This is a genomic window from Bacillus sp. 01N45 (assembly GCF_056399205.1).
In genome coordinates this window covers 1-57,671 of sequence record NZ_JBFTQW010000012.1, presented here as the reverse complement: position 1 = coordinate 57,671, position 57,671 = coordinate 1, and the positions used below count along the sequence as shown (strand labels likewise).

The 57,671-nt window shown below is 36.7% G+C and carries 55 protein-coding genes and 5 other annotated features (1 of these 60 running past the window's edge); of the genes, 44 read left to right on the top strand and 11 right to left on the bottom strand.

Features of this window, described 5'->3' with window-relative positions; genetic code table 11:
- From accD to AC1DMU_RS23315, 5 genes are all read left to right on the top strand, one after another.
- On the top strand, window positions 1–633 hold the 3' portion of the coding sequence (gene accD, locus AC1DMU_RS23335) for an acetyl-CoA carboxylase, carboxyltransferase subunit beta (protein ID WP_000942866.1). It extends 237 nt beyond the left edge of the window; the window shows 633 of its 870 coding nt (coding positions 238–870); its start codon lies beyond the left edge, outside the window; its stop codon occupies window positions 631–633.
- The gene (gene accA / locus AC1DMU_RS23330) at window positions 621–1,595 is read left to right on the top strand and encodes an acetyl-CoA carboxylase carboxyl transferase subunit alpha (RefSeq protein WP_000818786.1); all 975 of its coding nucleotides are present in this window, start codon (window positions 621–623) and stop codon (window positions 1,593–1,595) included. Before accD ends, accA begins: the two co-directional genes overlap by 13 nt.
- A gap of 128 nt (window positions 1,596–1,723) precedes the next feature.
- Window positions 1,724–2,683 (top strand): 6-phosphofructokinase, encoded by a 960-nt coding sequence (pfkA, locus tag AC1DMU_RS23325; RefSeq protein ID WP_000821162.1) that lies wholly within the window; start codon window positions 1,724–1,726, stop codon window positions 2,681–2,683.
- Window positions 2,684–2,736: 53 nt separating this feature from the next.
- Window positions 2,737–4,494 (top strand): pyruvate kinase, encoded by a 1,758-nt coding sequence (gene pyk, locus AC1DMU_RS23320; RefSeq protein WP_001232677.1) that lies wholly within the window; start codon window positions 2,737–2,739, stop codon window positions 4,492–4,494.
- A gap of 195 nt (window positions 4,495–4,689) precedes the next feature.
- A complete protein-coding gene (locus AC1DMU_RS23315) occupies window positions 4,690–5,079 on the top strand; it encodes an FxsA family protein (RefSeq protein ID WP_048544357.1) in 390 nt (129 codons plus the stop codon).
- 631 nt (window positions 5,080–5,710) lie between these two features.
- On the opposite strand, the gene ytvI is transcribed toward AC1DMU_RS23315, so the two are convergent.
- Entirely contained in the window at window positions 5,711–6,829 is a 1,119-nt protein-coding gene (gene ytvI, locus AC1DMU_RS23310; RefSeq protein ID WP_088064550.1) for a sporulation integral membrane protein YtvI, read from the bottom strand.
- Between the two features lie 420 nt (window positions 6,830–7,249).
- On the opposite strand from ytvI, the gene AC1DMU_RS23305 reads away from it, so the two are divergent.
- The 5 genes from AC1DMU_RS23305 (at window position 7,250) to AC1DMU_RS23285 (ending at window position 12,350) form a co-directional block, all read left to right on the top strand.
- Entirely contained in the window at window positions 7,250–7,711 is a 462-nt protein-coding gene (locus AC1DMU_RS23305; protein WP_000625511.1) for a DUF441 domain-containing protein, read from the top strand.
- A gap of 387 nt (window positions 7,712–8,098) precedes the next feature.
- Window positions 8,099–9,247 (top strand): citrate synthase, encoded by a 1,149-nt coding sequence (gene citZ / locus AC1DMU_RS23300; protein WP_000503659.1) that lies wholly within the window; start codon window positions 8,099–8,101, stop codon window positions 9,245–9,247.
- Between the two features lie 160 nt (window positions 9,248–9,407).
- Window positions 9,408–10,700 (top strand): NADP-dependent isocitrate dehydrogenase, encoded by a 1,293-nt coding sequence (gene icd / locus AC1DMU_RS23295; protein ID WP_000206896.1) that lies wholly within the window; start codon window positions 9,408–9,410, stop codon window positions 10,698–10,700.
- A gap of 20 nt (window positions 10,701–10,720) precedes the next feature.
- Window positions 10,721–11,659 (top strand): malate dehydrogenase, encoded by a 939-nt coding sequence (gene mdh, locus AC1DMU_RS23290; RefSeq protein WP_000153236.1) that lies wholly within the window; start codon window positions 10,721–10,723, stop codon window positions 11,657–11,659.
- Window positions 11,660–11,876: 217 nt separating this feature from the next.
- A complete protein-coding gene (locus AC1DMU_RS23285; RefSeq protein WP_000914190.1) occupies window positions 11,877–12,350 on the top strand; it encodes a MaoC family dehydratase in 474 nt (157 codons plus the stop codon).
- A 57-nt stretch (window positions 12,351–12,407) separates the two neighbouring features.
- Here AC1DMU_RS23285 and AC1DMU_RS23280 read toward each other — a convergent pair whose 3' ends face one another.
- Complete coding sequence (locus tag AC1DMU_RS23280) at window positions 12,408–12,539, bottom strand: hypothetical protein (protein ID WP_002122970.1); 132 nt, start codon at window positions 12,537–12,539, stop codon at window positions 12,408–12,410.
- 89 nt (window positions 12,540–12,628) lie between these two features.
- On the opposite strand from AC1DMU_RS23280, the gene AC1DMU_RS23275 reads away from it, so the two are divergent.
- From AC1DMU_RS23275 to AC1DMU_RS23185, 19 genes are all read left to right on the top strand, one after another.
- A complete protein-coding gene (locus tag AC1DMU_RS23275) occupies window positions 12,629–12,874 on the top strand; it encodes a hypothetical protein (protein WP_000871398.1) in 246 nt (81 codons plus the stop codon).
- A 153-nt stretch (window positions 12,875–13,027) separates the two neighbouring features.
- Window positions 13,028–13,747, top strand: coding sequence for a two-component system response regulator PhoP (gene phoP, locus AC1DMU_RS23270; RefSeq protein WP_001065223.1), 720 nt, complete (start codon window positions 13,028–13,030; stop codon window positions 13,745–13,747).
- Window positions 13,740–15,503, top strand: coding sequence for a sensory box histidine kinase PhoR (gene phoR, locus AC1DMU_RS23265; protein ID WP_088064549.1), 1,764 nt, complete (start codon window positions 13,740–13,742; stop codon window positions 15,501–15,503). Before phoP ends, phoR begins: the two co-directional genes overlap by 8 nt.
- A gap of 284 nt (window positions 15,504–15,787) precedes the next feature.
- Window positions 15,788–18,421: a DNA polymerase I gene (gene polA / locus AC1DMU_RS23260; RefSeq protein ID WP_048544346.1), complete on the top strand. Its 2,634-nt coding sequence runs from the start codon at window positions 15,788–15,790 to the stop codon at window positions 18,419–18,421.
- 12 nt (window positions 18,422–18,433) lie between these two features.
- A complete protein-coding gene (mutM, locus tag AC1DMU_RS23255; RefSeq protein WP_087985380.1) occupies window positions 18,434–19,264 on the top strand; it encodes a DNA-formamidopyrimidine glycosylase in 831 nt (276 codons plus the stop codon).
- Between the two features lie 72 nt (window positions 19,265–19,336).
- Window positions 19,337–19,969: a sporulation membrane protein YtaF gene (gene ytaF / locus AC1DMU_RS23250; RefSeq protein ID WP_000281739.1), complete on the top strand. Its 633-nt coding sequence runs from the start codon at window positions 19,337–19,339 to the stop codon at window positions 19,967–19,969.
- A gap of 53 nt (window positions 19,970–20,022) precedes the next feature.
- On the top strand, window positions 20,023–20,625 hold the full coding sequence (gene coaE, locus AC1DMU_RS23245; RefSeq protein WP_088064547.1) for a dephospho-CoA kinase: 603 nt from the start codon (window positions 20,023–20,025) through the stop codon (window positions 20,623–20,625).
- A gap of 109 nt (window positions 20,626–20,734) precedes the next feature.
- Window positions 20,735–21,763 carry a glyceraldehyde-3-phosphate dehydrogenase gene (locus AC1DMU_RS23240; RefSeq protein ID WP_000198978.1) on the top strand — a complete coding sequence of 343 codons (1,029 nt, stop codon included), beginning with the start codon at window positions 20,735–20,737 and terminating at the stop codon, window positions 21,761–21,763.
- A 387-nt stretch (window positions 21,764–22,150) separates the two neighbouring features.
- Window positions 22,151–22,534, top strand: coding sequence for an adenosylmethionine decarboxylase (gene speD / locus AC1DMU_RS23235; protein ID WP_002003660.1), 384 nt, complete (start codon window positions 22,151–22,153; stop codon window positions 22,532–22,534).
- A 285-nt stretch (window positions 22,535–22,819) separates the two neighbouring features.
- Window positions 22,820–23,281 (top strand): transcriptional regulator NrdR, encoded by a 462-nt coding sequence (gene nrdR / locus AC1DMU_RS23230; protein WP_001203687.1) that lies wholly within the window; start codon window positions 22,820–22,822, stop codon window positions 23,279–23,281.
- Window positions 23,282–23,432: 151 nt separating this feature from the next.
- Entirely contained in the window at window positions 23,433–24,839 is a 1,407-nt protein-coding gene (locus tag AC1DMU_RS23225) for a replication initiation and membrane attachment family protein (RefSeq protein ID WP_087985378.1), read from the top strand.
- Between the two features lie 33 nt (window positions 24,840–24,872).
- Window positions 24,873–25,811 (top strand): primosomal protein DnaI, encoded by a 939-nt coding sequence (gene dnaI, locus AC1DMU_RS23220; RefSeq protein ID WP_000400114.1) that lies wholly within the window; start codon window positions 24,873–24,875, stop codon window positions 25,809–25,811.
- A gap of 278 nt (window positions 25,812–26,089) precedes the next feature.
- Window positions 26,090–26,971 (top strand): putative sporulation protein YtxC, encoded by an 882-nt coding sequence (ytxC, locus tag AC1DMU_RS23215; protein ID WP_088064546.1) that lies wholly within the window; start codon window positions 26,090–26,092, stop codon window positions 26,969–26,971.
- A gap of 31 nt (window positions 26,972–27,002) precedes the next feature.
- Window positions 27,003–27,232, top strand: a binding site (T-box leader).
- Between the two features lie 47 nt (window positions 27,233–27,279).
- Complete coding sequence (gene thrS / locus AC1DMU_RS23210) at window positions 27,280–29,217, top strand: threonine--tRNA ligase (protein WP_000786074.1); 1,938 nt, start codon at window positions 27,280–27,282, stop codon at window positions 29,215–29,217.
- 210 nt (window positions 29,218–29,427) lie between these two features.
- Window positions 29,428–29,548, top strand: a sequence feature (ribosomal protein L20 leader region).
- A 62-nt stretch (window positions 29,549–29,610) separates the two neighbouring features.
- Window positions 29,611–30,114, top strand: a complete 504-nt coding sequence (infC, locus tag AC1DMU_RS23205; protein WP_000973214.1) for a translation initiation factor IF-3 — start codon at window positions 29,611–29,613, stop codon at window positions 30,112–30,114.
- A 21-nt stretch (window positions 30,115–30,135) separates the two neighbouring features.
- Window positions 30,136–30,336 carry a 50S ribosomal protein L35 gene (rpmI, locus tag AC1DMU_RS23200; protein ID WP_001125946.1) on the top strand — a complete coding sequence of 67 codons (201 nt, stop codon included), beginning with the start codon at window positions 30,136–30,138 and terminating at the stop codon, window positions 30,334–30,336.
- 37 nt (window positions 30,337–30,373) lie between these two features.
- A complete protein-coding gene (gene rplT / locus AC1DMU_RS23195; RefSeq protein WP_001138364.1) occupies window positions 30,374–30,730 on the top strand; it encodes a 50S ribosomal protein L20 in 357 nt (118 codons plus the stop codon).
- A 470-nt stretch (window positions 30,731–31,200) separates the two neighbouring features.
- On the top strand, window positions 31,201–31,692 hold the full coding sequence (locus AC1DMU_RS23190; RefSeq protein WP_000365057.1) for a dUTP diphosphatase: 492 nt from the start codon (window positions 31,201–31,203) through the stop codon (window positions 31,690–31,692).
- Window positions 31,693–31,761: 69 nt separating this feature from the next.
- Window positions 31,762–32,847 (top strand): M42 family metallopeptidase, encoded by a 1,086-nt coding sequence (locus AC1DMU_RS23185; RefSeq protein WP_048544341.1) that lies wholly within the window; start codon window positions 31,762–31,764, stop codon window positions 32,845–32,847.
- A 40-nt stretch (window positions 32,848–32,887) separates the two neighbouring features.
- On the opposite strand, the gene AC1DMU_RS23180 is transcribed toward AC1DMU_RS23185, so the two are convergent.
- Window positions 32,888–33,505, bottom strand: coding sequence for a TetR/AcrR family transcriptional regulator (locus tag AC1DMU_RS23180; RefSeq protein WP_048544339.1), 618 nt, complete (start codon window positions 33,503–33,505; stop codon window positions 32,888–32,890).
- A 297-nt stretch (window positions 33,506–33,802) separates the two neighbouring features.
- On the opposite strand from AC1DMU_RS23180, the gene AC1DMU_RS23175 reads away from it, so the two are divergent.
- Together AC1DMU_RS23175 and AC1DMU_RS23170 are read left to right on the top strand one after the other, a co-directional pair.
- Window positions 33,803–34,456, top strand: coding sequence for an HlyD family secretion protein (locus AC1DMU_RS23175; RefSeq protein WP_001071411.1), 654 nt, complete (start codon window positions 33,803–33,805; stop codon window positions 34,454–34,456).
- 12 nt (window positions 34,457–34,468) lie between these two features.
- The gene (locus AC1DMU_RS23170; protein ID WP_087985376.1) at window positions 34,469–36,268 is read left to right on the top strand and encodes a DHA2 family efflux MFS transporter permease subunit; all 1,800 of its coding nucleotides are present in this window, start codon (window positions 34,469–34,471) and stop codon (window positions 36,266–36,268) included.
- Window positions 36,269–36,289: 21 nt separating this feature from the next.
- Here AC1DMU_RS23170 and AC1DMU_RS23165 read toward each other — a convergent pair whose 3' ends face one another.
- From AC1DMU_RS23165 to sspI, 5 genes are all read right to left on the bottom strand, one after another.
- A complete protein-coding gene (locus AC1DMU_RS23165) occupies window positions 36,290–36,646 on the bottom strand; it encodes an ammonia permease (protein WP_088064545.1) in 357 nt (118 codons plus the stop codon).
- A gap of 38 nt (window positions 36,647–36,684) precedes the next feature.
- Window positions 36,685–37,056: a DNA-binding protein gene (locus AC1DMU_RS23160; protein ID WP_088064544.1), complete on the bottom strand. Its 372-nt coding sequence runs from the start codon at window positions 37,054–37,056 to the stop codon at window positions 36,685–36,687.
- 142 nt (window positions 37,057–37,198) lie between these two features.
- Entirely contained in the window at window positions 37,199–37,912 is a 714-nt protein-coding gene (locus AC1DMU_RS23155; protein ID WP_088064543.1) for a CPBP family intramembrane glutamic endopeptidase, read from the bottom strand.
- Between the two features lie 139 nt (window positions 37,913–38,051).
- Entirely contained in the window at window positions 38,052–38,609 is a 558-nt protein-coding gene (locus tag AC1DMU_RS23150) for an HD domain-containing protein (RefSeq protein ID WP_001189002.1), read from the bottom strand.
- A 177-nt stretch (window positions 38,610–38,786) separates the two neighbouring features.
- On the bottom strand, window positions 38,787–38,996 hold the full coding sequence (sspI, locus tag AC1DMU_RS23145) for a small acid-soluble spore protein SspI (protein ID WP_000009511.1): 210 nt from the start codon (window positions 38,994–38,996) through the stop codon (window positions 38,787–38,789).
- An 82-nt stretch (window positions 38,997–39,078) separates the two neighbouring features.
- On the opposite strand from sspI, the gene AC1DMU_RS23140 reads away from it, so the two are divergent.
- The 5 genes from AC1DMU_RS23140 to AC1DMU_RS23120 all read left to right on the top strand — a co-directional run bounded on the left by AC1DMU_RS23140 (window position 39,079) and on the right by AC1DMU_RS23120 (window position 45,735).
- The gene (locus AC1DMU_RS23140; protein WP_142291816.1) at window positions 39,079–39,876 is read left to right on the top strand and encodes a TrmH family RNA methyltransferase; all 798 of its coding nucleotides are present in this window, start codon (window positions 39,079–39,081) and stop codon (window positions 39,874–39,876) included.
- A gap of 48 nt (window positions 39,877–39,924) precedes the next feature.
- Window positions 39,925–40,153: a binding site (T-box leader), on the top strand.
- A gap of 43 nt (window positions 40,154–40,196) precedes the next feature.
- Window positions 40,197–41,231: a phenylalanine--tRNA ligase subunit alpha gene (pheS, locus tag AC1DMU_RS23135; protein ID WP_000388220.1), complete on the top strand. Its 1,035-nt coding sequence runs from the start codon at window positions 40,197–40,199 to the stop codon at window positions 41,229–41,231.
- 18 nt (window positions 41,232–41,249) lie between these two features.
- On the top strand, window positions 41,250–43,670 hold the full coding sequence (gene pheT / locus AC1DMU_RS23130; RefSeq protein ID WP_088064541.1) for a phenylalanine--tRNA ligase subunit beta: 2,421 nt from the start codon (window positions 41,250–41,252) through the stop codon (window positions 43,668–43,670).
- 142 nt (window positions 43,671–43,812) lie between these two features.
- Window positions 43,813–44,064 (top strand) — a binding site (T-box leader).
- Window positions 44,065–44,116: 52 nt separating this feature from the next.
- Complete coding sequence (asnS, locus tag AC1DMU_RS23125) at window positions 44,117–45,508, top strand: asparagine--tRNA ligase (RefSeq protein WP_000432172.1); 1,392 nt, start codon at window positions 44,117–44,119, stop codon at window positions 45,506–45,508.
- Between the two features lie 92 nt (window positions 45,509–45,600).
- A complete protein-coding gene (locus AC1DMU_RS23120) occupies window positions 45,601–45,735 on the top strand; it encodes a YuzL family protein (protein WP_087985370.1) in 135 nt (44 codons plus the stop codon).
- A 44-nt stretch (window positions 45,736–45,779) separates the two neighbouring features.
- On the opposite strand, the gene AC1DMU_RS23115 is transcribed toward AC1DMU_RS23120, so the two are convergent.
- The 3 genes from AC1DMU_RS23115 to rnhC all read right to left on the bottom strand — a co-directional run bounded on the left by AC1DMU_RS23115 (window position 45,780) and on the right by rnhC (window position 47,357).
- The gene (locus AC1DMU_RS23115; RefSeq protein WP_088064540.1) at window positions 45,780–46,022 is read right to left on the bottom strand and encodes a hypothetical protein; all 243 of its coding nucleotides are present in this window, start codon (window positions 46,020–46,022) and stop codon (window positions 45,780–45,782) included.
- Between the two features lie 13 nt (window positions 46,023–46,035).
- Window positions 46,036–46,305, bottom strand: a complete 270-nt coding sequence (locus AC1DMU_RS23110; protein ID WP_088064539.1) for a hypothetical protein — start codon at window positions 46,303–46,305, stop codon at window positions 46,036–46,038.
- Between the two features lie 116 nt (window positions 46,306–46,421).
- Window positions 46,422–47,357: a ribonuclease HIII gene (rnhC, locus tag AC1DMU_RS23105; protein ID WP_088064538.1), complete on the bottom strand. Its 936-nt coding sequence runs from the start codon at window positions 47,355–47,357 to the stop codon at window positions 46,422–46,424.
- 124 nt (window positions 47,358–47,481) lie between these two features.
- Here rnhC and zapA point away from each other — a divergent pair, with 124 nt between their 5' ends.
- From zapA to AC1DMU_RS23065, 8 genes are all read left to right on the top strand, one after another.
- Window positions 47,482–47,751, top strand: a complete 270-nt coding sequence (gene zapA / locus AC1DMU_RS23100; RefSeq protein WP_000082701.1) for a cell division protein ZapA — start codon at window positions 47,482–47,484, stop codon at window positions 47,749–47,751.
- Between the two features lies 1 nt (window position 47,752).
- Window positions 47,753–48,292: a CvpA family protein gene (locus tag AC1DMU_RS23095; protein ID WP_000565411.1), complete on the top strand. Its 540-nt coding sequence runs from the start codon at window positions 47,753–47,755 to the stop codon at window positions 48,290–48,292.
- A gap of 55 nt (window positions 48,293–48,347) precedes the next feature.
- A complete protein-coding gene (gene polX / locus AC1DMU_RS23090; RefSeq protein ID WP_088064537.1) occupies window positions 48,348–50,066 on the top strand; it encodes a DNA polymerase/3'-5' exonuclease PolX in 1,719 nt (572 codons plus the stop codon).
- 19 nt (window positions 50,067–50,085) lie between these two features.
- Window positions 50,086–52,446 carry an endonuclease MutS2 gene (locus tag AC1DMU_RS23085; protein WP_048544317.1) on the top strand — a complete coding sequence of 787 codons (2,361 nt, stop codon included), beginning with the start codon at window positions 50,086–50,088 and terminating at the stop codon, window positions 52,444–52,446.
- A 194-nt stretch (window positions 52,447–52,640) separates the two neighbouring features.
- Window positions 52,641–53,330: a 23S rRNA pseudouridine(2604) synthase RluF gene (locus tag AC1DMU_RS23080; RefSeq protein WP_088064536.1), complete on the top strand. Its 690-nt coding sequence runs from the start codon at window positions 52,641–52,643 to the stop codon at window positions 53,328–53,330.
- A 108-nt stretch (window positions 53,331–53,438) separates the two neighbouring features.
- Window positions 53,439–53,689, top strand: a binding site (T-box leader).
- Between the two features lie 117 nt (window positions 53,690–53,806).
- On the top strand, window positions 53,807–55,132 hold the full coding sequence (gene brnQ6 / locus AC1DMU_RS23075) for a branched-chain amino acid transport system II carrier protein BrnQ6 (RefSeq protein WP_048544310.1): 1,326 nt from the start codon (window positions 53,807–53,809) through the stop codon (window positions 55,130–55,132).
- 499 nt (window positions 55,133–55,631) lie between these two features.
- The gene (isdC, locus tag AC1DMU_RS23070) at window positions 55,632–56,339 is read left to right on the top strand and encodes a heme uptake protein IsdC (protein ID WP_088064535.1); all 708 of its coding nucleotides are present in this window, start codon (window positions 55,632–55,634) and stop codon (window positions 56,337–56,339) included.
- 19 nt (window positions 56,340–56,358) lie between these two features.
- Window positions 56,359–57,671: NEAT domain-containing protein (locus AC1DMU_RS23065; protein WP_476941581.1), on the top strand; the 1,313-nt coding region annotated here is incomplete at its 3' end.

Sequence of the window (57,671 nt, the reverse complement as noted above, 5' to 3'; positions counted from 1 at the left end):
AAAGAAATGGTTTCATTAAATCCACTCGAGTTTCCAGGATACGAAGAGAAACTAGAGAGCGATCGTAAGAAGACTAAATTGAACGAAGCGGTTGTAACTGGTGAAGGAACAATTGATGACATGCTTGTTGTTGTTGCAGTAATGGATTCTCGTTTTCGAATGGGCAGCATGGGCTCTGTTGTAGGAGAGAAAATTGCCCGTGCAGTTGAAAAAGCATACGACTTACAAGTTCCATTTATTATCTTTACTGCGTCGGGTGGTGCCCGTATGCAAGAAGGGATATTAAGTTTAATGCAAATGGCAAAAACAAGCGTAGCTTTGAAAAAGCATAGTAATGCAGGAGGGTTATTTATTTCTGTTATGACTCACCCAACGACGGGCGGGGTTTCAGCGAGTTTCGCTTCACTTGGTGATTACAATCTTGCAGAGCCAGGTGCACTTATCGGATTTGCTGGTAGACGTGTAATTGAACAAACAGTGCGTGAAAAACTACCGGAAGATTTCCAAACGGCAGAATTTTTATTAGAGCACGGTCAATTAGATGCGGTTGTGCATCGTGATGATATGAGAGAATCACTCCGTAAGATTTTAGAAGTTCATCAAGGAGGGGAAATGGCTGTATGGCAGAGCTAGAATTTGAGAAACCAGTTGTTGAGCTAAGAAATAAGATTCGTGAACTGAAAGACTATACGAAAAACAGCCAGATGGACTTCAGTGAGGAGATTCGTATTTTGGAAGACAAGCTAGAAAAATTAGAGGAAGATATATACGGCAATATGAAAGTATGGGACCGTGTTCAAATTGCTCGTCATGCAGAACGACCGACAACGCTCGATTATATTGAGCACTTATTTACTAATTTTTTTGAATGTCATGGAGATCGCCTATTTGGCGACGATGCAGCGATTGTCGGCGGCATTGCGAAATATAAGGGGATGCCTGTAACTGTAATTGGGCACCAACGCGGAAAAGATACGAAAGAAAATATTCGTCGTAATTTTGGGATGCCTCATCCAGAAGGATATCGAAAAGCACTGCGTCTAATGAAACAAGCGGAAAAGTTTAATCGTCCTATTATTTGTTTCATCGATACGAAGGGAGCTTATCCTGGTAAAGCAGCTGAAGAACGTGGACAAAGTGAGGCGATTGCCCGTAATTTATTTGAAATGGCGGGTTTAACGGTACCTGTTATTTGTATTGTTATCGGTGAAGGTGGTAGTGGTGGTGCGTTAGGTCTTGGAGTAGGAGATTACATTCATATGCTGGAAAATTCCACGTATTCTGTTATTACACCAGAGGGTGCGGCGGCAATTCTTTGGAAAGACGCTGGTAAAGCAAAAGAAGCTGCAGAAGCGATGAAAATTACAGCATTAGATTTGAAAGAATTAGGTGTAATTGACGAAATTATTCCAGAGGCAAAAGGTGGAGCGCATCGTAACATTTTAAAACAATCAGAAAATATAGATTTAATGCTTAAGAAAACTTTTGAACAATTAAGCGGAATTTCGAAAGATGAATTAATCGAAAAACGTTATGAAAAATATATGAAAATTGGGCAAGTTTCGTTTTCAAACGCTTCCATTGGGATAAAATAATAAAAGCGTGCGTTCCTCTTCGCGAATGCACGTTTTTATTATGAAAAGACACATCTTCTCCATTGTGTTTTTATATTTTTTCGTGTTATTTTATTATAAGGCAAATAATCTTTATGAGGTGAGTACAAATGAAACGTATTGGTGTATTAACAAGTGGTGGAGATTCACCTGGTATGAATGCTGCCATTCGTGCAGTTGTTCGTAAAGCGATTTTCCATGATATTGAAGTATATGGTATTTACCATGGATACGCGGGTTTAATTTCTGGTCATATTGAAAAATTAGAACTTGGTTCTGTTGGCGATATTATCCACCGTGGTGGTACGAAATTATATACAGCAAGATGTCCTGAGTTTAAAGATCCAGAAGTACGACTAAAAGGTATCGAGCAATTAAAGAAACATGGTATCGAAGGACTTGTTGTTATTGGTGGAGATGGCTCTTACCAAGGTGCTAAAAAATTAACTGAACAAGGATTCCCATGTGTTGGTGTACCAGGTACAATCGACAATGATATTCCTGGAACAGACTTCACAATTGGTTTCGATACAGCTTTAAATACTGTTATTGATGCAATTGATAAAATTCGTGACACAGCTACATCTCATGAACGTACATATGTTATCGAAGTAATGGGACGTCATGCTGGAGATATCGCATTATGGGCTGGTTTAGCTGATGGTGCCGAAACAATCTTAATTCCAGAAGAAGAGTATGACATGGAAGATGTTATTGCTCGTCTGAAGCGTGGTAGTGAACGTGGTAAAAAACACAGTATTATCATTGTGGCTGAAGGTGTTGGAAGTGCAATTGACATCGGTAAGCACATTGAAGAAGCAACAAACTTTGATACTCGTGTAACTGTATTAGGTCACGTACAACGTGGTGGATCACCAAGTGCACAAGACCGTGTATTAGCAAGTCGTCTTGGCGCAAGAGCAGTTGAATTATTAATTGCTGGTAGAGGTGGACGCTGTGTAGGTATTCAAGATAATAAACTTGTTGATCATGATATTATCGAAGCGTTAGCTCAAAAGCATACAATCGATAAAGATATGTATCAATTATCTAAAGAATTATCCATCTAATCGGCTTAATGTCGGATATTTGGGAACGGTTTCATAATTTTCGGAGGTGCAATATGCGTAAAACTAAAATTGTATGTACTATAGGTCCTGCTAGTGAAAGTATTGAGAAATTAGAACAATTAATCGAAGCGGGTATGAACGTTGCTCGTTTAAACTTCTCTCATGGTAGCCATGAAGAGCACGGCGCTCGTATTAAAAACATTCGTGAAGCTTCAAAGAAAACTGGTAAAACAGTTGGTATCTTACTTGATACAAAAGGTCCAGAAATCCGTACTCACGACTTCGTAGACGGACAAGCTGAGCTTGTAACAGGTGCAGAAGTAGTTCTTTCTACTGAGCAAGTATTAGGTACTGCAGAGAAGTTCTCTGTATCTTATGCTGGTCTTTATGACGATGTAGACCCAGGTTCTCGTATTCTAATCGATGACGGTCTTATCGAACTAGAAGTAATCGAAAAAGCTGACGGAAACATCCGTACAAAAGTTTTAAACAGCGGAACTGTAAAAAATAAAAAAGGTGTTAACGTACCAAACGTAAGCATTAAGCTTCCTGGTATCACTGAAAAAGACGTAAAAGATATCGTCTTCGGTATCGAGCAAAAAGTTGATTTCATCGCAGCTTCATTCGTACGTAAAGCATCTGACGTATTAGAAATCCGTGAATTATTAGAAGAGCATAACGCTCAATACATCCAAATCGTACCAAAAATTGAAAACCAAGAGGGTATCGATAACATCGATTCAATCTTAGAAGTTTCTGACGGTTTAATGGTAGCTCGTGGTGATATGGGTGTAGAAATTCCACCAGAAGAAGTACCATTAGTACAAAAACGTCTAATCAAAAAATGTAACGTGTTAGGTAAACCGGTTATTACTGCGACACAAATGTTAGATTCTATGCAACGTAACCCACGTCCAACTCGTGCGGAAGCAAGTGACGTAGCTAACGCAATCTTCGATGGTACAGATGCAATCATGCTTTCAGGTGAAACAGCTGCTGGTCAATACCCAGTAGAAGCAGTAACAATGATGGCTAACATTGCAGTGCGTGTTGAAAAATCATTACAATATGAAGATATGTTCAAAAAACGTATTAAAGAGTTCACTCCAACAATTACAGATGCAATTAGCCAATCTGTTGCGCATACAGCACTTGCTCTTGATGTAGCTGCAATCGTAGCTCCAACAGAAAGTGGACATACTGCGAAAATGATCTCTAAATACCGTCCGAAATCTCCAATCGTAGCTGTAACATCTGACGAGCAAGTAGGACGTCGTCTTGCACTTGTTTGGGGTGTACAAGCATTTATGGCTGGAAAACGTGCAGCGTCTACTGACGAAATGTTAGATACTGCAATTCAAACAGGTATGGATGCAGGTCTAATTGGACTTGGAGACACTGTAGTAATCACTGCTGGTGTTCCAGTTGCTGAAACTGGTACAACAAACTTAATGAAAATCCATGTTGTTGGTGAAGAAGTTGCGAAAGGACAAGGAATCGGTCGTAAAGCTGCAAAAGGTAAAGTAGTTGTAGCGAAAACAGCTGCTGAAGCTGTAGCGAACGTAAACAAAGGTGATATCCTTGTTACAACAAGCACTGATAAAGATATGATTCCTGCAATCGAAAAAGCTGCTGCTCTAGTTGTAGAAGAAGGCGGTCTAACAAGCCATGCGGCTGTTGTAGGTGTATCAATCGGTATTCCTGTTATCGTTGGTGTAAACGGCGTAACAGCAACTTTAAAAAATGGCCAAGAAGTAACAGTTGATGCAGCACGCGGAATTGTTTATAATGGACATGCGGAAGTGCTATAAGTAATACGAAGAGAAGGATCGGAGTCCTTCTCTTTTTTTTACACAAAAACGAGGTGGAATCAGCTTGAAACGCCTGGAATTACGTTTAAAATCCGTTTGTTACGAGGTTCAATAGGGAAAGGTGTTTAGTTTCTGTGTAGCGTATACGGGCGCTCTGGGTTCGTTTAAAGTGATGAGTGAGAGGAGTGTAGAACTATGAAGTGGTTACTATTCTTGTTTATTTTAATACCGGCGATTGAGATTACAGTCTTAATTGGATCGAGTCATGTAATAGGTTTATGGTCTACGTTCGCTATGATTGTATTTACGGGTGTTGTAGGTGTCTATTTAGCGAAAAGACAAGGATTTAAAGTGCTTAGAGAGATTCAATCTAAGTTGAATAGAGGAGAAATGCCAGGAGGAGCGGTACTGGATGGTATTTTTATCTTTGTAGGAGGTATTCTTTTGGTACTTCCTGGATACGTAACGGATATAATAGGTTTGATCTTCGTTATCCCTATGACGAGGGCTTTGTTGAAGCCATTTGTTATGAAGTGGATGGAATGGAAGTTTAGAAAGAGTTCTACTATTATTGTGCAGAAATAGTGCTTAGATTATAGCGATCTAAGCACTATTTTTTTGCCCGCAAAAGGATGAGAGATGGATGAAGTTCTGTTGATTAAAGTGTTGCTGTATCATGCCTTAAAATGTGGTGAATGCGAAGGAGTTAAGTGGAAATCAGACTACTCATACAAGTCCGGTTGGTGAAAGTTAATAATCGGTGGTGGACAAAATCCTTACTGATCATAGTTTTGCCTTATTATATTTGCTATGTATTTTTCGATTGGATATGGAGGTAGTTCTTAATGAGTGTGTTGTAGGGAAATTCATATGAACTCAAGCTGGTTTTTGTATATAAAAAGAATCAATTGGTATGGAAAAGTTAGATACGAACAGGAAAAATGTTAGTTTAAGTCTTATTTTATACCATTTTGCATATTTATTCATTTACATAAAAAGTAATAAATGTAAGTAATAATTATAAAAATAATAGAATAAATATGTAAAAATACCTCAGAATATGCGTTTTCTATGCAAAAAAACAAGAGTATTATCCTTTTTGTGGGAAATTCTCTTGTTGTATGTAATGAGTGTGAAAAACAAGTATAAGGAATAATCAGTGGGAAATTCCCACTGATTACATATAAGTTTTTTGTTGTATATGAATTAGAAACTATTATTTTGAAGGTGAGCCTTTAATATATTTCCACAAATCATGGAATACACGAGCTTTGTGCAATGTATTAAGTAGTACTAAGATGACTGGACCGATGATTAATCCTAAAAAGCCAAAAAGCTTAAAGCCGACAAATAGAGCGATTAGTGTTGCTAATGGATCGAGGCCGATATTAGATGAAAGTACTTTAGGCTCCATAATTTGTCTTTGGACAATCACGACGATGTATAAGATGAGAAGACCGATGGCGAAAGCAGTATCGCCAGTGAAAAATACGTATATAACCCAAGGAACGAAGACGGCACCTGTTCCTAAATAAGGGAGTAAATCTACAACCCCTGTAATAATCGCGATAGTAATGGCGTATGGTACGCGTAATATTAAAAGTCCGATTAGTACAATAACAGTTGTCATAGATACGAGTGTAAGTTGCGCTTTAACAAAACCAAATAAAGCTTTTCTTAAGTCGACAAAAATAGTTTTTCCATAGCCATGAACACGATTGGGCAAAAATTTTCTTACTTTCTGAGCAAGATGATGCCAATCGTAACTAATGAAGAAAGTGGCTAATAAAACGAATACAAGGACAGTTAAAGTGGTTGGTAATGCACTAATGAAATTTGTTAACCCGCTTATAATAGCAGTTAAAAGTTCTTTCATTTGCGTCGTTGCTTCGGTTCCTAAGTTTTGAATGTTTTGTGTAATCGTATAGCGCTGTGGTTCCCCAAGATGATTAAATTTAGAAATTAAATCATCATAGAGAGGCATAATATGATTAAGTGCAAATTGCTCTGCGAATTTAACGATATCCGGGAACTTTACTGTAACAAGTTGTAGTAAGTATGTTGTGGCCGATATTGCTTCCGTTACAAGATATGTAACGAGTCCGACGATAGCTCCGAATACGAGAATTAAGCTAACGAGTACTGCTAGTGCGCGAGGAAATTGTAGTTTTTGATTAAGGAAATTGACGACGGGATTAATCAAATAAGCAAATGCGAAAGCGATAATAAAAGGATAGATAAGTCCTGACATATATAGTAATGCATAGAACCCGGCTACCGTTGCTACAATGACAAATATGAGTCGCAATATCATATATAGTAAGTTTCGGTTCAAAGATGTATACCTCCCATTCCAATTTGGATTATCCTAATTCGTTCAACTTATAACGAGTGTGCTGCACTGATTAAAGTTTCACTTTATGTTATAGTGGAATGATGGATTTTTCCTGCTTTTTCAGTACATGAGTGACTGTAAAAGCTTGGTGTTGATGCTTCTACTATATGGTAAAAACTTCATTTTCTCTTCTTTTTATTTTACCTGTTTCTTATTAGAAAAGAAAGGAGAGACAATCGTTTTCAAAAATGTATATAGGCTTAAATTTTTGATGATGAAAGTCTCAGTTTAGCATTTTAAAATACATAAAAAATGAAGTGGTTATTGTTGAATATACATCGATATAGCATGTATAACGATAGGTTTAAAGGTATTTTTGTTTGGAAATGAGTTCATTATTTTCAGAAAGGAAGTGTAAACATGATTAGTCAGTCAACGTTATTTTTATTCATACTACTTATTATAGGACTTGTTGCTAAAAACCAATCGCTTACTGTAGCTATTGGTGTGTTATTTTTATTGAAATTTACGTTTCTAGGAGATAAAGTCTTTCCTTATCTACAAACGAAAGGGATTAACCTCGGTGTAACGGTTATTACAATAGCAGTACTCGTACCGATTGCAACGGGGGAAATAGGTTTTAAACAACTTGGAGAAGCGGCGAAATCGTATTATGCATGGATTGCTTTAGCTTCAGGGGTAGCGGTTGCTTTGTTAGCGAAAGGCGGCGTACAATTATTGACGACGGATCCTCATATTACAACTGCGCTCGTTTTCGGGACAATTATAGCGGTTGCTTTATTTAATGGAGTTGCTGTAGGTCCATTAATTGGGGCTGGAATTGCCTATGCAGTTATGAGTATTATACAGATGTTTAAATAAGGAATTTTATAGTAATATAAAATTTTTGAATTCTTTCTGTTCACAAAAGTCAGATAATTGTTTATAATAGGATTAGAAACTTTGAAAAGTTACATAACAGCAGAGACTTTACACCAGATAAAATAAAAACAACATAAAACAATTTTATAATGATATTGTTTTATGTTGTTTTTATCATAAAACTCTTCGGGATTAATTTTCCTCACTAACTTGTTGTTTTGAGCGTGAGGATTCGGGGAGACATTCACGCTCATGCTTTCCATGTAAACAATGGACAATAAGAGGGGAACATCGCAACAAATTTGCATGATCGTGCATTTTGCTTGCCTAAAGAGTGAACGGGCGTTCATAATTCAAAAGGGAAGCAAATAGATATAAGGAGCAAGGTTGGGAGAATTTTCAGGAAAAGGAGAGAATGTCATGACTGTTATTCGAGGTTTAGAAGGGGTAGTAGCAACAACATCATCTGTGAGCTCTATTATTGATGATACATTAACTTATGTTGGGTATAATATTGATGATTTAGCTGAGAATGCTACATTTGAAGAAGTAGTGTACTTATTATGGCATCGCAAGCTTCCTAATGAACAAGAACTAGCGAAATTTAAAGAGATTGTATCGGAATACTATAAAGTTCCAGGTGAGATTTTAACATATTTGAAACAAGTAGATTTAAAAATCGCACATCCGATGTCTGTTTTACGAACTGCAATTTCCATGCTATCATTATACGATGAGAGCGCTGAAATTATGGATGAAAACTCCAATTATTTGAAAGCGGTTAAATTGCAGGCTCAAGTGGGAACTTTAGTTGCTGCTTATGCAAGAATTCGTAAAGGTTTAGATGTTGTTGAGCCTAGAAACGATTTATCATTAGCTGCAAACTTCTTGTACATGTTAAATGATCGCGAGCCAAATGAAGTTGAAATTGAAGCTTTTGACAAGGCGCTTGTACTTCACGCAGATCATGAGTTAAACGCTTCTACATTTACTGCACGCGTTTGTGTAGCTACACTTTCAGATGTATATTCTGGTATTACAGCAGCAATCGGTGCGTTAAAAGGTCCTCTTCACGGCGGGGCAAACGAAAATGTAATGAAGATGCTAACTGAAATTGGCGAAGAAGAAAATGTAGAATCATATATTCATAATGCTCTTCAAAATAAAGTGAAAATCATGGGCTTTGGCCACCGTGTATATGAGCAGGGTGATCCGCGTGCAAAACATTTACGCGAAATGTCTAAGAGATTATGCGTGCTTTTAGGAGAAGACAAATGGTATAATATGTCTATCAAAATTGAAGACATTGTAACAAAAGAAAAAGGTCTTCCACCAAATGTTGATTTCTATTCAGCTTCTGTATACCATTGTTTAGGAATTGACCATGACTTATTTACACCTATTTTTGCAATTAGCCGTATGTCAGGCTGGTTAGCTCATATTCTAGAACAATATGAAAACAACCGTTTAATCCGTCCGCGTGCTGATTATAATGGACCAACACATCAAGTGTACGTTCCAATTGCACAACGATAAGCGAAAAACACTATTTTGATAGTGAAAATACGCTTTCAAAAGTCTGATTTTTTCGGAAAGACGTAATGATTAGAATATTTTAATTTAAATAACGGTTTGAACTGAGGGGTTATTCCCTCAGTTTCATACATATGAAATTTCAAACATGGGGGTTATCACATTGACGACAGGTGAAAAAATTACTGTAACTAATGGTGTTATGAATGTACCAAACAATCCGATTATTCCATTTATCGAAGGAGATGGAATTGGTCCTGATATTTGGGCAGCTGCATCTCGTGTACTAGAAGCAGCAGTTGAAAAAGCTTATGATGGTGAGAAGAAAATCGTTTGGAAAGAAGTGCTTGCAGGGGAAAAAGCATTCAACCAAACAGGCGAGTGGTTACCAGAAGAAACTTTAAATTTAATCCGTGAATATTTAATCGCGATTAAAGGTCCACTTACAACTCCAGTTGGCGGTGGTATTCGTTCTCTAAACGTAGCACTTCGTCAAGAATTAGATTTATATGTATGTCTACGTCCAGTTCGTTATTTTGATGGTGTTCCTTCACCTGTAAAACGTCCGGAAGATACTGATATGGTTATTTTCCGTGAGAATACAGAAGACATTTATGCTGGAATTGAATATGCACAAGGATCTCCGGAAGCAGAAAAAGTCCTTGCTTTCTTAAAAGAAGCAATGGGTGTTAATAAAATTCGCTTCCCAGAAACATCTGGTATTGGTATTAAACCAATCTCAGAAGAAGGGACAAAGCGTCTTGTTCGTGCTGCAATTCAATATGCAATTAACGAAAAACGTTCTTCTGTTACATTAGTTCATAAAGGAAACATTATGAAATTTACAGAAGGTGCTTTCAAAAACTGGGGTTACGAAGTAGCGGAACAAGAATTCGGCGATAAAGTATTTACTTGGGCTGAATATGATCGTATCGTTGAGAAAGATGGTAAAGATGCAGCGAATAAAGCGATGGCAGACGCTGAAGTGGCTGGGAAAATCATCGTAAAAGATTCTATTGCAGACATCTTCTTACAACAGATTTTAACTCGTCCACGTGAGTTCGATGTTGTTGCAACAATGAACTTAAACGGAGACTACATCTCTGATGCACTTGCTGCACAAGTAGGTGGAATTGGTATTGCACCTGGTGCAAACATTAACTATGTGACTGGACATGCTATCTTTGAAGCTACACATGGTACAGCTCCAAAATATGCAGGTTTAGACAAAGTAAACCCATCTTCAGTTCTTCTTTCTGGTGTATTATTATTAGAGCACTTAGGATGGAACGAAGCTGCGAAATTAGTAACTGATTCAGTTGAGAAAACAATTGCTTCAAAAGTAGTAACTTATGATTTCGCACGCTTAATGGAAGGTGCAACAGAAGTGAAATGTTCTGAGTTCGCTAATGAACTTATTAAAAACATGGATGTAGCGATAATCAAAAACGCATAATTAAAGCGGGGGGGTAAATTATGACAATCAAACGCAAGAAAGTTTCAGTCATCGGTGCAGGATTTACAGGAGCAACAACAGCATTCTTATTAGCACAAAAAGAACTTGCAGATGTTGTATTAGTGGACATTCCACAACTGGAAAATCCAACAAAAGGGAAAGCGTTAGATATGTTAGAAGCGAGCCCAGTACAAGGTTTTGATGCTAACATTATTGGAACATCTGATTACGCAGATACTGCTGATTCTGACGTTGTCGTTATTACAGCAGGTATTGCACGTAAGCCTGGTATGAGCCGTGATGACTTAGTAGCAACAAACTCTAAAATTATGAAAAGTATTACGCGCGACATTGCAAAACATTCACCAAATGCGATTATTGTTGTGTTAACAAATCCAGTTGATGCAATGACATATTCTGTATTTAAAGAAGCAGGATTCCCGAAAGAGCGTGTTATCGGTCAATCGGGCGTATTAGATACAGCTCGTTTCCGTACATTTATTGCACAAGAATTAAATCTTTCTGTGAAAGATATTACAGGATTTGTTCTTGGTGGACACGGTGACGATATGGTACCTCTTGTACGTTATTCTTATGCAGGTGGCATTCCGTTAGAAACGTTAATTCCGAAAGAGCGTTTAGAAGCAATCGTAGAACGTACCCGTAAAGGTGGCGGCGAGATTGTAGGCTTATTAGGAAACGGTAGTGCATATTATGCACCAGCTGCTTCTTTAGTTGAAATGACAGAAGCAATCTTAAAAGATCAACGCCGTGTATTACCAGCTATTGCGTACCTTGAAGGTGAATATGGTTATAGCGACCTTTACTTAGGCGTACCAGTAATTCTAGGTGGTAACGGAATTGAAAAAATTATTGAGTTAGAACTTCTTACAGATGAAAGAGAAGCGTTAGATCGCTCTGTAGAATCTGTACGTAATGTAATGAAGGTTCTTGTTTAATAATTAAATATTAAGTAGAAAAAGATTCGGGGCCCCGAATCTTTTTCTACTATTTATTCAAATGTTTTTTTGAAATAATATGAAAACGCTATCATTTTGTGTATCCTATAATGAAACTATAGATTTATACTATACATTGCCCTCATCATAGTAAATTTCGGATAAGGTATCGCTATTAGTAGGATAATAAGGTGAAAAAATCGGAGGGGGTTGTAACATGTTAAAGAAAAAAGTTCAAATTGGTCGTAGAATGGATGAAATTACAGTAGGAGAGAAATTATCTATCACTGAAAAAATTGAGGATAAAGATTTGTTATTGTACTTAGGGTTAACGAATGATGCCAATCCATTATATATTCAGCATGATTACGCATCCCAAACTCCGTATGAAAAGCCGATTGTACCAAGCATTATGCTAACGGGAATGATTACAACGGCAGTTACGAAATATTTACCAGGTCCAGGCAGTCATATTACTAGGAAGGACCTTACGTTCGTGAAGCATGTTCATCATTATGAAACGTTACAAATCCATTTTGAAGTTGTAGCTGTTTCTGAGGAGGAACATACAATTGATATGCTTGTATCTGCTCATGATGAAAAAGGAGAAACGGTTGTAAAGGGTTCTTTAACAGTAACGCCGCCTTTTAAATCAGTTTCTATTATGGAAAAAGCATTAGATAATTTTTAAAACATGAAAATATGAATAGCGCTAGCATACCTTTCTATAAGGGGGCTAGCGCTATTTTTAGTTGAAGAATCCTTGTGTGAATCCTTCGGCGAAATCGGAACAACCTGTTTTAATAGTATCCCAGCTTGGGGCGTTGAAAGTAAGAATACATGTTACTACTAAAGATAGAATAGGTAGAACTAATCGCATAATAGACCTCCGTGTTTTTAATATTTATATATTTAAATTAATAATATAAAGATTAATAATGTAAGTCAATAAAAGGGGTGATTTTTAAGGTGAAGTGGAAAAAAGAAGATGTTATCTTTGAAACGATAAGAGAAGCTGAAGTGTGGGCAGACGGGGTCGCGAATGAAATGTATGGAAGACTATTTGATAGATATGAAACACCGGACTATAAAATAGCGTATGCTCTTTCGTTTTTCCTAGCGCAGGAGAGGGGATTTGTGGTTCATACGGAAAAATACTTTGAAAAAGGTAGGTTTATCTACCGAGTTTGGATAGCGGAGAGGGAGAGAGAATGAAGTTTTAATTGCTTTTATTTTCGAAGCATTAGTAGAAACGAGCCCATGAATAGACAATTATATTGAGAGGGACCTTGTTTTCTAGTATGATGAGAATAACGGGGAAAATACTAGGATGAAGAAGGTTTCAAGTCTATAACTTGGAGGAAAAGAATGAACAATCGTATTTTAGTAGTTGATGATGAGGAATTTATCTTAACTTTAATTGAATTTAATCTACAACAAGCTGGGTTTGAAGTGATAACAGCGATGGATGGAGAAATGGCGCTTCAAAAAGCGACAACAGAACGCCCAGATTTAATTATATTAGATTTAATGCTTCCAAAAATGGATGGTATGGAAGTGTGTAAAGAATTACGATTGCAGCGCGTTATGACGCCGATTTTAATGTTAACAGCAAAAGATGATGAATTTGATAAGGTGCTAGGTCTTGAACTTGGGGCAGATGATTATATGACGAAGCCATTTAGCCCAAGGGAAGTTGTTGCGCGTGTGAAGGCAATTTTGCGCCGCACGAAATTACAACAAGAAGAACAAGTGAAAGAAGCGTCAGATGAAGAGAGCATCACACTTGCTGAACTTAAAATTTTGCCGGAATTTTATGAGGCTTATTTCCAAGGAAGAAAGCTTGAATTAACACCAAAAGAATTTGAACTACTTGTTTATCTTGCGAAAAATAAAAGTCGCGTGTTGACACGTGATCAATTATTAAGTGCTGTATGGAACTATGATTTTGCTGGTGATACACGAATTGTTGACGTTCATATTAGCCATTTGCGCGATAAAATTGAACAAAATACGAAAAAACCGACGTACATTAAAACGATACGTGGTTTAGGATATAAATTAGAGGAGCCAAAAGGGGATGAATAAATTTCGTTCCAGGCTTCTTTTTACATTTGTTTCTCTTATTGTTTTTATTTTAGTTGGACTAGGTTTATTACTGGAAACCGTGTTTGAAAACTACTATATAGATCATGCAAAAGAGAGAATGGTAAAAGAGACAGAGTATGTTGCGGTATTAGCAGAAGAACAGGGTTTTGATGATGTTTTAAAAAATCCATATGTATTTGAAAAGTTAGAAGAAAAAATACAGGCTTCTATTGCATTTGTAGATGAAAAAAAGAAAGTTCAATATAGCGGAGGAGAACAGTCTGCTTTTAGTGAAGGGATAATTAAAGAACTTTCTTCTGAAACAACAAAACAAAGAAACAAAGTCATTACGAAAGAAACAGATCAGAATAATGAATTTTACCATGCGGTATTCGTTCAAGATGTAGCAGGGAAACAAGGGTACATTTTGGTGAAAAGTACAATTGAGCCTTTGAAATCTGTTCATCAAAAAACGTGGGGATTATTAATTATCGGATTTGTTATCGCTTGTCTCGTAGTCGTATTTTTAGGTATGAAAATTACAGGGCAATATATTAGGCCAATTGAATCCGTTACGAAAGTTGCTATCGAATTAGCGAAGGGAAATTATAAAGCACGCGCTTATGAAAGTCATTCGGATGAAACAGGAATGCTGAGTAAAGCAATTAATATTTTAGCCCGTAATTTACAAGAGATGACACTTGAGCAAGAAATGCAACAAGATCGTCTGCATACGTTAATTGAAAATATGGGAAGCGGAATGATTTTAATTGATAGCCGCGGTTATATAAACCTTGTAAACCGTTCTTATAAGGAGACTTTCCACGTAACAGATGAAGAATATTTAGATCGTTTATATTATGAGTCGTTTCATCATACAGAAATTATAGAGCTCGTGGAAGAAATCTTTATGACAGAAGTGAAAGTGCGTAAACAAATGTTATTGCCGCTTGGAATTGAGCGAAAGCATTTTGAAGTATATGGAGCACCGATTATCGGGACGAACCATGAATGGAAAGGGATTGTCCTTGTATTCCATGACATTACTGAGCTAAAGAAATTAGAACAAATGAGAAAAGACTTTTTAGCGAATGTTTCTCATGAACTAAAGACACCGATTACTTCTATTAAAGGTTTTTCAGAAACGCTCTTGGACGGTGCTATGGATAATAAAAAATTCTGCGAACATTTCTTGCACATTATTTTAAAAGAAAGTGAACGCATGCAAGGGTTAATTGAAGATTTATTAGATTTATCAAAGATTGAGCAACAAGGATTTAAATTGAGTATGGGGACCGTTGATATGAAGGGACTTCTTGAAGACATTCATATGGTGCTTGATAACAAAGCAGGAGAAAAAGAAATTTCTTTACAAGTAAATGCGCTAAAAGGAGTCTCGGTCATTGGAGATCCAAGTCGTTTGAAGCAAATCTTTATTAATTTAATGAATAACGCAATCGTATATACGCCGGCTGGAGGCGTTGTTTCTGTAGAATTAGTAGAAGATAAATATAATGCTTATATAAAAGTATCGGATACGGGAATTGGTATTAGTAAAGATGAAATTCCGCGTATTTTTGAACGCTTTTACCGAGTGGATAAAGCGAGAAGTAGAAATACTGGTGGTACAGGCCTCGGATTATCGATTGTAAAGCATTTAGTTGAGGCACATCACGGTACGATTACAGTGGATAGTGAAGTTGGGGAAGGGACAACATTTACAGTTGTTTTACCAAAATCAGCAACTGAAAAATAGGATGAAGGATGTTTACAATATATTAACAATGGCTTAATTAAATATTAATAAAGGTCTGTTAATATAATACATGAAAACCCCTTCATCCAAGGAGTAATTTTGGACGAGAATAGTTATGCTGTTCTCGTCACTTCCCTTTTATGTTAGTAAACGTTTATATATATGATAGAAAATAGCCGTTATTTTTCTTCTCTCTATTAGTCATGTTAATATAGAGAGAGGAAAGGAACGGTTTTTTTTCTGTGAAAAAAATCATTTCAAATTTGTATGGGGAGGTTTCTGGTTTGGAAAAAAAGGTCGTATTAGTAGATGGTAACAATATCGCGTATCGTGCTTTCTTTGCACTACCGCTTTTAAATAACGACAAAGGTATACATACGAACGCAATTTACGGTTTTACAATGATGTTAATGAGAATATTAGAGGAAGAAAAACCAACGCATATGTTAGTAGCGTTTGATGCGGGTAAAACGACATTCCGTCATAAAACGTATAGTGAGTATAAAGGAGGACGTCAAAAGACTCCACCTGAATTATCAGAGCAATTCCCGTTTATTCGTGAGATGCTTGATGCATTCAACGTACCGCGTTATGAATTAGAAAATTATGAAGCGGATGACATTATGGGGACGTTAGCGAAAGAAGCGAGTGAACAAGGGTTTCATGTAAAAGTTATTTCAGGAGATAAAGACTTACTGCAACTTGTTTCAGATAATACACTCGTATGTATTCCACGCAAAGGGATTACAGAAGTGGATGAATATACGAAAGAAGCTTTATTTGAGAAATACAGCTTATCACCAAAGCAAATTATCGATATGAAAGGTTTAATGGGAGACCAGTCAGATAATATTCCAGGTGTACCAGGAGTTGGTGAAAAAACTGCGATTAAATTGTTAACACAGTTTGAAACGGTCGAGGCAGTGTATGAAAATATAGATCAAGTGAGCGGGAAGAAATTAAAAGAAAAGCTAGAAGCAAATAAAGACCAAGCTCTTATGAGTAAAGATCTTGCAACTATTATTACAGATGCGCCGATTACAGTGCATGTGGATGATATGGAGTATAAAGGGTATGAAGCAAGTGATGTGATTCCAATGTTCGAGAATTTAGGATTTACATCACTTTTAAATAAATTAGGTGTTACGCCAGAAGAAACGACTCCAGCTGAATTAGATGATATTACATTTGATATTGTGGAAGAAGTTACAGAAGAAATGCTAGTGCAAGATAGTGCGCTTATTGTTGAAGTACAAGAAGATAACTATCATAAAGCGGACATTCAAGGTTTTGGTATTCAAAATGAAAATGGCTGTTACTTTATTCAAACAGAAATTGCTCTTAAGTCAGACGCTTTTAAAGAGTGGCTTGCAGATGGAGAAATGAGAAAGTATACATTTGATGCGAAGCGCGCAATCGTTGCACTTAAATGGAACGGGATAGATATGCAAGGGATTGACTTTGATCTACTAATCGCTGCTTATTTACTTGACCCGGCTGATACGGATAAAGATTTCCGTACTGTAGCAAAAATGAAAGAAACACATGCTGTGAAATCTGATGAAGAAGTTTACGGAAAAGGTGCGAAGCGTGCTGTTCCAGAGCTAGAAGTAGTAGCGGAGCATGTAGCTCGTAAAGTGCACGTATTATATGATGTAAAGCAAACATTCGTTGAAGAGTTACAAAAGAATGAGCAATATGAACTGTTTACAGAGTTAGAATTACCACTTGCGCGTGTATTAGCTGATATGGAAGTAAAAGGTGTAAAAGTTGATACGGAGCGTCTTCGTAATATGGGAGAAGAACTTGCAGGTAGATTAAAGGAAATGGAACAGGAAATTTATAAGCTTGCGGGAACAGAATTTAATATTAATTCACCGAAGCAGCTTGGTGTTATTCTGTTTGAGAACTTAAACTTACCAGTTATTAAAAAGACGAAAACAGGTTATTCTACGTCAGCAGATGTACTAGAAAAGCTTATGGATCGCCATGAAATCATTCCAAACATTTTACATTATCGTCAATTAGGGAAACTAAATTCAACTTATATTGAAGGTTTATTAAAAGTTGTACATGAAGATTCATCTAAAATCCATACTCGTTTCAATCAAGTATTAACGCAAACAGGTCGATTAAGTTCAACGGATCCGAACTTGCAAAATATCCCGATTCGATTAGAAGAAGGAAGAAAGATTCGTCAGGCATTTGTTCCATCAGAAGAAGGATGGATTATGTATGCGGCAGATTATTCACAAATTGAACTTCGCGTATTAGCTCATATTGCAAATGATAAAGGGCTAGTTGAAGCGTTCCAACATGACATGGATATTCATACGAAAACAGCGATGGATGTATTTGGCGTTGAAAAAGATGAAGTAACTTCGAATATGAGACGACAAGCGAAAGCTGTCAATTTCGGGATTGTATATGGTATTAGTGATTATGGTCTTTCACAAAACTTAGGAATTACAAGAAAAGCAGCAGCGGAATTTATTGAAAAGTATTTAGAAAGTTTCCCTGGTGTACAAGAATACATGAGTGACATCGTAAAAGATGCGAAACAAAAAGGGTATGTGGCTACATTATTAAATCGCCGCCGTTATATTCCGGAAATTACGAGTCGTAATTTCAATTTACGTAGCTTTGCTGAGCGTACGGCTATGAACACACCAATTCAAGGGACTGCAGCAGATATTATTAAAAAAGCGATGATTATTATGGCAGACCGTCTAGAAGAAGAAGGATTACAGGCGCGTCTACTTCTGCAAGTACACGATGAATTGATATTTGAAGCACCAAAAGAAGAAATTGAAAAATTAGAGAAGCTTGTACCTGAAGTAATGGAGCATGCGATTGAACTCGCGGTTCCGCTGAAAGTTGATTATTCTTACGGTCCAACTTGGTACGACGCAAAATAAGGAAGTGATGAAATGCCTGAATTACCAGAGGTTGAAAATGTTAGGCGGACGCTTGAAAATCTTGTAACAGGAAAAACGATTGAAGATGTCATTATTACTTATCCAAAAATAGTAAAACGTCCGGATGATGCAGAAATCTTTAAAGAAATGCTAAGAGGCGAGAAGATTGAAAATATAAAGCGAAGAGGAAAGTTTTTGCTTTTATATGTAACGAATTATGTTATTGTTTCACATTTACGTATGGAAGGTAAGTTTTTACTGCATCAAGAGGATGAGCCAATTGATAAGCATACACACGTCCGTTTCTTATTTACAGATGGAACTGAATTACATTATAAAGATGTGAGAAAGTTTGGTACGATGCATCTCTTTAAGAAAGGTGAAGAATTGAATCAAATGCCTCTTGCTGACTTAGGTCCGGAGCCGTTTGATGCTGAATTGACACCGCAGTATTTACAAGAAAGATTGCAAAAGACCAATCGTAAAATAAAAGTCGTATTATTAGACCAGCGTCTTTTAGTAGGGCTTGGAAATATATATGTAGATGAAGTTTTATTCCGTTCTCAAATTCATCCGGAACGAGAAGCTTCGTCTTTAACAGCAGAAGAAATTGAACGAATTTACGAGGCGACTGTTACAACGTTAGGTGAAGCAGTGAAGCGAGGCGGAAGTACAATTCGAACGTATATGAATTCGCAAGGGCAAATTGGCTCATTCCAAGAACTTCTAAATGTATACGGAAAAAAAGGAGAACCATGTGTGACTTGCGGTACGATATTAGAAAAAACAGTTGTTGGCGGAAGAGGAACGCATTACTGCCCGATTTGTCAGCCGAGAATATAGAAAAGAGATAACATTGGATAGGCATTTGTCATATACATACAGCAGGGCTATGTATAAGGGAGGAGCTTACCGATGTACCTTTATTTATCTCTTATTTTATTAGCTTTTACATTAAGCTTAGATAGCTGTAGTGTAGGGCTAACATATGGTTTAAGAAGCGTAAGAATTCCACTAAGATCAATTATAATTATCGGAATGTGTTCAGCGGCTGTTATGCTTGTTTCAATGGGAATTGGACATATGATCGCGAAAATATTTTCACCTGTTATCGCAACGCGTATCGGTGGGCTTGTTCTTATTGGAATAGGAATTTGGGTATTATATCAATTTTTTCGAAGTGAGAAAAAAGAAGAACCAAAGCAAGAGGAGAAGGTTTGGAAATTAGAAATTGCTTCGCTCGGGCTAGTGATTCAAATTTTACGGAAACCGACTGTTGCAGATTTTGATAAATCAGGCACCATTTCTGCAGGAGAAGCGTTACTTCTTGGTATCGCTCTTTCTATAGATTCGTTCGGTGCTGGAATTGGTGCATCTTTATTAGGATATGCGCCCGCTATGATGGCAATATTAGTTGCGGTTATGAGTTCTTTGTTTTTATTTATTGGAATGAAACTTGGCACGGTTTTATCAAATATGAAATGGTTACAAAAATTTACATTCCTGCCTGGGGTATTACTCATTATTATTGGAATTTGGAAAATGTAAGTATGGGCGTGGAACATTAGTTTCGCGCCTTTTATATTGTGAGGAGGATTATGATGACAGTAGTAATTGGATTAACGGGAGGCATTGCAAGTGGAAAAAGTACAGTGTCTCAAATGTTTCGTGAACTGAGTATACCAGTTATTGATGCAGATATTATTGCGCGAGAAGTTGTAGAACGAGGAAAACCAGCATATAACAAAATTGTAGAAGTGTTTGGAACGGAAGTATTACAAGAAGATGGAGAATTGGATCGCCCGAAATTAGGAAGTGTCGTTTTCTATAATGAAGAAAAACGATTGCAGTTAAATAAAATCGTTCATCCTGCAGTTCGTGAGGAAATGAATACACAAAAGGAAAAGTACATAAAGGAAGGTATGCAAGCGGTTGTGTTAGATATACCTCTCTTATTTGAAAGCAAATTAACAAGTCTCGTTGACCGCGTATTAGTTGTAGCGGTTAAGCCACATACGCAATTAGAACGTTTAATGAAACGAAATAATTTTTCAGAAGAAGAAGCAACAGCTCGTATTCAATCTCAAATGCCGTTAGAAGAAAAAGTGAAGAATGCAGATGAAGTGATAAATAATGATGGCACAATTATGGGAACGAAAACACAATTACAGGTGATTTTAAAGAATTGGAACATTATTGACTAAAAAATTGTGAAATTAATGAAAATGCTTAGTGACATATCCCCTTTTTGTGTTATACTATTATTGGGATTGGAGATAAATAGTATAACGCATTCAAGGGGGATAACATATTATGACTCGTGTGGCAATTAATGGATTTGGACGTATTGGGAGAATGGTATTTCGTCAGGCAATAAAAGAAAGCGCATTCGAAATTGTAGCAATCAATGCAAGCTATCCATCTGAAACGTTAGCACATTTAATTAAATATGATACAGTTCACGGCAAGTTTGACGGAACAGTAGAAGCATTTGAAGATCACTTGTTAGTTGATGGGAAAATGATTCGCCTTTTAAACAACCGCGATCCAAAGGAATTGCCTTGGACAGATTTAGGTGTTGAAGTTGTAATTGAAGCAACTGGTAAATTTAATTCAAAAGAAAAAGCAATTCTTCATGTTGAAGCTGGAGCGAAAAAAGTTATTTTAACAGCGCCTGGTAAAAATGAAGATGTAACAATTGTAGTTGGTGTGAACGAAGACCAATTAGATATTACAAAACATACTGTTATTTCAAATGCATCTTGCACAACAAACTGTTTAGCGCCTGTTGTTAAGGTGTTAGATGAGCAGTTTGGAATTGAAAACGGTTTAATGACAACTGTTCACGCTTATACAAATGACCAAAAAAATATTGATAACCCACATAAAGATTTAAGAAGAGCACGTGCTTGCGGACAATCAATCATTCCGACAACGACAGGTGCCGCGAAAGCGCTTGCAAAAGTTCTTCCGCACTTAAACGGAAAACTTCATGGTATGGCACTTCGTGTACCAACGCCAAACGTGTCTCTTGTTGACTTAGTAGTAGATGTAAAACGTGATGTGACAGTTGAAGCTATTAATGAAGCATTCAAAACTGTTGCAAACGGTGCGTTAAAAGGCATTGTAGAATTCAGCGAAGAGCCTTTAGTATCTATTGACTTTAATACAAATACACACTCAGCTATTATTGATGGTTTATCTACAATGGTAATGGGTGATCGTAAAGTGAAAGTACTTGCTTGGTATGATAACGAGTGGGGCTACTCTCGTCGTGTTGTAGATCTTGTAACGTTAGTTGTTGACGAATTAGCGAAACAAAAAAATGTGCAACATATTTAAGTGAATAAGGGAGAGGGCAAGTGAATATTTGCCCTCTTTTTTTATTTTTTTCTGAAAAGGAAAAAAATTATAGGAGTATATTTTTGAAAGTGGACATACCACGAAACGTTGTGATTACTGTATTTGTGAATCATTTATTTTTTTTAGGGAAAAGTAAAGAGGAAAATATGACAGAAAATCGAAAAAACTGTTGTTGCAAAATGAAAATAAACAAAGTATACTAACACTCGTAAACTTAAGAGCTGAGGTACGTAGTCACTACTTAAAGGGTTAGGACCTCTCTGGACTAACTTTCCCCCGTGGTAGTGGAGCAAGCCAAATTGCAAATTAGTTTTCAATTCGAACAGTTAGAATAAATTTACAAGGGGGAACTGTAGAATGGATACTATGGATACGATGGGTCGTCACGTAATCGCTGAACTTTGGGATTGCGATTTCGACAAGCTTAATGACATGCCGTATATTGAACAATTATTTGTGGATGCAGCACTGAGAGCTGGTGCTGAAGTGCGTGAGGTTGCTTTCCATAAATTTGCACCACAAGGTGTAAGTGGAGTAGTAATTATCTCGGAATCACATTTAACAATTCATAGCTTTCCGGAGCACGGTTACGCAAGTATTGATGTTTATACTTGTGGGGATCGTATTGATCCAAATGTTGCTGCAGAATATATTGCAGAAGGTTTAAACGCGAAAACGCGTGAGAGCATCGAGCTTCCTCGAGGCACTGGTAGCTTCGAAATTAAGCAGAGAGAAACAAAAGCTCTTTAAAAAAGAACATAATTGATTTAAAATGTAAAGAGGTGTATAATGCACCTCTTTTTTAGTTTATAAAAAAGGAAAAATATAACGTACTCGTTAGTGAGATAAATTGAGCTCTTACGAATAAGTTAGCACCCCATCTACCATCTTATTTTTGAAAACGAGATGATAAAATAATGTGCTTAAACTTAAAGTGGTAAGAGAGTTAGAATGAGTTATATAATATTGTATATATATTGTCAGATGAAGTAAGTAGAGAAAAAATAAAGAGTATAGTGTAAAGGAGTGAATATATTGCGTTGTCCATCCTGTTCGCATAATGGTACAAGAGTGTTAGATTCGCGTCCGGTAGACGAGGGGCGCTCTATTCGAAGAAGGAGAGAGTGTGAAAGTTGTTTAAGTCGCTTTACGACATTTGAAAGAGTAGAAGAGTCACCTCTTATCGTTGTAAAAAAAGAAGGCACACGAGAAGAATTTAATAAAGAAAAGATTTTGCGCGGCTTAATTAAAGCGTGTGAAAAAAGACCAGTATCTTTAAGACAATTAGAAGAAGTAACTCAAAGTGTGGAACGTGAACTTCGTAATTTAGGTATATCAGAAGTGAAAAGTGATATGATTGGTGAAATTGTTATGGAAGAACTGCGTGATATTGATGATGTTGCTTACGTGCGTTTTGCTTCTGTATATCGCCAATTTAAAGATTTAAATGTATTTATTGAAGAATTAAAAGATATACTGCAAAAAGAAAGAGAGTAGAAGTTGTATTTTATTCTCTTTACATACCGTAGTAATGAGATAAGAGAGCTAGAAGCGAAAGCTAATAGCTCTTTTTCGCTAAGCAATTATATAATGAAGATAGAACGAATGAAGTAGAGGATAGATTGGATGAGAGAAAGGAAAAGCAAGAATGGAAAAACAGTCATGGATGGAGCTATTGCCAATTGATCGTTATAAAGTAAGTGCGAAAGGGTTATTGCATAATTACGACCGAAAAGTGTTAACGATGTTGTATCAGCCGTTAATAGGTAGTAGAGCTTTTAGTTTGTACATGACGCTATGGGGAGAGTTAGAGCAAGATCGTGTGTTTGGAAAAGAGAATACACATCATTCCCTTATGGTGACCATGCAGATGCAGCTTCCCGAAATATATGAGGAACGAGTAAAGTTAGAAGCAATTGGGCTTTTGAAGGTATATATTAAGAAAGAAAAAGATATTCGAATGTTTATATATGAATTGCAACCACCTTTATCTCCGAAGCAGTTTTTTGATGATATTGTGTTAAGCATCTTTTTATACAATCGATTGAGTCGGACAAAATATAATCAAGTAAAGCAATATTTCTTAGAAGAAGAATTTGATTTTGCTTCTTATGAAAATGTTACGCGTTCTTTCAATGATGTGTTTGGTTCGTTTAATCCAGGACAGCTTGAGCATGCGCAAGAAGATCTTCGTATTCCAAAAACGACAGCTATGCCAAGTAACGAGAAGGGAGACGCTCCAAAAGTTTGGAATGATTTCTTTGATTTCTCCTTATTTGTAGATGGCTTGTCCGCTCTTGTCCCTAAAAAGGCGATTACAGATCAAGTGCGAGAATGTGTCATTACACTTGCTTACGTGTACGATGTAGATGTGTTATCGATGCAAAATATCGTTCTTGGTACGGTGACAGAGATGCAGACAATTGATACCGAAAGGCTTAGAAAAGGAGCACGTGATTGGTATCAGTTCGAAAACGGTCAAGCGTTACCTGTATTAAGTGAAAGAGTACAACCTCACGCTGCACGTATGATGGAAGGAAAAGAGCCTTCTACACAAGAAGAGATGTTAATAAAACAGTTAGAGGAAATCTCACCAAAACAACTATTAAAAGAAATCTCTGGTGGTGCAGAGGCGACAAAGGCTGACTTGCAGATCGTTGAAGATGTAATGATCAATCAAAAATTAACGCCAGGTGTTGTGAATGTACTTATTTATTACGTTATGCTACGCTCAGATATGAAGCTTGCGAAAACGTATGTGGAGAAAATTGCTGGGCATTGGGCACGTAAAAAGGTCGGTACAGTAGCTGAAGCAATGGCGTTAGCGAAAGAAGAAAACCGTCAATATCAAGAATGGGCTGAGACGAAGAAAAAAGGCCGTACGTCGAAGAAAACGATAAGAAAAGAAATGGTACCAGATTGGCTGAAAGAAGAGCCGAAAGAACAAGAGAAAGAAACAGTGAAGAAAGATGTAAGTAAGAAAAAAGATGCAAGTACGTTAGATGATGAACGAAAACGACTAGAAGAAGTGTTAAAAAAATATAAGCGTGATTAATAGAAGAGAATGAACGCTCTTTGAGGTGAGAAAATGGAGCATATTCAAAATTCATTTGCAAAGTTAATGGAAAATAAAAATTTTAAAAATAGATATGAAGTATTAAAGGCGGAAGTAATGGCGCATCCGCGTGTGAAAGAATTTATAGACGAACATCAAGGTGAAGTAACAACTTCTATGATTGAGCGCAGCCTTGTGAAGTTATACGAATATATTGGACAAAGTGTAGGTTGTGCGGATTGTCCGGATCTAGGTTCGTGTAAAAACATGCTGCAAGGATATGAGCCAAAGCTCGTTATCCAAGGGAAGATGATTGATATTCAATACGATCGTTGCGTTAGAAAAGTAGCATATGACGAGAGAAAGAAATATGAAAAACTCGTTCAAAGTGTATATATGCCAACTGACATTTTACAGGCAACGATGGAAAACTTAGATCCTTCAGATTTAGATGCGCGTATTGATGCAATTGGTGCAGCTAATGAATTTTTAAGTACATATGAACCTGGTAAAAAAGTACAAGGTTTATATTTGTACGGTAAATTTGGTGTAGGGAAAACGTATTTGTTAGGAGCAATGGCGAATGAACTTGCTCAAAAGAAAATAAGTTCGATGCTCGTATACTTCCCTGAATTTTTACGTGAAATTAAAAGTTCGATTCAAGATAATTCGATTGGGGAAAAGATTGATGCGGTGAAACGCGTACAAGTTTTAATGTTAGATGATATCGGAGCAGAAGCGATGTCAAGTTTTGTGCGTGACGATGTGCTTGGTGCAATTTTGCAATTCCGTATGTTAGAAAACTTACCGACGTTCTTTACGTCTAACTTTGATTTCAAGGAATTGGAACATCATTTAACGTATACACAGCGTGGTGAAGCAGAACAAATGAAAGCAGCACGTATTATGGAACGAATTAAATATTTAGCGAAGCCGATTCCGATTGGCGGGAAAAACCGACGTCATAAGTAAAGAGTAAGCTGAAAAGCTTGCTCTTTTTTCGTTTTGAACACTTTTCAGAATAGGTGAATTGCAAAACGAAAAACTTCTTATAGAAAATTCATTGTAGCTTGTATCATTTTTTTCTCCCCCCCTTAATATATATAAAATTAGCAAGCCATATTGAGTGGATTTTCTAACGATAGGAAATGTAATTCTACTAAGAGTGAACTTCACGCGGGACGGACTCTTATAGGATTTGTAACGTATAGATACAATCCTTTAGAGCAGGGATAAAAGGGGGGACAAAAGTGATTGAAATTTGCTTCGAAGAAAAAAATGATGCTATGCATGTATATAGACAACTATTGAAAAGAGCGGAACTGTTATATAAGGAAACGAGTGTGTATTTACAGGAACAAAAAGTGGTGATTCACATACCAGTATGTGAATCGAATTATATTGAAAAGATTTTATTGCCGGTAATGGTATGTTTCATTGTGAATGTAAAGCAAAATAAGTGGATTTATACAATCTTAAAAGAGAAGTTTTTTTATGAAGAAGAGGAAGAGTGTCATCAAATATTGCATATGGCACAAGAGATTTTAAAGGGAAGAAGAAAAGGGATTGCTCGTGAATTAACACGTCACACATTTGAATCATATATTAAATCTTCTTTAAATAACTGGCTTTGTGATCCGCTTTCGTTCTCGTTTTCATCATATGTTCGTTTTCGCCTTCGTACATATAGGGAAATGGTAGCTAAGCTTGCTGAATTGTCGATTGATGAGTATAAGTTGGAACAAGAATATCAAATGTTTATTGAGACGCTAAGGCAACAAGTGCGCAGCCGAAAATCACGTTTGTCCTGTGTGCATCTTATTTTTGATGAAAGTTTTATTTTCTATGATGATAAAGGTAGACGTTTAAAACAGGAGAAATTGGTCCAATATATAGACGAGGAATTATTAAAGCAAAAGGATGTATATATTGATACGAAAGTAATTGCACCACTTCTTTCTATTTCGCCGAAAAAAATTTATTTATATACGAAAGAACAAGACCATAATATGATTATTACTTTGCGAAATGTATTTCAAGAACGGGTCCAATTACATGGATTACATGAGTTTGAGCGCAATGTGAAAAATTTAAAAAATAAAGGTAACGCCCTTGATTTTCTAAGTTTTTGAGCATATAATTACCTACATAAATGAAATATATTGAAATGTCATGATGAGGACATGAGTAGTTTTCTACGATTTTCAGAGAGGGAAGCCTTAGGGTGTGAGCTTCCTAGTACGGGATTATTACTTACCACCTCTAAACTTTAGCAGTGAACGGTTTTTTCTAGTAATTGCTAACGGACAACACCGTTATGTTGAACTTGAGCAATTAACAATAATGTTAATTGGAACAAGGGTGGAACCACGAATTCAACACTCGTCCCTTTTTACGGGATGAGTGTTTTTTATTTTGAAAAAAAGAGGAGTGACCAGTGATGGCAGATGTAGTTAAAATTACTTTCCCTGATGGAGCTGTGAAGGAGTTTCCAAAAGGCGTAACAACTGAAGAAATCGCAGCTTCTATTAGCCCAGGCTTAAAGAAAAAAGCTGTGGCTGGAAAATTAAACGATGAGATGATCGATCTTGTTACACCAATCGAAGAAGATGGTGCAGTTTCTATTATTACATTAGATTCTGAAGATGGCTTATACATTTTACGCCATTCAACAGCCCACCTATTAGCACAAGCGTTAAAACGTTTATATAAAGATGCTAAGCTTGAGCTCGGCATTGGTCCAGTGATTGAAAATGGCTTCTACTACGATATTGATATGGAAGAAGCAATTACAGTTGAAGACTTCAAGAAAATCGAAAAAGAAATGCAAAAAATTGTGAACGAGAACTTAGAAATCGTTCGTCATGAAGTGCCACGTGCAGAAGCACTTCGTCGCTTTGAAGAAATCGGCGATGAGTTAAAATTAGATTTAATTAACGATCTTCCAGAAGATGCAGTTATTTCAATCTACGAGCAAGGCGAATTCTTCGACCTTTGCCGTGGTGTTCACCTTCCATCTACAGGGAAAATTAAAGTATTTAAATTATTAAGCGTTGCAGGTGCTTACTGGCGCGGCGATAGCAATAATAAAATGCTACAACGTATTTACGGTACTGCATTCGTTAAGAAAGCAGAATTAGATGAGCACTTACGTATGCTTGAAGAAGCGAAAGAGCGCGATCACCGTAAATTAGGTAAAGAATTAAAACTATTTACTAATAGCCAAAAAGTAGGACAAGGTTTACCACTTTGGTTACCAAAAGGTGCAACTATCCGCCGCATTATCGAGCGTTACATCGTTGATAAAGAAGCAAGCTTAGGCTATGATCACGTATACACTCCAGTACTAGGAAGCAGAGAGCTTTATGAAACTTCTGGTCACTGGAATCACTACCGTGATGGTATGTTCCCATCAATGGAAATGGATAATGAAGAGTTAGTTCTTCGTCCAATGAACTGCCCTCACCACATGATGGTTTATAAAAATGATATTCACAGCTACCGTGAATTACCAATCCGTATTGCGGAACTTGGAACAATGCACCGCTATGAAATGTCTGGAGCATTATCTGGATTACAACGTGTACGCGGAATGACTTTAAACGATGCGCACATTTTCGTTCGCCCAGATCAAATTAAAGAAGAGTTAAAACGTGTTGTAAACTTAACTCTAGAAGTGTACAAAGATTTTGGTTTAGAGAACTATTCATTCCGTCTATCTTATCGTGACCCAGCTGATACTAAAAAGTACTATGCTGATGATGAGATGTGGGAAAAAGCACAAGGTATGTTAAAAGAAGCTATGGATGAAATGGGTCTTGATTACTATGAAGCTGAAGGTGAAGCGGCATTCTACGGTCCAAAACTTGACGTTCAAGTTCGTACTGCTCTTGGAAAAGACGAAACACTTTCAACTGTACAATTAGACTTCTTACTTCCAGAACGCTTTGAATTATCTTACGTTGGTGAAGACGGTAAACAACATCGTCCAGTTGTAATTCACCGTGGTGTTGTATCAACTATGGAACGTTTCGTAGCCTTCTTAATTGAAGAATACAAAGGTGCATTCCCAACTTGGTTAGCTCCAGTTCAAGCGCAAGTAATTCCAGTTTCTCCGCAAGTACATTTAGACTATGCGAAGAAAGTACAAGATGAATTACGTCGTGCTGGTATCCGTGTTGAATTAGATACTCGTGAAGAGAAAATTGGTTACAAAATCCGTGAAGCACAAATGCAAAAAATTCCGTACATGCTTGTAGTAGGTGACAATGAAGTAACTGAAAACGGCGTAAACGTACGTAAATATGGTGAACAAAAATCAGAAACAATTGCATTAGATGCTTTTGTTGATATGATTAAAGTAGAAGGAAAACGATAAGACAAAGCCGCGGTATACCGCGGCTTTCGTATGTATTATAAAAAAGAAAAACTAGAAAAAATAACCAAACTATACTTATCATAAAAAAGTATTGCAAGTATGTTAGTTGTTTGTTACAATATTTCTTGTTGTTAGTAAAACACATAGCGTCTTCTTGACAGACGTCATGTCCTATGATAAACTCATCAAGGATAATAGAATATTGTTTTGTGGAACAAGTAGAAGCACCCGCTTCTCACCTGATGGACGCATTCGCAGTTTACAGGTAAATGTATTTCTTACTTAAGAATTTACAAGTGTGGGTGTCGTATGCCCGCACTTTTTTTGTCGGGTTCTATGACTACAAAAGATGTTCTGAAAAAACCTTGGAGGTGGCTTACTATTAGCAAGGATATGATGATTAACGAGCAAATTCGTGCACGTGAAGTACGTTTAGTTGGTGCAAATGGCGATCAACTTGGAATCAAGTCTCGTAATGACGCTTTAGACTTAGCTGCAAATCTTAATCTTGATTTAGTATTAGTTGCTCCAAATGCGAAACCGCCAGTATGCCGCATTATGGACTACGGTAAATTCCGCTTTGAGCAACAGAAGAAAGAAAAAGAACAGCGCAAAAATCAAAAAGTAATTAGCATGAAAGAAGTTCGTTTAAGTCCAACAATTGATGAACACGACTTTAACACAAAACTTCGTAATGCTATCAAGTTTTTAGAGAAAGGCGACAAGGTTAAAGCGTCAATTCGCTTTAAAGGACGTGCCATTACTCATAAAGAAATCGGTCAACGTGTTTTAGATCGCTTCTCAGAAGCTTGTGCTGAAGTTAGTACAATTGAATCTAAGCCTAAAATGGAAGGACGTAGTATGTTCTTAGTTTTAGCACCGAAAAACGATAAGTAATAGATAGAGGAGGAAATACCTATGCCTAAACAAAAAACTCATCGCGGCTCTGCAAAGCGTTTCAAAAAGACTGGATCAGGTAAACTGAAACGTTCTCACGCTTACACAAGCCATTTATTCGCTAACAAATCTACAAAAGCTAAACGTAAACTACGTAAAGCTGGTGTAGTAAGCGCTGGTGACTTCAAACGCATTCGTCAAATGCTTGACAACTTAAAATAAGTTCGGCTGATATATAGAACAATTAGGAGGTAATATTATGCCAAGAGTAAAAGGTGGTACAGTTACTCGTCAACGTCGTAAAAAAGTTATAAAATTAGCAAAAGGTTACTACGGTTCTAAGAGTACATTATTCAAGGTTGCTAACCAACAGGTTATGAAATCTCTAATGTATGCATTCCGTGACCGTCGTCAAAAGAAACGTGACTTCCGTAAATTATGGATTACACGTATCAACGCAGCAGCTCGTATGAATGGTCTTTCTTACAGCCGTTTAATGCACGGTCTTAAAAATGCTGGCATCGAAGTTAACCGCAAGATGCTTGCTGACTTAGCTGTTCATGACGAAAAAGCTTTCGCTGAATTAGCAACAGTTGCAAAAAACAACATTAACTAATTAATTAGTTGAAACCTTAGAAGATTTTTCTTCTAAGGTTTTTTTATTTGTATGCAAAGAGAAGTATGTCGTTATCGATATGACAAAATCAATATAAAAGCTATAGCGATATAGAAGAATATATATATGAAGCCAGGAGAATTCTCCTGGCTTTTTTCAATTATCCCCCTTTGGAAAGAAGAGTATCTTTCCTACCTGAAACGACACTGCTATAATGGAAAGATGATATGGAACTTTCATCAGATAAAATAAATTTTTTATCAGTGGACAATCCCCGGATAATGATTAACTATCACCAATCGGAGTGAACAATCTAATAGTGATGATTGAAACGTATTTGTAAATTAAGGACAAGCTATTTTGTAAAGAGATAAATGGCTGACTTATTAATAAGAAACGAAAAATAATAATGAACTTTGAGATGAAACAACATTGTTGCGTAAAATGCGATGTTGGAGGAGGACAATAGAATGGACTTACTACAACTATTTAAATTACAAAAAGAATTAGATGACCGTATTGTAAAAGAGCATGATTTACAACCGAAAAAGTTGTTAAAAGAAAAAATGTTAGCTCTTCTTGTAGAAATTGGAGAACTTGCAAATGAAACACGTTGTTTTAAATATTGGAGCAACAAACCAGCATCAGAACGTGAAGTAATATTAGAAGAATACGTAGATGGCTTGCATTTTATTTTATCAATCGGAATTGATTTAGGTATTGATAAAAACTTCCTATTCTATAAATGTGCACAAACGAATAAAACACAAGTAGAAATTTTCTTAGACACATATGCGAAAGTAATTCGTTTTACAGATCAACCATCTATTACGAACTATATTGAATTATTTACAAGCTACCTTCGACTTGGACAAGCGCTAGAGTTTGAGCAAGAAGAAATTGAAAAGGCATATTTAGATAAAAATGAAGTAAATCATCAGCGTCAAACACAAGGATACTGATTTAATTTTTGAATATTTCAATTTCCTTTTGTATAATGAAGTGACTGAAGAAAAAGGAGGGTGTTGGCAATGACAAAATTAGACGCGACATTGACAATGCTAAAAGAATTAACAGATGCACGTGGTATTGCGGGTAACGAGCGTGAACCACGCGAAGTAATGAAGAAATATATTGAGCCGTTTGCGGACGAACTTTCTACTGATAATTTAGGAAGTTTAGTTGCGAAAAAAATAGGGGAAGAAAACGGCCCGAAAATTATGGTTGCAGGTCATTTAGATGAAGTTGGCTTTATGATTACGCAAATTGATGACAAAGGTTTCCTTCGTTTCCAAACAGTTGGTGGCTGGTGGTCACAAGTTATGCTTGCGCAGCGCGTGACAATTGTAACGCGTAAAGGAGATGTAACAGGTGTAATTGGTTCAAAACCACCACACATCTTACCTCCAGAAGCGCGTAAAAAGCCAGTTGAAATTAAAGACATGTTCATCGATATTGGTGCTTCTAGCCAAGAAGAGGCAATGGAGTGGGGCGTACGACCTGGCGATCAAGTTGTACCTTACTTTGAATTCCAAGTGATGAAAAATGAAAAAATGTTACTTGCAAAAGCATGGGATAACCGAATTGGTTGTGCAATTGCAATTGACGTATTAAAACAATTAAAAGATGAAAAGCATCCAAACGTTGTATACGGCGTAGGGACTGTACAAGAAGAAGTTGGTCTTCGTGGTGCGAAAACATCTGCGAACTATATTAAACCAGATATTGCATTCGCAGTAGATGTTGGTATCGCTGGTGACACACCAGGTGTAACGGCAAAAGAAGCGCAAAGTAAAATGGGTGATGGACCACAGATCATTTTATATGATGCTTCTGTTATTGGACATACAGGTTTACGTGACTTTGTAGTTGATGTTGCTGACGAATTACAAATCCCGTATCAATATGATTCAGTAGCGGGCGGTGGAACGGATGCAGGCGCAATTCACATTTCTGCAAATGGTATTCCGTCTATGGCAATTACGATTGCAACGCGCTACATTCATTCTCATGCGGCAATGTTACACCGTGATGACTATGAAAATGCAGTGAAGTTAATTGTAGAAGTTATTAAACGTCTTGATAAAGAGGCTGTACATAACATTACATTTAATTAATAGAAAAAGCGAAGGAGATTTTCCTTCGCTTTTTTATGTTTTAAAAAGGTCGTTCTAATCCTGCAGCAGTATGAGCACCTAAAATGATTAAACGAGTTAATTGCATAGCCATAAAATGCGGGGTATAAATCATCCCTCTTTTTAACCATGACATAATCATCCCGATATGAGCTCCTGTCACATAACTAATTAAAATATCACGAGGAACCATAAGATCTTTATCATCTGGCTGTGAAATAGACAGGCTTAATGTTAAATGTGTTTGTATTGTTTTCATCATTTTATAAGAGTAGTTTCCAGCGGCTTTATCACCAAGCATAACGTTATAGAAGTTCACATTTTCTGCAATATGTTCGAACAAAGCCAAAAATGTCGGATGTGGTGAATCAAATGTAAGTTGAAAATCTTCTTTATTTCTATTTTTCGGCTTAATAACTTCTGTTAATTTCTCTAACATTTCTTCAATGCTTTTGTCTAATAGGTCATATTTATCATGGTAATGGCTATAAAACGTAGCGCGATTTACAGGAGCACGTTCTGCAATATGTTGAACAGTTACATCATCAAATCCTTTTTCGCCTACTAAAGCGACAAAAGCATCCTGTATGAGTTGTCTCGTCCGCTTTACACGTGGATCATTTGTATTTTTAATAGACATTTTTACTTCCCCTCGTTTAATTTTCTATACTTAAACAACATATAGGTATTATATTGTTGTTTAAGCGACATTTCATACTTAAATTGTCGGTTGTAGATTCAAAATAATTATTTATAATTATAAACGATAGTCCTTCAGAAATCAGCACCGCTCGCAGGTAGATAAATTTCAATTTACACCGCAGATGGTGTGATTTTTTTGTTTAAAAGTTAATATAATTAACAATTAAACACTCTAAACAATAAGGACGTAAATAGTTTAGAAAAAAATTATATGCGATATAAGGAGAGGAATGCAATGAATCAGTTTCGAAGAATGGTGATTATCAACATTATCACATTAATTGTACTAGTTGGCGGCGGTATTGGCGGTTATTACTATTACAATCAAGCGGAAAATTATTTAAAAACAGAAAATGCAAAAATTGATGGAAAGGTAATTCCGATTGCATCACCAGTAGCAGGTAAATTAACTGACTGGAAAGCTGAAGTAGGAAAGAATTACAATGAAAATGATAAATTAGGTGCTGTTACTGTAGCGGCAGCAAATGGAGAACAAACAGTAGATGTAACAATTCCACAAAATGCAACAATTGTGCAATCAAATGCAACAACAAATGCTTTCGTTGGAGCAGGTAGCCCAATTGCTTATGCATTTGATATGAACAATTTATGGGTAACAGCAAACATTGAAGAAACAGATGTTGACGATGTACAAAAAGGTCAAGATGTAGATGTGTATGTAGATGCATACCCAGATACAACTTTATCAGGAAAAGTAGAGCAAGTTGGATTAACAACAGCGAATACATTCTCTATGTTACCATCAAGCAACGCAACAGCGAACTATACGAAAGTAACACAAGTAGTACCAGTTAAAATTTCTTTAGATCATAGTAAATCAGTAAATATTGTTCCTGGAATGAATGTGTCAGTTCGTATTCATAAGTAAGGGGGAGATGAGATGTCCTCAATTGCAATTGCAGGATATGCACTATTTTGTATAATCGTCTTCTTCCTTGTAAATCGTCTTTTACGAAAGAAAAAAACGAACGTGGGAGAAGAACAAGTCCCAGCCGTAAATAAAATAGAAGTAAGTAAGGTAGAAACAGAAGAGAAAGAAATTGAACGAAAGCAAGAAGCAGAAATTTCTAATGTAGTTGAGTTAGAAACAGGAAAGCAAGAAGAAGTAAAACAAGAAAAAGAAGCGCCGAAAAAACAAATGTCTACGCCTGTAGAAAATGTGAACGTCAAAGCAGTTGTAGCTGTATTAATTCTCGGCATGTTCGTTTCTATTTTAAACCAAACAATTATTAACGTTGCATTGCCTCCGTTAATGAACGAATTTAACGTATCAACTTCAACAGCACAATGGTTAATTACAGGTTTCATGCTTGTAAATGGTATTTTAGTACCGATTAGTGCCTTTTTAGTTTCACGATTTACGTATCGTAAATTATTCGTAGCGGCAATGTTATTCTTCACGGTAGGATCTATCATTTGTGCTATTTCAGGAAACTTTACAATGATGATGACGGGCCGCGTTATTCAGGCGGTGGGTGCAGGTATTTTAATGCCGGTTGGTATGAATATTTTCATGACATTATTCCCGCCTCATAAGCGCGGAGCAGCGATGGGATTACTAGGTGTAGCGATGATTTTAGCACCAGCTATCGGACCAACTGTAACGGGCTGGGTGATTGAAAACTATAGCTGGAACTTAATGTTCTATGCGATGTTTATTATCGGTTTAATTATTACATTCCTATCTTTAAAATTCTTTACACTAGCTCAGCCGGTATCTAAAACGAAGTTAGATGTATTCGGTGTTGTTAGTTCAAGTATTGGACTAGGTAGCTTATTGTACGGATTTAGTGAAGCAGGAAATAATAGTTGGACTAGTGCAGAGGTTGTTATTTCACTTATCATTGGTGTAGTAGGTATTGCGGTATTTATTTGGAGAGAGCTAACAACGGACAACAAAATGCTTGATTTACAAGTGTTTAAATACCCAGTATTTACTTTTACTTTAGTAATTAATGCAATTGTTACGATGGCATTATTCGGAGGTATGTTATTACTTCCGGTATATCTGCAAAACATTCGCGGTTTCACACCGATAGAATCAGGTTTATTACTACTTCCAGGATCATTAATTATGGGGATCATGGGACCTATTGCAGGTAAACTATTTGATAAGTATGGTATTCGTCCGTTAGCAATTGTCGGTTTAGCCATTACAACGTTTGCGACATATGAATTCACAACGTTATCGATGGATACACCGTATAGCGTTATTATGACGGATTATATTATACGTTCGATTGGTATGTCATTCATTATGATGCCAATTATGACAGCAGGTATGAACGCACTGCCGATGAAATTAATTTCTCACGGTACAGCAACGCAAAATACGTCAAGACAAGTAGCTGGTTCAATTGGAACAGCGATTTTAATCACACTTATGACGCAGCAAACGACTGCTCACGTAGCAGATTACGGCAACATGTTAACAACGTCAAACCCAATCTTAGTTGATAAAGTACACGGCATGGGGCAAAGTTTAGCAGCGATCGCTGGATCAGCGCAAGCAGGAGATGCGATGAGCACGCAACTATTATTTGGACAAATTTCGAAGTTATCTGCAATTAACGGTATTAACGATGCCTTCTTAATTGCGACGATACTCGCAGGGATTGCTTGGGTATTATCGTTCTTCTTACCATCAGGCAATAAACCAAATAGAAAAGCAGGGAATTAATTTCCCTGCTTTTTTGTCTGTTTAAAGAGTTAAATATAAAAAATGATAACCAGTTACGGAGCACAGTCCTGTTATAAATAAAACCATTCCCATAGCACGAATACTGGATATTTGTCTTCCGCTTATAATAGCTAATAGTCCAGCCAAAGAGAAGAAACACCAATATAAAGTTCCCGAAATTGGAACAATCCCCTCTAAATCTATTCCATAACCTATACAAATGATAGGAACAACAATAAGCGATATGCTAATGAAACCAGCCATAATAGTAAGTGATTTACGATATTTAATACCAGCAATAATTAAAAAAATGCCAACGATGAAGTCGCATAACATCAAAGTAAGAGCGAAAATCATCCAAGTTAATATTCCGAACACTTTTGTATTACCTCCGATTTATGGGGTTCTAAAAAATATTATATATAGTATGAATCACCTACAGTCATGAGTAACCAGAAGATAACCCCTAATATACCAGCGATGAAAATAATGAATCCCATATTACGTATACTTTTAATTTTGGTTTGGACTCCACTTATCCCTGCTAATAATCCAGTTAAAGAAAACAGTATCCAATATAAAGTTGTTGAAATAGGGAGGATTGCATTGCTATCCACTCCCATGCCCCAAAAAACAAAAGGTAGTGTGACAAAGGAGAAGCTAAGTAGCCCCATTAAACCAACAAATAATTTACGATGTTTCATGCTAGTAACAATTAAAAAAATACCACCGAACAATCCGCATAAAACAAGAAGTGGCATATAAACAACCCAAAGTAAGCTCAACATATATAGTCTCCTTCTATAGTAATCAGTTATATTTTACTACATGAGGTTTATTTTGGATATTATTAATAAATATGTATAAATTGATAGAAATGAGAAGTAATGATACGAATTAATAAAAAAGGTATCGCAATGATACCTCTTTCTAACTCAAGAATGCCAACATATTATTTATAATATGAAATAACATAGCTGGAATAATGGATTTTGTTTTTTTACATAAAATAGCCATTAATAATCCCATGAAGAAAGTAATTACCATTACGCCAAGTGAGTATGTATGAGCGATACCGAAGAAGAAACTTGTTACGATAGCTGCAATCCAAAATGGAAAGCGTTCTGAGAAGAAGCGGAGTATAAAACCACGGAAAATCAGCTCTTCAAAAATTGGTGTAAGTATTGCGAAGCCGAGAAGTAATAATATTTGATACTGCTTGAAAACGTCTAAGTTAAGTGCGGAAGATTGCTGCTTTGTTGCGTCTTGGAACATATAATTTAACAAGATGTAATTGAGTAAAATATTTGTAGCGAAGAAAAGAAGTAAGTATACGTATGTACGCCATTCTTTAAGTGCTTTAAAGTTAAAAGATTTTAGTAGTAATTTTTTTGCGGGTTCGAATTTAAAAATGAAGAATAACAACACGGCTAGTTGTAATACGATACTTGCAGTATTTGCAATAGATTCATACAGGGCAATTTGTTTTTTATCTGTAAGACCGGCTGTATAAATTGTTAAGGGCATTGCGAGGAACACAGTAATAAGTCCGGTTCCGAAAAAAGCGAATAAAACGGAGCTAATAAATTGTCCCCATGACATAGAGTATTTCTGTTCATTAGAAAGTTGTGTAGCGGGTTGCATTTGTAAAATCACCTCTTTATATTTGTATATTTAATTATAAAGTATTTTGTTTTTATATGTAATATTTAAATATTACATATAAAGGTGTATTTTCCATAAAATAATAAAAGAGGTATCACCCTATAGTGATGCCTCTTTCTCATTGATAACTATGTTCTGCCTTGTTATTCGATTTTGATTGCTCTATTTGCAATTCACGTTCTACCAATCGGTCTAACTGTTGAATAGCTTTTAATGCTTTTTCATAAGAAATCGTTCTATAATGGTGCGCTCCGCCCGGTTCTTCATCTGCTTCGTCTGCCCATTTAATAATGTTTTGAAGAGATGTTCTTTCAATTTCTTGCTGTACTAAGAAAGAATCTGTATGAAGAAGAATCGCGATAGAAATTTCTTTTGCTAGTTTCGGATGTTCTCCTAATCTAATAAGCAATTTATGAGCTCTTTCTGCTCCTTTAATCGCATGTATATCATTCTTTTTATACAAGTCATAATCCCATTCTCCCTCGCTGTACCATGTGTGATGTCCGATATCATGAAGGAAACCAGCTTTTGTTGCAGCATCGACTGAGGCATGATGCTTTTTCGCTAAGTGAAACGCATGGTAAGCGACAGCAATCGCGTGGACCATTCCAGAACGGTTTACATATTTTTGTGTAATGTGATGTTTAAAAACTTGTTCAAGCGTAATACGTTGCATAAAACATTCACTCCTTTTATCTAATGGTGTCTATAAAGAAAATCGATCGGTTTAAATGTATTTTGAATATTGTACTCCATCTGTGTAGCGTTAGTAAAGTAGAAATGTTTAGGAGAAGAAAAATTTTATAGACATAAAAGGTCACCTTAGTTTTTTTCTAAGGTGACCTTTTATTGTTTATTTTTTTAATCCTTGCTCTAGTGTTCCTAACATTTCGTGTTTTTCATTTTCATCAGCATTTTTCCAAATGACTTCGAATAAAACGCCAAGACCTGGAAGCATTTTTTCTTCACCGCTTTGAATTGCATCGACAATCGTTTCTTGTAATTGATCTTGTGAATTTCCAGATACATTCGCTAATACAGCACCGCGTAAATTAAAACTCATTATTTTCACCTCTTCTTCAGAATTGAAACTGACGTTAGTTTTTGTTCTTTTTTATGTAAATATGTATGAAAAATAGGCTATAATGATAAGACAAGAAGAGAGGGAAATACATATTATGAAAAACATTGATTCAGTGCAAAATCCGCGTGTGAAGCAGTGGAAAAAGCTGCAGACGAAAAAAGAGCGCGATAAAAAAGGTTTATTTTTTGTAGAAGGATTCCACTTAGTGGAAGAAGCTTTAAAAGCAGGAGTTGTAACAGAACTTATCGTTTCTGATCAGACAGATCTTCCGAAAGATTGGACAGTTAATGATGTGGAAATGTATATCGTACCTGAAGCAATCGTAAAAGTACTCCGTGAAACAGAAACGACGCAAGGGGTATTTGCTGTTTGTGAGAAACACGAGAGTGAAGTAGCTCTTGCAGATGGAAAGTTTCTTTTATTAGATGGTCTTCAAGACCCGGGCAACTTAGGGACAATTATTCGTACAGCTGATGCAGCTGGTATTCATGCTGTTGTGCTTGGAGAAGGATGCGTTGATGCATATAATAGTAAAGTGCTTCGCTCTACACAAGGTTCTATTTTCCATTTACCAGTTGTAAAAGGGAACTTAGAAGAGTGGGTAGACAAGTTAAGAGAAAATAACGTTCCTGTATATGGAACAGCTCTTGAAAATGGAGTTCCGTATGGTGAAGTAACACCAGCTGGTGGTTTTGCATTAATTGTAGGAAATGAAGGAAGCGGCGTAAGCCAAGAAATTCTTGCAAAAACGGATCAAAACTTGTATATTCCGATTTACGGCGGGGCAGAATCATTAAATGTTGCGGTTGCAGCAGGGGTTTTAACGTATTATTTACAAAGCCCAGTTGCGAACAAATAAAAAACTTCTTATAATAAGTTGAAGTATATTATATTAAAAGTTAAATAACGAAAAACGTTGATAGAGAAGAGTAACTTACAAAATCGCCATATAGGGAGAGAATGCCTTAGACTGAAAGCATTCTTATGGTAGACGGAAGTGAATTCACCTCTGGAGTTGACGCCAGGACCATATATATGTAAAGGCGTTCCGGTCAGAATTGATCGTTATAACTAATGAGTGGGCAGACCTGGTCTGTCAATTTAGGGTGGTACCGCGAATTTACCTCGTCCCTTTTTGGGAGCGAGGTTTTTTTATTTTTAAAATTAGGAGGGTTCCAAATGGAAGCACGTTTAAAAGAGCTAAAGCAAAAAGCGTTAGAGCTTATTGAAGAAGCGAAAGAGCTAAAGGGCTTAAACGACGTACGCGTAGCGTATTTAGGAAAAAAAGGTCCAATTACAGAAGTATTACGCGGCATGGGAAAATTATCAGCAGAAGAGCGTCCACGTATGGGAGCATTAGTAAATGAAGTACGTGAAGCGATTCAAACGCGTTTAGAAGACAAAATTGGAAACTTAGAAAAAGCAGTAATTGAAGCGAAATTAGCTACGGAAACAATTGATGTTACACTACCAGGCCGTCCTGTTGAAACAGGTTGTCACCATCCGTTAACAGCTGTTGTTGAGCAAATTGAAGATGTATTCATCGGTATGGGGTATGAAGTAGCTGAAGGAACAGAAGTAGAAAAAGACTACTACAACTTCGAAGCATTAAACTTACCGAAAGATCACCCAGCGCGTGATATGCAAGATACATTCTACATTACAGAAGAAACGTTACTACGTACACATACATCTTCTGTGCAAGCACGTACGATGGAAAATAATAAAGAAAAAGGCCCAATTAAAATTATTTGTCCTGGTAAAGTGTATCGCCGCGATGACGATGATGCGACGCATTCACACCAATTCATGCAAATTGAAGGTCTTGTAATTGATAAAAACATTCGCATGAGTGACTTAAAAGGTACACTGCAAGTATTCGTGAAAAAGATGTTCGGTGAAGATCGTGAAATCCGTCTTCGTCCAAGTTTCTTCCCATTCACAGAGCCATCTGTAGAGATGGATATTTCTTGTATGATGTGTCACGGCAAAGGTTGCGGCACTTGTAAAGGAACTGGCTGGATCGAAATTTTAGGCGCAGGTATGGTTCATCCGAACGTACTTGAAATGGCTGGTTATGATTCAAAAGAATATCAAGGTTTCGCATTCGGTATGGGCGCAGAGCGTATCGCAATGTTGAAATACGGCGTAGATGACATTCGTCATTTCTATACAAATGATGTACGTTTCTTACAACAATTCAAACGAGCGTAAGGGAAGGAGAGGATAAGTATGTTCGTATCATATCGTTGGTTACAAGAGTATGTAGATATTAAAGATGTAACAGCACAAGAACTAGCAGACAAAATCACGAAAAGTGGTATTGAAGTAGAAGGTGTTGAATTATTAAATAAAGGTGTAAAAGGTGTTGTAGTTGGTCACGTATTAGAATGTGAAAAACACCCAGAAGCTGATAAATTAAGCAAATGTTTAATCGATATCGGTGAAGAAGAGCCAGTTCAAATTATTTGTGGAGCTGCTAACATTGCAAAAGGTTTAAAAGTACCAGTTGCAAAAGTTGGTGCTGTACTTCCTGGCAACTTCAAAATTAAAAAAGCAAAACTACGTGGTGAGGCTTCTCACGGTATGGTTTGTGCGCTTCAAGAGCTTGGTATTGATGGAAAGTTAGTTTCAAAAGAATATGCAGACGGTATCTTCATCTTCCCAAGTGACGCTGAAGTTGGTGCAGACGCACTTGAAATTTTAAACTTACATGATGAAGTACTTGAGCTTGGTTTAACACCAAACCGTGCAGATTGCTTAAACATGTTAGGTGTTGCATATGAAGTCGCTGCTATTTATGGCCGTGAAGTAAAACTTCCAGCTATCAGCTTACAAGAAACAGCAGAAAAAACTTCTGATTACATTTCTGTAAGTGTAGAAGCGAAAGAAGAAAACCCATTATATATTGCAAAAATGGTGAAGAACGTAAAGATTGGTCCATCACCAATGTGGATGCAAACGCGCCTTATGGCAGCTGGCATTCGTCCAATTAGCAATGTAGTGGATATTACAAACTACATTTTAATGGAATACGGTCAACCGTTACATGCATTCGATTACGATAAATTAGGTTCAAAAGAAATCGTTGTTCGTCTTGCAAAAGAAGGCGAAAAAATTGAAACGTTAGATGATCAAGAGCGTACGTTACAAAGCCACCACCTTGTAATTACAAACGGAACAAAAGCTTTAGCTGTTGCTGGTGTAATGGGCGGAGCGGATTCTGAAGTTACAAATGAGACAGTAAACGTTTTAATTGAATCTGCATACTTTGCAGGTCAAACAGTGCGCCGTACATCAAAAGACTTAGGTCTTCGCAGTGAATCAAGCGCACGTTTTGAAAAAGGAATCGATCCAACACGTACATTTGAAGCAATTCAACACGCAGCTGCTTTAATGGCGAAATACGCTGGCGGAGAAGCACTTGAAGGTGTAGTAGAAGCTGACAACTTACAAGTACAAGAGCGTACAGTATCTGTTACTGCTGAAAAAGTAAACCGTGTATTAGGTACAAATATTTCTGCAAGTGAAATGGGTACAATGTTCACAAACTTGAAATTCCCATTCACAGAAGTAGAAGGAACATTCCATGTGAATGTACCAGCACGTCGTCCTGATATTACAATTTCAGAAGACTTAGTAGAAGAAGTGGGTCGTCTATACGGTTATGACCACATTCCAGTTACATTACCTTCTGGAACAATGACTCGTGGTAAATTAACATCAGCACAAACGAAACGTCGTAAAGTACGTCGCTTCCTAGAGGGTGCTGGTTTATATGAAGCGATCACATATTCATTAACAAGCGCTGATAAAGCGAAGCAATATATGGTCGAGCCAAATGAAAAAGCTCCTGTAAATCTTGCACTTCCAATGAGTGAAGAGCGTAGCCAACTTCGTTTAAGCTTAGTACCGCAATTACTAGAAGCTGTTTCATATAATGTGGCACGTAAAAACGATAGTGTTGCTTTATACGAAGCAGGTTCTGTCTTCTTACCAACAGAAGCAGGAGAACTTCCGAAAGAAGAACAACATCTTGCCGGTGTTATGACAGGACTTGCTCTTCACCATGCATGGCAAGGTGAGAAGAAAGTAGTAGACTTCTTCGTTGTGAAAGGTGTACTAGAAGGATTATTCGACGTACTTGGCGTTGCAAACCAAATCACTTATGCACCAGCAAAACGTGAAGGGATGCACCCAGGTCGTACAGCTGACATCGTATTAGATGGCGAAGTAATTGGTTTCATCGGTCAATTGCACCCAGAAGCAGAAAAACAATTAGATGTGAAAAATACATTCGTATTCGAATTATCTCTTGTAAAAGTATTTGGTGCAGACGCAGAAGAAACTTACTACACAGCAATTCCACGTTTCCCATCTATGACACGTGATATGGCTGTTGTCGTAACGAAAGAAACAAAAGCTGGTGAAATGAAGCAAGTTATTGCTGAAGCTGGCGGAGAACTTCTGAAAGACGTAACGCTATTTGACTTATACGAAGGTGAAAAAATGGAAGAAGGCAAGAAATCACTTGCATTCTCTATGACATACTTCGATGCAGAACGTACGTTAACAGACGAAGAAGTAACAGAAGCACATAACCGTGTATTAACAACGGTAGAAGAGAAGTTTGGTGCGGAGTTACGTAAGTAATGAGAAATTGCCGGATTAAGCCCGGCAATTTTTTTATGGCACGATTGTCGGAAAATCGATATATTACAAAAATCGCTGATATATTTTTTGGTATCTTGCATCTTTCTCTCGAATGTAGTACATTAATTTTAGTTTAACAAAATGAAAGACGATGATAAGGAAAAGTAGTATATACTATAATCCAAAGCGAGTCAGGGACGGTGAGAGCCTGATGAGGCGGTATATGTGAAGAACACCTTGGAGTTGCTAACCGAAATTGAATCTTGTATTCAAGAGTAGACTTAGACGGGAATCCGGCCTGTTACAAACCGGGAAGTATGTATTACATACGAGTTAAAGTTGGTCTTTATGACAAATTGGGTGGTACCGCGAAGTTTAACCTTTCGTCCCTTTATGGATGAAAGGTTTTTTTGTATTTAAATATATGTGCAAAGGAGAATTTCACTATGGAAAACACATTAGTAAAAAGTCTGTATAGAGATACAGATAAATACGCAGGTCAAACAGTACAAGTATCAGGGTGGATTCGTAACTTACGTGATTCAAAAGCATTTGGTTTCATCGAATTAAACGACGGTAGCTTCTTTAAAAGCGTTCAAATCGTTTTCGATACAGAGTTAGAAAACTTCAAAGAAATTGCAAAACTTCCACTTAGCTCTTCAGTTAAAGTAGAAGGTACAGTAATTGCAACGCCTGGAGCGAAGCAACCATTTGAAATTAAAGCAGAAAAAATTGATATCGAGGGCTTATCAGATTCTGATTACCCACTTCAAAAGAAACGTCACACGTTTGAATACTTACGTACAATCGCTCACTTACGTCCAAGAACAAATGCATTCTCTGCAACGTTCCGTGTACGTTCTGTCGCAGCATTTGCGATTCACCAGTTCTTCCAAGAGCGTGGATTCGTACATGTTCATACACCAATCATCACTGGTAGTGATACAGAAGGTGCAGGCGAAATGTTCCGCGTAACAACGCAAGATTTAAACAACGTACCAAAAGGTGAAGACGGACAAGTTGATGAATCAAAAGACTTCTTCGGCAAAGAAACAAACTTAACAGTAAGTGGACAGCTGAACGCTGAAGCTTATGCATTAGCATTCCGTGACGTATACACATTCGGACCTACATTCCGTGCAGAAAACTCTAACACAACTCGTCATGCAGCTGAGTTCTGGATGGTTGAGCCGGAGATTGCATTCGCTGAATTAGGCGACGTAATGGATCTTACAGAAGATATGCTGAAATATGCAATGAAATACGTACTAGAGCATGCACCAGAAGAAATGGAATTCTTCAACAGCTTCGTTGATAAAACAGTTCTTGAGCGCATGAACAACGTAATCAACTCTGACTTCGGTCGTATCACATATACAGAAGCAATTAAAGTGCTTCAAGAGTCAGGTGCTGACTTCAAATATCCAGTAGAATGGGGTATTGACTTACAAACAGAGCACGAAAGATACTTATCAGAAGAAATTTTCAAACGCCCTGTATTCGTAACTGACTATCCAAAAGACATTAAAGCGTTCTACATGCGTATGAATGAAGATGGAAAAACAGTAGCTGCTACTGATCTTCTAGTTCCTGGCATCGGCGAATTAATCGGCGGAAGCCAACGTGAAGAAAGAATGGACGTTTTAGTAGACAGAATTAAAGAATTAGGTATGAACGAAGAGGACTACTGGTGGTACTTAGAACTTAGAAAATACGGCGGTACAAAACACGCTGGATTCGGTCTAGGTTTCGAGCGCTTCCTAATGTACATCACTGGCATGGCTAACATCCGTGACGTAATTCCATTCCCAAGAACTCCAGGTTCTTCTGAATTCTAAAATATGAAAAAAGCGAGAGGATTTCCTCTCGCTTTTTATTTTGCATAGTTTATTACCTCGTAGCAAAAAGTAACACGAAGGGGTGAATATAAATGAGTAAAAAAGTGAAAAAAGATCATTCAAGATCAAGCCTTGGTTCTCCAGAAATAGAAGGACAAGGAACGACGGCACATGAAACAGGTTCTCATAAAGTATCTTCATCAAATAAGAAGCAGAAAAGAAGTTAACATAAAAAAGGAGAGTCTTGGCGGCTCTCCTTTTTTTATATGTATTACACCTTAATTTCTTTTGTAATTTTATCTACATCTTTGTCTAATCGATCTAAATAGAAAAACCACAGTAAACTCATAAGCACGTAATAGATAGCCATCACACCAAGATTATCAGATATATTTTCGAATGTAGATTTAGTAGTGAAAAAAGCTCCCCAAATGGTAGAAATAGTGAGGTAAGAAAGTGGGCCCACGAGGTGTACGAAAACATATAATACCTTTTTAACTTTTACAGCGTTCATATGAAATATCTCCTTATGTAAACAATCCTTTTTTTCTAATCATAGATTCAAGTTCCTCACAGAAGTACTGTAGTTTTGCTGGATTATGTATTAACAAGCGGGCATCGTGTTTCCCGATAAATCTTCGAATCCGAAAGTTTAATAAGAAAGAACGGCCATAACGCTCTATTAAATCGTTGAACTCTCGTTGTTCACTTAGTAGCTGAATGTTTTCTCTAATTTCAAACTGTCTTTCGTGTGGATCGCCTAGTAAAATATTTAGAATCATTTGTAGAAGTAGCAATGGGAATCTCCTCCTATGTTAGAATAATCTGTATATTTTAATTGTAACAAAATTATAAGGATAATAGTAGGGGAAACAAAAAAACAGGAGTTTGTAGCCTCCTGTTTTTGTCGATACTATTTTAATAAGCGAAACGCCTTCTCCTTATTAGCGAAATGCATTTTCACAAACTCAGGTAATCGTTCTTTACCAAGCTTTTGAATTAATTTAGCAGCTGCAATATCAACTTGTTTACCAGCACCTTTTGGAAGTGGCATACCGGCTTTTTTGCTTAGTTCGTCAAACTGTTTTACGAATGAGTAACGAGCTAAAATGGAGGCAGCGGCTACTGCTAAGTGTACGCTTTCGCCTTTCGTCGCGAAGTAAACATTTTCACGCTGTACCTGTTTTTGTTTTGCTAAATATTTGTAGTATGTATCAGGTTGTGTGAATTGATCGATTAAGACGCCTTCAGGTTTTGTAGGTGCAATTTTAGCTAATAAGTTTGTAATAGCTTTATTATGCAGTAAAGCTTTTAACTTACCTTGGTTGTTTCCTTTATCAAATAGCTCGTTATATTTTTCATTATGAAGGACAAGAGAGCTGTAAGGAACAACGTGTAGAAGTTGTTTTGCAATGGCAGTAATTTGATCGTCATTTAAGTTTTTAGAGTCTTTTACACCAAGTTCTTTTAACAGTGGGATTTGCTCCGCATCCACATATACAGCAACTACTGTCATCGGTCCGAAGAAATCACCAGTACCAACTTCATCTGACCCTACGATAGACATTGTACCGATGGAAGCAGGGGGTGCATAACGGTGTGAATCTACAGATTTTTTTACAGCTGTTTTCGGTGTTTGAGAGACAGTTTGCCAACGAGAAGCTTCTGCTTCAGCACGGCCACCTTGGAACATTACTTTTCCAGATTTATAAGCTGTAATCGTGCAAGATGGCACCTTTGCCATGAAGATCCCGCCTTGTGGGGTTTTTGGACTAAGCGCTTGTTTGTATTGTTGTTTCATGTCTTCAATTACTGTAGAACTTGTTTGTATTACGATAGAATTTGACAAGATGGTCGCTCCTTTTTTTATATTGTTATTTTTATCATATCGGATTGTTCTTTCTGTTTCCATAATATGATGGTTCATGGTATGATAAACTTTAGGATTCTGTACGTGATTGGAGGCCGGTGAGTTGTCACAACAAAAGGGAAAGAAAAGTCGAATTAATGTAGAAATCTATGGTCAACAATATTCAGTTGTTGGCGATGAAAGTACAAGTCATATCCGCATGGTAGCAGCGATTGTGGATGATAAAATGCGCGAACTCAATGCCAAGAATCCTTCGCTTGACACGAGTAGACTAGCGGTATTGACGGCAGTAAACGTCATACACGATTACATAAAATTAAAAGAAGAACATGAGAAATTGAAAGAAAGTATGACAAAAAAAGGAATGGAATAACATGATTGATATTATTATCATTTTACTGCTTGTTATGGGATTTTTCCTCGGCTTACGCAGAGGGTTTATTCTGCAACTTGTAAAGTTAACAAGCTTTATTATCGCATACCTTGTTGCATACTGGTACTGTAAAGATTTAGCGCCAGCACTTGCGAAATTTATTCCGTATCCATTTGATAAAAACGTATCTGTTCCAGAATGGATTGATGCAAATAATATTGAGACAGTATTTTATCAAGCACTTGCGTTTATCATATTGTTTATTATTACAAAAATTGCACTTTCATTACTTGGTAATTTGTTAAATATGTTTGCAGAAATACCGGTTTTAAAGCAAGTCAATGCGTTTGCGGGGGCAATCCTCGGATTTTTAGAAGTATATATTATTTTGTTTGTTTTAATTATCGTTGGAAACATTCTTCCAATTGAACAAATACAAACACCATTACAAAAATCATCAATTAGCAAAATAATTGTAGACGATACACCGATTCTTTCTGAAAAGGTGAAGGAACTATGGCAGACAGGTAGCAGAGTATAACTTCTCTTTTTTCGGAAAGAGGAGTTTTTTTCTATGAAAGAAAGGCGGGGTAATGATGAAAGTAAATAAAAAACAAGTTATTAAATTACTAGAGACAATTGGGCTTTTTATGGAACTAAAGGGCGCGAATCCATTTAAAATATCTGCATTTCGTAAGGCGGCGGCAGCATTAGAAAGTGATGATCGTAGTCTTTCTGAGATTGAAGATTTCACGAAGATTCCGGGCATTGGAAAAGGAACAGCAGCAGTTATTCAAGAATATATAGAATCGGGAACATCTGAAGTATTACAAGAGCTTGAAAAAGAAGTGCCAAGTAGCTTATTACCGTTATTAAAATTACCAGGCCTTGGTGGTAAAAAGGTAGCTAAGTTATATAAAGAACTTGGTGTTGTTGATATGGAATCGCTAAAAGCGGTTTGTGAGGAAAATAAAGTACAAGCTTTAGCAGGTTTCGGTAAGAAGACAGAAGAGAAAATATTAGAAGCAATCGATCAAGTAGGCTCTCGTCCAGAGCGTTTACCAATCGCAATGGTATTACCTATTGCCGGGGAAATAGAGGAGAAATTGTCGAATATTGCTGAAGTAATTCGTTTCTCTCGTGCTGGTAGTTTGCGCCGTGTTCGTGAAACAGTGAAAGATTTAGACTTTATCATTGCAACGACAGAACCAGCTGCAGTACGTGAGCATTTACTGCAATTTGATAATATGATTGAAGTAATCGCAAGTGGAGATACAAAAGTTTCTGTTCGTCTTCAATATGAATATGATATTTCAATCGATTTCCGTTTAGTAAAACCAGAAGAATTTATTACAACCCTTCACCATTTCACAGGATCAAAAGATCATAACGTAAAAATGCGCCAAATCGCGAAAGATAGAGGCGAGAAAATTAGTGAGTACGGTGTAGAAAACTTAGAAACAGGTGAAGTGAGAACATTTGAAACAGAAGAGGAGTTCTTCGCTCATTTCGGTCTTCCATTTATCCCACCAGAAGTGCGTGAAGATGGAAAAGAAATTGAATTAATTAAAGAGTATCCAAACTTAATTCAGTTCTCTGACATACAAGGTGATTTACATATGCATACAACATGGAGTGATGGTGCTTTTTCCATTGAAGAGATGGTACAAGCGTGCCGTGCTCGTGGATATAAGTTTATGGCGATTACTGATCACTCACAATACTTGAAAGTAGCGAACGGTTTAACGAAAGAGCGCCTTCGTGAACAAGCGAAAGAAATTGAACGTATGAACGAAAAGTATCCAGACATTACAATTTTACGCGGAATTGAAATGGATATTTTACCGGATGCAACACTTGATTTTGACGATGAAGTATTAGCAGAATTAGATTATGTCATTGGAGCGATTCACTCTAGCTTCTCACAAGACCGTGAAACGATTATGAAACGTCTTCGTGCTGCGCTGGAGAATAAGCATGTCACAATGATTGCTCATCCGACAGGACGTCTTCTTGGACGCCGCGAGGGCTATGATGTGGATACAGATTTATTAATCGAGCTCGCAAAAGAAACAAATACAGTTTTAGAATTAAATGCGAATCCGAACCGTCTAGATTTAAGCGCGAAATTATTAAAACAAGCACAAGATGCTGGTGTAAAAGTAGCGATTAATACGGATGCTCATACGCTTGAAATGTTAGAAGATATGGAAACAGGTGTAGCAGCAGCACGTAAAGGTTGGATTCAAAAAGATAACGTGATTAACACGTGGAATATCGAACGTTTATTAGACTATATTAAACGTAATAAGTAACACAAGGGGGACCTGCAACATGTTAGAAAGAACGTTGCGTGTATTAGAATACAATAAAGTAAAAGAACAATTACTTGAACATACAGCCTCTTCACTTGGCCGTGACAAAGTGAAGCATTTAGTGCCAAGCACTGATTTTGAAGAAATTGTAGAAATGCAAGATACAACAGATGAAGCAGCGAAAGTCATTCGTTTAAAAGGTAGTGCACCATTAGGTGGTATTACGGATATTCGCTCAAATGTGAAGCGTGCAAAGATTGGAAGTATGTTAAGCCCGAATGAACTACTTGATATTGCCAATACGATGTATGGTAGTCGCAATATGAAACGTTTCATTGAAGATATGGTTGATAATGGTGTCGAGCTTCCAATTTTAGAAACTCATGTCGCTCAAATTGTATCTTTATATGATTTAGAAAAGAAAATTACAAATTGTATCGGTGATGGCGGTGAAGTAGTCGATAGCGCAAGTGATAAACTGCGTGGTATTCGTACTCAAATTCGTACTGCGGAAAGTCGTATTCGTGAAAAGTTAGAAAATATGACGCGTTCTTCCAACGCGCAAAAGATGCTGTCTGACGCGATTGTAACGATTCGTAACGAACGTTACGTAATCCCGGTAAAACAAGAATACCGCGGTGTATATGGCGGTATTGTTCACGATCAATCAGCTTCTGGGCAAACGTTATTTATTGAACCACAAGTCATTGTAGAGTTAAATAACGCGCTTCAAGAAGCACGAGTGAAAGAAAAACAAGAAATCGAACGCATCTTATTGATGTTAACAGAAGAAGTGGCAGTAGAAGCGGATATCGTTTTATCTAACGTAGAAGTAGTTGCGAATCTTGACTTTATTTTTGCGAAAGCTTTTTATGGGAAGCGTATAAAAGCAACGAAACCAATCGTAAATAACGAGCGTTATATGGATTTAAGACAAGCACGTCATCCGCTTATTGATCCAGAAATTATCGTGCCAAATAACATTATGTTAGGGAAAGATTTCACGACAATTGTTATTACAGGACCAAATACAGGTGGTAAAACAGTTACGCTGAAAACAGTTGGTATTTGTGTGCTAATGGCGCAATCTGGCCTTCACATTCCAGTAATGGATGAATCAGAGATTTGTGTATTTAAAAATATCTTTGCCGATATCGGTGATGAGCAATCGATTGAACAAAGTTTAAGTACGTTCTCCTCACATATGGTGAACATTGTTGATATTTTAGAAAAAGCTGATTTTGAAAGCTTAGTTTTATTCGATGAATTAGGTGCTGGAACAGATCCGCAAGAAGGGGCTGCATTAGCAATTTCAATTTTAGATGAAGTATGTAATCGTGGTGCTCGCGTTGTTGCTACGACGCATTACCCAGAATTAAAAGCATACGGATATAACCGTGAGAAAGTTATTAATGCGAGCGTTGAGTTCGACGTGAACACATTAAGCCCAACGTATAAATTATTAATCGGTGTACCAGGACGTAGTAATGCCTTTGAAATTTCGAAGCGCCTTGGACTATCTGATCGCGTGATTGATCAAGCTCGTAACCACATTAGTACAGATACAAACAAAATTGAAAATATGATTGCGAAGTTAGAAGAAAGTCAAAAGAATGCAGAGCGTGACTGGAACGAAGCAGAAGCACTTCGCAAGCAATCTGAAAAACTGCATCGCGAATTACAGCGTCAAATTATTGAATTTAATGATGAGCGCGATGAAAAATTATTAAAAGCGCAAAAAGAAGGGGAAGAAAAAGTCGAAGCTGCAAAGAAAGAGGCAGAAGGCATTATTCAAGAACTTCGTCAATTGCGTAAAGCACAGCTTATAAACGTGAAAGACCATGAGCTTATTGAAGCGAAGAGCCGTCTAGAAGGTGCGGCGCCAGAGCTTGTGAAGAAACAAAAAGTAAACGTGAAAAACACAGCGCCAAAACAACAATTACGCGCAGGTGATGAAGTAAAAGTGTTAACGTTTGGTCAAAAAGGTCAATTGCTTGAAAAAGTAAGTGATACAGAGTGGAGCGTACAAATTGGTATTCTGAAGATGAAAGTGAAAGAATCCAATATGGAATACATTAATACACCGAAGCAAACTGAGAAAAAAGCAGTCGCAAGTGTGAAGGGTAGAGATTATCACGTTTCGTTAGAGCTCGATCTTCGCGGTGAACGTTATGAAGATGCAATGATGCGCGTTGAAAAATATTTAGACGATGCACAGCTTGCAAGCTATCCGCGCGTATCAATTATTCACGGTAAAGGAACAGGAGCGCTTCGCCAAGGTGTACAAGATTACTTGAAGAAACACCGCGGTGTGAAAAACTACCGCTACGGTGACATGGGCGAGGGAGGCCTAGGCGTAACAGTTGTCGAATTAAAATAGCAAACAACGAAACAAAGGGGAACCATTATATGTTTATGGACAAACTTGCAAAAGTATTGTTAGCTTGTTGCGGAATATTTTTGGTAATTGGGGTTATTTATTTAGTTGTTTTTGCGAAGTAAAAGAGCGTCAATCGTGGCAGAGTCATATTGCCATAGATTGACGCTTTTAATATATAGGAAAAGGAATAAGCTATGAAAATCAACCAATACATAAGCGAAGCAAAATCCTGTTCAAGACGCGAAACAGACCGCCTTATTAAAGCAGGACGCGTCTGTATTAACGGTGAAATGTGTACGCACGGTGCACTTGTGAGCAATGGTGATGTTGTAACGATTGATGGACAGGTTATTGCAAAAGAAGAGAAGGAAAAGGTGTATATTGCCTTTCATAAACCAATCGGAATTACTTGTACAGCAGCCGATCATATTGAAGATAATATTATTGATTATATCAATTACCCAGAGCGTATCTTTCCTGTTGGGCGATTAGATAAAGCGTCAGAAGGACTAATCTTATTAACGAATGACGGTGCGATTGCAAATCAAATTTTACACGGTGATCATGAGCACGAGAAAGAATACATCGTTACGGTTGATAAGCCGTTTACAGATTGGTTTATTGATGAGATGTCCAGCGGTGTAAAGATTAAAGATGGAATGACGAAGCCTTGTAAAGTGACGAGAGTGGATCAATCTACATTTCGCATCGTTTTAACGCAAGGAATGAACAGACAAATTCGTAGAATGAGCCGTGCTTTCGGGTTTACTGTAACAAAGCTAAAGCGGGTTCGTATTATGAATATAGAGCTAGATGATCTAGAAGTGGGAAAATGGCGTAACATTACAGCTGAGGAATTAGAAATATTAATAGGGCAAATATAGGGAGGGGAAATTTTCTCCCTATATTTTTTTGTCAGAAAAAATAAAACTATTGATTTTTTAAAAAATAGCCCATATAATAAAAAACAACAAGTTTCGACAAGATATTTTATAAAAGTAATGATGAGGACATGAGTTGTTTTTGACGATTCTCAGAGAGGGAAGCCTAGGCTGTGAGCTTCCTAATACGGAAAGGCAAACTTACCACCTCTAAACTTCAAGAGTGAACTGCATGATGCATTGTAATTCTTGGCGGATAAAACCGTTATCAATTTACACGAGCTATAAAATGAGCTTATTTTGTTATAAATTCATTTTATTAGAATAAGGGTGGAACCACGATTTCAACACTCGTCCCTTTGTTAGGGACGGGTGTTTTTTGCGTTCTTTTACGGGGAAGTATGCTTGAAAGAGGATATGTGACGGTCTTTAATTCAGAATATTTTGTTAATATAAAAATATGTAGGAGGTTAGTAGAAATGAAATCATCTTTAAAGTTTTCTGAGATGTTTGCAATAAGTTTAATGTTGTTTGCACTATTTTTCGGTGCAGGTAATATGATTTTCCCGCCGGCTTTAGGGCAAGGTGCTGGAACAGACGTATGGATCGCGTTATTTGGCTTTATCGTAACAGGTGTTGGATTACCTTTATTAGGGGTAATTGTTATAGCTCTAAAGGGAGATATTAATGAGCTAGCGGGACGTGTACACCCTGTATTCGCACTTGTTTTTATCACTGCAATTTATTTATGTTTAGGCGTATTCGTAAGTGTTCCGCGTACAGGAACAGTTGCTTATGAAATGAGTGTTGCACCATTTTTACCAAGTGAGATAGCTGGTCAATCTTATCCACTTGTTATCTTTACATTCATTTTCTTTGCAGTAACTTTCTATTTAGCTTTAAACCCATCGAAATTAGTGGGCCGCATCGGTAAAGTATTAACTCCGATTTTGTTAGCTGTTATAGCAATTATCGTAGGTAAAGCAATTATTACACCAATTGGAGAATTTGGTGCACCGACAGAAGCGTATAATGCTCCGCTCTTTAAAGGTTTTATTGATGGATATTTAACTTTAGATGGACTTGCAGCACTTGTTTTCGGAAATGTTGTTATTAATGCTTTAAAAGCAAAAGGCGTTACAAATAAGAACAGCATTGCAAAAGTAACAATCTTTGCAGGATTTATTGCAGCGCTCGGTTTACTACTTGTTTATTTAGCACTTGCTTATCTGGGAGCTTCTAGTGTGTCTCTTGGAATGGGAGCAAACGGAGGAATTATTTTAACAAACGTTGTAAATCATTTATTTGGTAGTTACGGAACTTTATTATTAGGGATCGCAATTACAGCGGCATGTTTAACAACTTCTGTAGGTATTGTTGCAGCTTGTGGGGAATATTTTTCTTCCTTATTACCAAAGCTTTCTTATCAAAAGGTTGTTTTCATCTTCTGTGTATTAGCATTTATGGTAGCAAACCTTGGGTTAACTCAGTTAAACGCATTAGCATTACCGATTTTAATTGCAATTTATCCAATTGGTATCGTACTGATTGTATTATCACTTGTTGAAAACTATATTCGTCTTCCATTAGCTATGTATGTAGGCGGTATTGTAGGAGCATTTGCAATTAGCTTCTTTGATGGATTGCATAATGCAAATCTTCAAGTAGCGGCCCTTGCTCCTATCTTAGATAAAATTCCACTATATAGTGTAGGGATTGGTTGGCTAGTTCCGGGTATCATTGGAATTGCAATTGGATATGTAGTTTCTTTATTTCAAAAGCAAGAAGTTGCTGTAGAAAAATAGTGAAAAGAGGCTTTCTATGAAAGAAAGTCTCTTTTTTTGTAGAAAAAAATTGCATATAGGGAAATTTAGATATTAAAAATTTTATACGTAATATAGTTGACAAAAAAATTAGCATTAGGCTAAGATTGACTTAGTTGTGGAAATATTAGAAGGAAAGTGAGGAGTGAAAGGTATAAGGTTTTCTATAACGATATCATTTTGTAGATAGAGGTGATAGAGTAGGAGAATGGTTAGTTTTATTTTTTTTGACCTTCATTGAGAATGATAATCATCAAAAGAAATAGGGACTTATGTTAAAATGTAAATCGCTCTTTATAAGGAATAGGGAGGGATATTATTTTTAGTACATAGTGAGAATGATAATCAATAATATCTATATTACATAAATAAATTACAATTAAATAATGGTAGAGGATTATTATTTTTTTCTTATATATTGAGAATAATTATCATTTTCAAAGAGTATGGATGAAAGATAAACAAGGAGGAAGTAAGCCAAATGAGAAAGATTTCTGTATTACCCGCTTTTATTATGACATTCGTATGTATGCTAGCTTTTTTCGTAGTGCCATTTGGACAAGCTTCGGCAAATGTAGCTGACGGTACTTACGATATTAACTATGTCATACAAAAAGCAGAAAATGATTCAGCTTCAATGGCAAATGATTATTTTGAAAAACCAGCTAAGTTAATTGTGAAAAATGGTGAGATGAGAGTACAAATTCCTATGAATCATAGTGCTTGGATTACAGAATTTAAAGCACCAGAGAACGGAAACTTTGTTGATGCAAAAGTTGTTAGTAAAGATGAATCTGCAGATAAAAGAATTGTAGAGTTTAAAATAGACGACCTATCTAAACCAGCAGCTGTAAAAATTCATGTTGTTGTACCTAACGTAAATTATGACCATAACTACACAATTCGCTTTGCATTTGATGCAAATGTAAAAGCGGTAGGTGGAGAAAATAAAGCAACTACTGTAACAAAGAATAATGATCAAACAAAAACAGATACAAAAGTAAAAGAAGAAGTGAAGAAAGAAGAGAGTAAAGAAGCAAATAAAGAGGCAAGCAAAGGAACAAATGAAAGTGGAAAAGCTGAAAAAACAGATAACCCAAAAACAGGCGATGAAGCACGCATCGGATTATTTGCAGTGTTAATTCTTATTTCAGGTGTTTTCTTAATTCGTAAAGTACGTCAAAACTAAATAAAGGAGCGTTATTCCATTGAATAGATATCTTAAAATTGTTGTTGCGATGTGTTTAATGATATTTACATTCGTATCAACATTACAACCTCTTGCAGTTCAAGCAGCAAGCCAACTAGCTGACGGTGAATATTCAATCGGTTTCAAAGTTCTTAAGGATACATCAGATGAAGAATCTATGATGAATCAATACTCTGTAAGTCCAGGAACTTTAAAAGTGAAGGATGGGAAGAAGAAGGTATCCTTTACGTTAGAACATAGTTCATGGATCACGAAGTTTGAAACAGAAAAAAGTGGCCAGTTTGTTGCGACAAATGTAATTAGTGAAGATAAAGAAAAAGATACACGAGTAGTAGAATTTGAAGTGGACGATGTAGAGAAAGTATTAAATGCGAAAGTAAAAGTAGACATAGACTTTTTAAATTATCATCATGACTATGATGTGCGTATTGCATTTGATCAAAATAGTATTACACCGATTCATGTAGAAAAACCAAATGAAAAAGAGGATCCAGCAAATAAGCCAGATCCAAATGAAAAACCGGATCCAAGTCAGAAGCCCGACCAAAAGCCTGACCCAGATCAACAACCCAATTCTAACACAATTAACGATGGGAATTATAGTATTCCATTTAAAGTGTTAAAAGATAAGACAGATGAAGAATCTAAGATGAATAATTACATGGTAAATCCAGGAGTATTAAAAGTAGAAAACGGTAAGAAAAAGGCAATTGTAACACTAACAAGTAGCTCATTAATTAAAAATTTCCAAGCGGAAAAAGATGGCGCATTTGCTGATGCAAAAGTAGTGAGTGAAGATAAAGAAAAAGATACAAGAGTAGTAGAGTTTGAAGTGGACGATTTATCAAAAAAATTAAATACAAAAGTATTTATCGAAATGGCATCAAGAAACTATAAGCAAACACATGATGTACAACTTTTATTTGAACAAGATAAACTTGAGCCAATTAAGAACGAAGAAAAGCAACCAGACGGTGATAAAAAGCCAGAGGTAGAGAAACCAAAAGTAGAGAAGCCGAATGTTGAAACAATTAAAGACGGTGAATACAGCATCAATTTCAAAGCTTTAAAAGATCAATCAGAAGAAATTTCAATGATGAACACGTATACGAAGAGTCCGGGCGTGTTAAAGGTGAAAGATGGTAAAAAATATGTATCATTCACATTAACGAATAGTGCATGGATTACAAAGTTTGAGTTTGAGAAGAATAGTTCTTTTGTTAATGCAAAAGTATTAAGTGAGAATAAAGAGCAAAATACAAAAGTAGTAGAGTTAGAAGTAGATGATTTATCTAAAAAATTAAACGCAAA

Coding starts and splice junctions, on each gene's coding strand:
- accA (WP_000818786.1), top strand. CDS start 621: ATGGCAGAGCTAGAATTTGAGAAACCAGTTGTTGAGCTAAGAAATAAG.
- pfkA (WP_000821162.1), top strand. CDS start 1,724: ATGAAACGTATTGGTGTATTAACAAGTGGTGGAGATTCACCTGGTATG.
- pyk (WP_001232677.1), top strand. CDS start 2,737: ATGCGTAAAACTAAAATTGTATGTACTATAGGTCCTGCTAGTGAAAGT.
- AC1DMU_RS23315 (WP_048544357.1), top strand. CDS start 4,690: ATGAAGTGGTTACTATTCTTGTTTATTTTAATACCGGCGATTGAGATT.
- AC1DMU_RS23305 (WP_000625511.1), top strand. CDS start 7,250: ATGATTAGTCAGTCAACGTTATTTTTATTCATACTACTTATTATAGGA.
- mdh (WP_000153236.1), top strand. CDS start 10,721: ATGACAATCAAACGCAAGAAAGTTTCAGTCATCGGTGCAGGATTTACA.
- AC1DMU_RS23285 (WP_000914190.1), top strand. CDS start 11,877: ATGTTAAAGAAAAAAGTTCAAATTGGTCGTAGAATGGATGAAATTACA.
- AC1DMU_RS23280 (WP_002122970.1), bottom strand. CDS start 12,539: ATGCGATTAGTTCTACCTATTCTATCTTTAGTAGTAACATGTATTCTT.
- phoP (WP_001065223.1), top strand. CDS start 13,028: ATGAACAATCGTATTTTAGTAGTTGATGATGAGGAATTTATCTTAACT.
- phoR (WP_088064549.1), top strand. CDS start 13,740: ATGAATAAATTTCGTTCCAGGCTTCTTTTTACATTTGTTTCTCTTATT.
- mutM (WP_087985380.1), top strand. CDS start 18,434: ATGCCTGAATTACCAGAGGTTGAAAATGTTAGGCGGACGCTTGAAAAT.
- ytaF (WP_000281739.1), top strand. CDS start 19,337: ATGTACCTTTATTTATCTCTTATTTTATTAGCTTTTACATTAAGCTTA.
- coaE (WP_088064547.1), top strand. CDS start 20,023: ATGACAGTAGTAATTGGATTAACGGGAGGCATTGCAAGTGGAAAAAGT.
- AC1DMU_RS23240 (WP_000198978.1), top strand. CDS start 20,735: ATGACTCGTGTGGCAATTAATGGATTTGGACGTATTGGGAGAATGGTA.
- speD (WP_002003660.1), top strand. CDS start 22,151: ATGGATACGATGGGTCGTCACGTAATCGCTGAACTTTGGGATTGCGAT.
- AC1DMU_RS23225 (WP_087985378.1), top strand. CDS start 23,433: ATGGAAAAACAGTCATGGATGGAGCTATTGCCAATTGATCGTTATAAA.
- dnaI (WP_000400114.1), top strand. CDS start 24,873: ATGGAGCATATTCAAAATTCATTTGCAAAGTTAATGGAAAATAAAAAT.
- thrS (WP_000786074.1), top strand. CDS start 27,280: ATGGCAGATGTAGTTAAAATTACTTTCCCTGATGGAGCTGTGAAGGAG.
- infC (WP_000973214.1), top strand. CDS start 29,611: ATGATGATTAACGAGCAAATTCGTGCACGTGAAGTACGTTTAGTTGGT.
- rpmI (WP_001125946.1), top strand. CDS start 30,136: ATGCCTAAACAAAAAACTCATCGCGGCTCTGCAAAGCGTTTCAAAAAG.
- rplT (WP_001138364.1), top strand. CDS start 30,374: ATGCCAAGAGTAAAAGGTGGTACAGTTACTCGTCAACGTCGTAAAAAA.
- AC1DMU_RS23190 (WP_000365057.1), top strand. CDS start 31,201: ATGGACTTACTACAACTATTTAAATTACAAAAAGAATTAGATGACCGT.
- AC1DMU_RS23185 (WP_048544341.1), top strand. CDS start 31,762: ATGACAAAATTAGACGCGACATTGACAATGCTAAAAGAATTAACAGAT.
- AC1DMU_RS23180 (WP_048544339.1), bottom strand. CDS start 33,505: ATGTCTATTAAAAATACAAATGATCCACGTGTAAAGCGGACGAGACAA.
- AC1DMU_RS23175 (WP_001071411.1), top strand. CDS start 33,803: ATGAATCAGTTTCGAAGAATGGTGATTATCAACATTATCACATTAATT.
- AC1DMU_RS23170 (WP_087985376.1), top strand. CDS start 34,469: ATGTCCTCAATTGCAATTGCAGGATATGCACTATTTTGTATAATCGTC.
- AC1DMU_RS23160 (WP_088064544.1), bottom strand. CDS start 37,056: ATGTTGAGCTTACTTTGGGTTGTTTATATGCCACTTCTTGTTTTATGC.
- AC1DMU_RS23155 (WP_088064543.1), bottom strand. CDS start 37,912: ATGCAACCCGCTACACAACTTTCTAATGAACAGAAATACTCTATGTCA.
- AC1DMU_RS23150 (WP_001189002.1), bottom strand. CDS start 38,609: ATGCAACGTATTACGCTTGAACAAGTTTTTAAACATCACATTACACAA.
- sspI (WP_000009511.1), bottom strand. CDS start 38,996: ATGAGTTTTAATTTACGCGGTGCTGTATTAGCGAATGTATCTGGAAAT.
- AC1DMU_RS23140 (WP_142291816.1), top strand. CDS start 39,079: ATGATAAGACAAGAAGAGAGGGAAATACATATTATGAAAAACATTGAT.
- pheS (WP_000388220.1), top strand. CDS start 40,197: ATGGAAGCACGTTTAAAAGAGCTAAAGCAAAAAGCGTTAGAGCTTATT.
- pheT (WP_088064541.1), top strand. CDS start 41,250: ATGTTCGTATCATATCGTTGGTTACAAGAGTATGTAGATATTAAAGAT.
- asnS (WP_000432172.1), top strand. CDS start 44,117: ATGGAAAACACATTAGTAAAAAGTCTGTATAGAGATACAGATAAATAC.
- AC1DMU_RS23120 (WP_087985370.1), top strand. CDS start 45,601: ATGAGTAAAAAAGTGAAAAAAGATCATTCAAGATCAAGCCTTGGTTCT.
- AC1DMU_RS23115 (WP_088064540.1), bottom strand. CDS start 46,022: ATGAACGCTGTAAAAGTTAAAAAGGTATTATATGTTTTCGTACACCTC.
- AC1DMU_RS23095 (WP_000565411.1), top strand. CDS start 47,753: ATGATTGATATTATTATCATTTTACTGCTTGTTATGGGATTTTTCCTC.
- polX (WP_088064537.1), top strand. CDS start 48,348: ATGAAAGTAAATAAAAAACAAGTTATTAAATTACTAGAGACAATTGGG.
- AC1DMU_RS23085 (WP_048544317.1), top strand. CDS start 50,086: ATGTTAGAAAGAACGTTGCGTGTATTAGAATACAATAAAGTAAAAGAA.
- AC1DMU_RS23080 (WP_088064536.1), top strand. CDS start 52,641: ATGAAAATCAACCAATACATAAGCGAAGCAAAATCCTGTTCAAGACGC.
- brnQ6 (WP_048544310.1), top strand. CDS start 53,807: ATGAAATCATCTTTAAAGTTTTCTGAGATGTTTGCAATAAGTTTAATG.
- isdC (WP_088064535.1), top strand. CDS start 55,632: ATGAGAAAGATTTCTGTATTACCCGCTTTTATTATGACATTCGTATGT.